This window comes from Nocardia sp. NPDC088792, assembly GCF_044750615.1.
Classification (GTDB): Bacteria; Actinomycetota; Actinomycetes; order Mycobacteriales; family Mycobacteriaceae; genus Nocardia.
In genome coordinates this window covers 509365-567035 of sequence record NZ_JBIVKC010000007.1, presented here as the reverse complement: position 1 = coordinate 567035, position 57671 = coordinate 509365, and the positions used below count along the sequence as shown (strand labels likewise).

The following is a 57671-nucleotide window of genomic DNA, read 5'->3' as shown; positions in this document are numbered from 1 at the left end:
TCCGATCACGTAGAAACGACGCTTCGCCCGCGACACCGCAACATTGAGCAGGTTCGGCTTCTCCGATGCCCAGCGCCGTGCACCCCCGTTCTGCGGGGGCGTGCCGAGTACGAGGATGACGACATCGGATTCCTGCCCTTGGACGGTGTGCACGGTTCCGACATTGTTGTCGGCGAAGGTCCGGTCGATGGCGTTCGCGGCTATCTCCTTGGCTCCGTGCACGACGGCGCGGAAGGGACTGACGATCCGGATATCGCTCGCGGGAATTCCCATTCCGTTGACCAGGTAGTCCAGCAGTTCCCGGAGCTTGACGCCCTCCGCGGGTATCCAGTTGCCGTCTCCCCGGGGCGCGCGGATGTCGAACCAAGTGTTCTCGCCGGGGAATTCACCGCGTGCGGGGGTCCCGTACACCATGAGGTCACCGCCGTAGGCGATGGTGTTGGCCACCGCGAACATAGGTCTGTCGCAGCGGCGATGGACTCGTAGCGGCGCGCCGACCCACACGTGGGTTTGTCCCTCGGGCTCGGGCAGATTCGTTCCATGGTGTGCGAGCCGGTCCGCGACGCGCTGGGCGGACGTGTGGTCCGGAGTCCATTGCTCGGCTACGCCATAGTGCGCGAGCAGCGCTGTCTGGGCCGGTAGCGGCAGCGTGACAATCGGTTCGAGCTGCTGTGGATCGCCGACAATGACGGCCCGGCGGGTCCGCCACAGGCCGCTCGCGGCCTGCTGTGGTGTGGCCTGGCCGGCCTCGTCTATGAGGAGCCAGCCCAAGGCTTCTCGTTCCAGCCCGGCGAACAGGCGAGGCAGGGACGCGAAGGTTGTCGACACCATGGGCACGATCAGAAAGAGCGTCTGCCACGCGGCGGTCAGTACCGCAGTGTCGGGTTTGGCCTCGAGCTCGTTGCGGAGCATTAGTGCCATGACGGCGAGGTTGCCCCGGATTCGGGACGCCGCGGCCGCGGCGAAGGCGCGATGCAGTTCCAGGGATGAGAGAAACAGACGGTGCCGGGCGGCGACGTAGGCTTCATCCGCCCAGGCGTTGCAGAGCTGGAAGCGCCGCTCGTCGGCGACGATGTCGCCGAAAGGGATTGTGCCGGGCCATTGTTCTGTAGCCCGCTCCACTCTCGTCGAAATGGCTCGGTACTCTGCCACCGCGGAGTCATGCTTCTCGACGAGTTCGCGTTCGTCGGCGATGATCTGTTCGCAATCCGCTGTGGCCGCTCCGACGGCGGTGACACATTCCTGGACTGCGTCCTCAGCGGCTTTCCGTTTCGCAGTTAGATCCCGGTGTTCGCTATGCCATTCACGTCCTGCCCGGAACCAGGTGGACAGCGAGATCCAGAAGTTCGGTTTGTCGAGCCGATGCTCGGCTATCGCGGTACGCGCGGCGTCCAGGCTGGCTTCTGTGCGGGCCTTGTTGTCTTGGGCGAGGACGAGGTCGGCGGCTCGATGCTTGTAGGTCTGGCGCGCGGTTTCGATCTTCCCCGCCATCGCCTCGATCCCTGCTGATAACCGATGCAGAGCGCCGATGTCATCGGCGACGGATTGTCTTTCGGCCGTGAGTTGCCGAACCTCGGACTCCGTGCTCTGGAACGCGGTGACCGCCTGCCGCCATGCGGTCGGCGATCCTGGATCATCGGCCGCCAGCGCCAATATGCGTTGCATGCCGTCGATCCGATCGTCCGGCGGCTCGGAGCTCTGGTCCGGGTCGGATTGGTCCCCGGACGGGCTGTCCTTGCCCCACCAGAATCGTTTGGCGAAGTTCGAGCGGTTCTTCATATTGCCCAGGACGGCGGCGACCAGACCCCATGCCGGACGATCCAGGATGTAGGAGGCGAGGTCGGGAAAGTAGTTCGCGGCCAAGGCTTCCTGTCGCGCGCCCGACACCGCGGCGATCGCGGGGATCTCCGCCGTCACATTCGCAGCGGCGTCATTGCTCGCGGTGGCGACGACGATCTCGAATCCGGTGATATCGGCGCTGGGGGCATTGATGGTGAATCTGTACTGACGATGGCGAACCGCCCCGACTCTCTGGCTGAAGGCTGCGCGGGGATCGTCATACCCTGCCAGTCTGTGCGCGTGTTGCACGACGATCGCAGCCAGAACATCTCTGAGCATGGTGGTCTTGCCGGTGCCGGGTGGTCCGTTGACGGCGAAAATTCCTGCGCTGTCTGCTAATTCGTCCATCAACTGATTGACCGCGAACTGCTGGCTGAGCACCAGCGGCCGGTGTGGGTCACCGGGCCACCGACCCCCTGGTATCCGGTTGGGCATCAGTCCCGTGATGACCGCACCGGGATTGTGTCGCACATCGACTCGGCTTCCGGTGTCGTAACCATCGGCGAGGTAGGAGCGCAACGCCGGTCCGATGTCGTTCTTCTCGACCGCCTCCGCGAGGCGGGCAAGGTCTTCTGCGATTTGGCTGTTCAGGAAGTCCTGTTCGACGTCGGTTGACCAATTCGGCGAAACTTGAACGCATTTCACCCGCACACCCCCGACGTCGAGGGCGTGGGCAACACCCATCGCATCGGCGAGCTGCTCGCTGAACTGATGCAGATCCTCGGCCGAGAAGGCGAATGTCGCTGGTTCCGCGGAACTCTTCCCGGACTCCTTGGCTGCCGCGGATTTGGCGACCATTTTCTCCACGAACGTTCCTACGGCGGCCCCGGCGATGCTGCCCGCCACCGGACCGCCGAGGGCTGTGACGGCAGCCGCCGTTGCAGCGGTTGCCGCAGTTCCGAGCCCCTTGGCGGCGGCCTCTCGACCGGAACGTTTGGTGCGGTCGGCCGCTGATTTGGCCGCGGTCGCGAATCGGGAGACGGCTTCCGCGAACTCCGGTGCGCACAACTGGTTCAGTCCGAGGCTGAAAGCCTTTTCCTCCTCGTCGAAGCCATCGAGCCAGTGCCGATCGTTCGGACCGGGTGACCGAAGCCGGCCGACCGCCCAGACGGCTGCCGACAGCGTGGGCGAATCAGCGAGGAGGGTTCCGTGCTCGTCGACCGTGAGCGCGAACATCGCTGTCGTGCCGATGGGCCGGGCATCGGGCGGCACGCTGTCGGGCCCGAAGACGCGAAGCAGCTCGTTGCGCATCTTCTCGATCTGATACAGGCCCGCATAGACGGTGAACCGCCAGGTCTTACCCGGTGGCAGCGGATGTGTCTGTGCGAGCGGATGCTCGGGTTCCCACGGCATCGGCTCCGCCGCCCCGACGTCGACCACGACCGGCCCGCCGCGCTGCTTTGCGAGCTTGGGCACGTCTTGCGGGCTGAACATCTCGATTGCGTGCCAGAACCGCACCAATTGAGCTGATCGACCAGTCTCGTCCATGGCATCGTCCCCCGTTCGCCGCCCGAGATCTGTTCTACGGTACGGCAACACGGCTGTGATGTTGTGAGAACCGTTTGCCCCGAATGTCTTTAACGATTGTCCTGAAAATCGAGATTCGGAGGGCTCTGCGACGGCGAGCCCCGATCGCCTCACAAGGTTGTCGACGGTTTTTAGAGGATTAAACGACCGATCATTCAGGGTCTATGGCTGATCTTGCTGGGAGATACTTCGATCAGACCTTTGTAATCGAAGTCATGGATCAGCCGCCGCCCTCGGAGCGCGGCCTGGTGAGAGGGGGCGCGACCGATCGGGAGCCGGTCGAAGCGCGGCGTGTGTCCATTCGCGATCGATGAGACTGGATGGTGGTAGCAATGCGGGAAACCATCGGTGGTGGGCGGTACCGGCTGGTGGGGCCGATCGGCGCGGGGGGAATGGGTGATGTCTACGATGGGTATGACCAGCATCTCGAACGCGAGGTGGCCATCAAGTTCCCGCAACTCGGTCCGCACGCCGATCCTGGCCTGACACAGCGGTTCCTGCGTGAGGCGCGGACGATGGCCAAGCTGAGCCATCCAGGGCTCCCGACGATTCACGATGCCGGAGCCGAGCCTGGGACGCCGGAAACCCCTTACATCGTGATGCAGTACATCGAGGGCGTGACGCTCGAAAAACTCCGCGCGAACCACGGCCGACTATCGATCGGCGTGGTCGCTTGTCTCGGAGCGCAGGCCGCCGCCGCGTTGTCCGCAGTGCATCGGTTTCGGATCCACCATCGCGATCTGAAGCCGGCCAATCTGATGTTGTGTCCGGACGGAACTCTGAAGGTCCTGGACTTCGGCCTGGCCATGCGATACGACATCGACCTTACTCGGCTGACCCGCGTCGGCGGATTCATCGGGACTCCGGCGTACATGGCTCCCGAGCAGTTCGAGGGCTCGGTGACACCGCAAACCGATCTGTACGCATTGGGATTGGTGCTCTACGAGCTGCTCACCGGAGAACGGGCGCTGACGGCCGGGACTCCGGCCCTGGTGTATCGGCGCCGAATGGTCGGACCGCCGCCGGACGTCCGCGACCGGAGGCCCGAGGTACCGGCTGACGTCGCATATCTGCTGATTCGCATGCTGGACAGTGACCCGGATCGACGTCCGAGCGATGCCGTCGCGGTGCAGGAGGTATTGCTCCGACACCGCACCCCCCTTCGGGAGCTGCCCGAGGTGACCGATCCCGACGGGCCCGTGCATGGGTTCGCACTAGCCCTCGTGAGCAGCGTGCCTGACGTGGCGAATGACAATGCGGATCGAAGGCCCGGTGCGGCAATGGATTTCAGTCGTGCCGACATCCTGCGCGCGATCGGGCACGCTGGTGATCTGGCCGACGGATCCGATTACGGGCGTGTGGCCGTCGACCTGGAATTCGCGGTCGGAAAGGCGGTGTCCGCATTCGGTTCCCGTGATGCGGATGTGGTGGAGGCACGACTGAAACTGGCCGATCTGCGTTTCGAGATCGGGGACTACGCGGTGGCCATGGAGCTATACCGAGGCCTGCTTGACGATCTGACCGACCGCGGACCGTACGACGACCAGGTTATGTACTGCCAACGACGGCTGGCGCTGTGCCAGGTTCGTCTCGGTGAGACCAAACTCGCGCTGAATGGTCTGCGGAGTCTGCACAGGCGAATGGCTGTGCGTCACGGCGAGCAGGACTGGCGCGTTGTCGAACTGGCGGAACAGATCGAGAACCTCAGGGCCTCTTGATATTTCATGGTCGATGCGCAGTCGTCGCGAATCGGTGACATCGGTCGATAGCGCGACGGGCTGACGCCAACAGGGGAGGAGGAGGGCCGAATGTCGAGCGGCGAAGCGGTGGGGAAGTCGGCCGCGAACGATTTGGTGGATCGTGGTGCGCGATTGTTCGACTATCTCGCGAAGGCGCAGACGATCGGTCGGCCCCGAGTGCAGGACATCGCCGCTTATCAGCGCGACGGGGAGGTTCTCTGGGTGGCTGATCTGCCCGTTCATGCGGCGATCACCTACCAAGCCAACGACCCGGGCATTCCCTTCCTGATGGTGCAGAAGGTGACGGTGTCGGATGTTCCGGAACCTGATGTCCGGCTGCGGATTTGGCTCGATCCAGGGTGGGGTGAACCCGACCAGGCGCCGACTCTGCGGGCGACCCGAGTCGACGAGGCGGGCGCGATACTGCTGCGAGCCGACCACCCGGAGGTAGCCGAGGCCTTCGACGCCTGGCTGTCGCTGTGGCGGGGCTGGGCGGAGGTCGCGCGCCTGAAGCTGGAGGTGCAGCAGCTGTACCACACCATGTACGAGATGTACACGCGTCACCAGGGTGCGAGTGAAACCCTCGAAGCCGTACTGGCTTTGGGGTTCCTCACCTGGCACTCGCCCGAGACCGGGGTCGTGCGCAGGCACCTGCTGACCATGCCGGTGATACTCGGTTTCGACTCCGACTTCGGCGCGATTTCGGTCAGCCTCGACCCCGAGGCCCTCGGCTATTCGGCGGAATTATCGGATATTCTCGACACCGCGCACATGTCCGCGCCACGTGATCTGGAGCGCGCGGAATCGGAGGCCCGCACTGGTGATATCGAGCCGTTCGATCGCGAGAATGTCGGTGCGTTGGTGCGGATGTTCATCAACTGCATCAATCCGGACGCCGAGTATTTCGACGAACTGACGCCCGGTGCACCGGGAATACGGCCGACTGCGCGCTATGCGCCCGCGGTCATCTTGCGTCGCCGTGGCAACCGCGGCATGGTGACGACCCTGCGCGCCATCGCTGCCACCATTCGCGCGAGCGGTGCGCTGCCGGCTGGCATCCACAATCTGGTGGACCCGAACTACCGATCGACGCCGACACCGCCCGAGAGCTCGGGAGCCATCGTCCGCGACGGCAAGGATCAATTCCTGCCGCTGCAGCTCAACCAGCGCCAGCACGAGATTCTCGAACACGTCGACCATCACGCTCACACCTTGGTCCAGGGGCCTCCCGGGACCGGCAAGACCCACACGGCGGCGGCGCTGATCACCCACCTGCTGGCCCAGGGTAAGCGGGTGCTTATCACCGCACATACCGACCGTGCGCTGCACGAGGTGCGAGCCAAGCTGCCCGAGGACATCAAGCCGTTGTGCGTCGCAGTGGTCGGGGATTCTCGGCAGGAGCACGAGGATCTGAAGGCTTCGATCAATCGAATCTCCCAGGCCGCCGCCGACTATCACCCGGACCGGAGCCGCGAACAGATTGCCGCTGTCGAGATCGAGATCGACATCCTGTGCGCCCAGCGTGCCGGTGTGCACAGCGAACTGCTGGCTCTTCGGGAGCGTGATGTCATCACCCACTCCGTAGCCGGGTACACGGGCACGACCGCAGTGATCGCGGGCCGCTGGCGCGCGGAGCAACCAGACCATGGCTGGATCTCTGACCTGATCGAGGTCGATCCGGATCGCGCGGAGCCGATCACCGGTGTGTTGATCCGGGAATGGCGGTCACTGCTGCTCGCTTCCGCACTCGATGATCCCGAAGTCGTCACGGGGCGACTGCCGTCGGAATCCGAGTTGCCGCCGGTGGAGACGTTCGAGCAGTGGTGCATTGTGGAAGAACGAGCACATCACCACCGACGGGAGTTCGCCCGATTCGACGGTGACCCCATTGTCGCTCACTGCGCGCGGCTGACGGGTGAGCAGCGGGCTCGGGCCCGGGAAGCGCTGGAGGAGTGCGTGACTCGTGCGTCGGTGTTGCGTCGGCGGCCCGACGGGTGGGTGCCGCTGGTGCTCAATGCTGTTCACAACGGCCTTATTGCCGAGTGGCAAGTGCGGAAGACAGCGGTCGAGCGTGCGCTGAGCGGTGCCGGCGCGTCGGTTGCTGCGGTGGGTTTCACCAATGTTCAGGTGGCGGTGACCGATTCGGCGGGGCTGCTCGCGCTGGCGGAAGCGCTGAAACAACACATTGCTACGAATGGTCCTTTGCGGTTGCGTCCTGACGGGTTGCCGAAAACGGGCCTCGGCACGGCGCGGATTGTCAAGGACGCCGGGCCGCTGTTCGAACAGGTCCGAATCGACGGGCGGGTACCCGTGACGGTTGAACAGCTCGACATGTTCCTGAACATGCAACGTGCGCAGCTGTTTCTGCATCAGCTCGACATGGCGTGGCCGGTCCCGTTTCCGGCGATCGGCCAGCCGAGGGACCGTCTCGCCCGTCATCGGGCAGCCTACGATCTCCTCGAACAGATCTTGGACTACGCTGCCGGTCTGGAACAGGCGGGAATGCGGTTGCGGGAATTCGGACTGCCCGTACCCGATTGGGGCAACGATTCCGAAATACGGTCGGCGCGTGATACTTTCGAGACGGCGGAAGCGCAGGAGTCATGCGAGCGCGCAGCGGCCCCATTCAATGAACTCGTTCGGCGCCTCGCCGCTCCCGATAACGACGCCGGACCGACGCTGGGGAGTCTCGAGGCCGCGGCTCGGCGACGCGACATCGCGTCCTACCGGGTCGCCTGGGCACGGCTCGCGGAGTTGAATCGTCTGCGCCGCATGGTCACCCGCCGTGCTGAGCTCACCGAGACGATGGCTGCGCTACCGGGTTTGTGTGCCGCCTTGATAGGGGATCCGGCGAATACCGATTGGGATACGCGCTTGGATCGGTTCGATAGCGCGCTGCGTTGGGCCGAAGTCGGTGATTGGCTATACCACCACAATGTCGGCGGGGCCAACGAACTGTGCCGCAAGCTCGACAATGTCGAGGCCGAGTTGCGTAAACGCGCCGGGCGGCTGGCGGGCATCACGGCCTGGGACTGGGCGGTCGGTCGGCTCACGTTGCAGGCTCAGGCGGATCTGCGCCAGTATGCGCAACTGGTGAAGGGGCTCGGTAAGGGCAAGGGCGCGTACGCCGAAGGCAAGAAGGCAGGCATCCAGGCCGCGCTGACCAACTGCCGGACCGCGGTGCCGGTATGGATCATGCCGATCTACCGTGTGGTCGAACAATTCTCGGTGACCGCCGACATGTTCGACGTAGTGCTGGTGGACGAGGCGTCCCAGGCCGGTGTGGAAGCGGTCTTCCTGCAGTATCTGGCTCCGCGCATCGTGGTGGTCGGCGACGACAAGCAGGTCTCGCCATCCGCGGTGGGTGTGGACGAGTCGGAACTAGGACGGCTGGTGGCTCAATACCTGTATGACGACCGCTATCTGGAGTCGTGGAAGAACCCGCGCCGCAGTCTGTTCGACGACGCGTCGATGCGGTACCCGAAGCGAATCACGCTCGTCGAACACCGTCGCTGTGTCCCCGAGATCATCGAGTTCTCCAACAAGATCGCCTATGAGCAGGAGGGCGTGCGTCTCGTGCCCGTGCGCCGGTACGGCAGCGACTGACTCGATCCCATCCGTACCGTCCATGTTTCCGATGGTCGGGAATCCTCGAACAAAGTCAACAGTGTCGAGGCCGAACGTATCGTCGACCAGATCGAGCAATGCCTCGCCGACCCCCGCTACGACGGGAAGACCTTCGGAGTGATCTCCCTGCTGGGCCCCGCGCAGGCGAAATACATCGCGCAGGTGCTTGTTTCGAGAATCGGCCCGGAAGTCGTGGTCAGCCGCGGCATCCAATGCGGTGATGCCGCCGATTTCCAGGGCGCGGAACGTGATGTGATCTTCCTGTCCCTGGTTGCGACGGCCGGACCGCACCGCCGGTTGGTTGCGCAGACCGCCGATGGCGTTGTACAACGATTCAATGTCGCTGTGTCACGCGCCCGGGACCAATTGTGGCTGTTCCATTCCGTTACGCTCGACCAGCTGACCAATAGTGCCGACCTGCGATTCCAGCTGTTGGACTACTGCCGTTCGATCGAACTGCGCGTTGCGGCCGAAGCCGAGCCGCCTGAGCGTTTTCCCGACGACCATGTGGTCGAGCCGTTCACATCGCTGTTCGCGCAACAGGTATACAACCGGATCGTGGACCGTGGGTATCGAATCGTCGCCCACTACACCGAGACCGCGCACCCGATCGACATGGTAGTCACCGGACACGGCGGCCAGGTCGCCATCCAGTGCGATGACGACCACTGGTCCGGACCTGATGACTTTCGGGCGGAACTCCACTGGCAGCGTGACCTCGAACGGTGTGACTGGCCATTCCATCGCATGCGCCTGGCCGAGTTCGTCGCCGACCCGGATCGATGCCTGGATGAAGTGTGGGAGTTGCTGGAAGACAATCGGATACAACCGATCGGTGCCGAGCCGGAAGGCCCTCCAGGTCAGGCGGTTTCCGGTCCGGCTGAGATTGCTATGGACCCGGAGGCCCACCCGGCCGATGTCGACTCGGCTCCGGAATCCGAGCAGCTATCAGCAGAATTCGCCGATTCCGCAGAGATCAAGCAATCCGACGCCACGATGGAGGCCGAGCCCGAGAGCTCAGTAATGATTGGTGAAGCGCTGACACCGGTTGCGATCGGGCCTTACGCAACCTTCACCGGGGTACTGGAGAGCCCGACCATCGCGAGTCACGCCACCATCGTCGAGGATTTCCTTCGCATTGTGGCGGTCGAGGGCCCGGTGACGGGTGCACGCTTGCGCGCCGCCTACGTGACCGCCGCGCGCACCCGGGAACGCGACCACGTCCGTGACGCTCTCGATCGTGCCCTGTGCACGGCGGTCAGGTCCGGCAAACTGCTCGTGGACGACGCGCTGGAGAACAAGGATCGCGCGTCGCTGACTTATCGCCTCCATGGCCAGCCCGAAACCTTGTGGCGCGAGCTCGGCCCCCGCAAGGTCGAACAGGTACCACCGCGCGAACTGGCCGAGATTCTGGCCCATTTCGCGGTCGACCATGGTTGGGACGACTCCTCTCGACTGTTCCGGACAGTCATCAACGCGCTCGGACAAACCCGCCTCACACCGAACACCCTCGCTGCACTCGAGTCGGTGTTGCCACTGGCGACGAGGATCGGTTCCGGGAACTGAGCGTGCTGTATTCGACGAGTCGAGCCCGCCGCAGTGCCAATCAACGAGTCGGTCGACCGAGTTGCTTGCGGTCGACGAATTCATCGAATTGCCTTGTATCGCATAAATGTTCGAAGAGGCCTCGGGATGGTGGACTTGTCGTACCGCTATGGCACAGTCTGAAACGAGCCAGGTGGAGTATCAGGGGGCCGTACCGATGGATGAGACGTATCTGGGCCGATGGCTGGGCGACGAGGAATTTCGTTTGAGTCGTGAACTGGGCAATGTTGCACTGTTTTTCGAACTCAATCTGGACGCGGACGAGATCCGGCGGGTGCAGGAGGTCTACGGCCAGGTAGCGGTGCGCTTGGCGACGCATCAGCGGGCGCGGGTGATGATCCAGAAGTACCCCGCGTCGACTCTGACAGCGTTGCTCGGACACGCTGGTCTCTTCTATGAGTCAGGCCGATTCTGGGACAGATTCTGGGCCGAACTCGGGCTGCCTCGTGAACAGGACTTCGAGAACGCTCTGCGAGCCGCACTCGGTAACTTGTTACGCCGGTACGGGATGCGGGAGTTTCCGGAACTGCGGGGTGACTATGTGCGGATCATGACCATGCACGCCGGGATTCCGGTGCATTGCCTGGGAGATCTGCTCGATGTCATCGAGCACCATGTGGCCGTCGGGCGCGAGCGCAGCGGCGCGGCGGTGTTCGAATGGCTCACCGAACCGGGAATGGCGTATCGCCTGAATTCCCTTGACGTGCCGGTCCGTCATTTCCTGCAGTTGGCAGGAGAGGCCGCGGTGGACATGATCGACCGGATCCTGGACTTCCTCGAGTTCACCGTCGAGCACACCGAGTTCTGGAACGATCTGGCGGTGGACTCGTCGACGACGGGACTGCCGGCGGTACTGCTGGACGGTCTGATCGACCGGCTTCATGACATGCCTTTCGGGCAAGCGCGCGGTGCGGTGGGATCGGCTGCGCGTGGCCGCGTCCCCATGCTCGGTTTCTCCGAGGCCGACCGTCAGATCACCGTCGGCCTCCCTTATCCGGACAGTGCACCAGTGCAGCCATGGAAGATCTCCTTCGACGGGGATACCTGCGAGCGATACGCCGAACGAGGCTGGGGTGTCGCCGACGGCACGGCGCATCCGCTGACTCTCGTGCCCGTGACCCGCCCCGCGCGGGAAATCATACTGCGCCACGAAGCCTCGGCGGCCGAACATCGAATCCCTCTGGTGGACAAGCGTGATCCGCTACTGGTGTTCGACCTCGACGGAATATTGCTGCATCGCCGCAGCGCGTTGCCGCGCGATGAGGTCTTCATAGTGCATCCGCAGGACGCCGTTCTCGTCGATGCCGAGTCGAATGAGCCGGTCGCCTCGAGCGAGGATCTGGGTGCGCCGTCGGGATGGCGGGGCTGGCAGGCGCGCACAATCGATCTCTCCGGGCACGATGCGATTCGATTGCGGCGAGATAGCCTGGAGCCGTGCCCGATTCGTGAGGTGCGGGCGGTCGGCGCGCCACGGTTGGAATTGCCCTACCCTCTCGAGGGAGTGTCCACGACGAGCGGGCTGTCGGTGTACTCGACTCGGCCGATCATCATCCTGCCACCGTGTAGTCGACCCGGCTCCCAGACATGGCGGGTGCGGGTGCGCTATTCGGGGCGCTCGGATTGGCTCTGCCAAGAGGAGTGGGAATCGGGTGAGGAGTCCGCCGGCCTGGACCCCTTCGATGGACTTCCGCCCGGTGTGCTGGGCCTGTTCGACATCGTCGTCGCAGGTCCGCTCGGTTCGGATTTGCGGGCCACGCTGTTCCTCGCCGAAGGAATGTCGGTCGAGCACAGTGATATCTTTCGGATTCCTGTTCCAGGAGGGTTGTCGCCGAGTCTGAGTCTGCTCGATGGAGACCCGCCGTTGGCGCTGGATCGCGAGGGCGTCTCGTTCGAGCCTTGGGAGCGGGACGCTCGGGTCCAGGTTCGTAGTGGTGACGCACTGCACACGCTGGTGATCACGCCGCCTTACATCGAGTTTCGCGTCGACGAGCTCGGCGCTCCAGCGCAGTGGCGGACTTCGTCGCAGGTGATCACGGCGGCCGAGCTCGCGGCGAATGCCGTTGTCGCCGCTCGAATCCCCGGCCACTGTCTGGTCGACTTCGCGCTGCTGGACGCATCCGGAGTGGTTGTCCAGATCGAGCGGCCGGAGGTGCGTTCGGACAGTGTCTTTCACGTATCCACGCGTGTCTTCGTCGACACGGTGCGACGAATTCGTGTGGGCGAGCTGGTAGCTCGTATCGACGACCCGGAGGGCGGCTCCCATTCGGTTGTCATGGCTCGAATCAGGCCGACCCAATTGTGTGGCGGTGTCCGTCTCGTCGAGCGAGAGCTGGCTTTTGAGGCGTTGGCGTCAGGCGAGCTGGGCGTCTTCGTCTGGGCGGTCACCGCGCCGTGGCGACCGGTTTGGCAGCTGCGGATCGATGACGGCCGTGCGGCGCTGCCGGATGAACTATGGGCGGCCGGGCCGCTACTGGTTCAGGTGTTCGTGGACGATCCATGGCTGGAGATGACCCCGCCGCGTCATCCTGGTGCGGCGGCGTACCGCGTCGAGCAGTCCGGCTGGCTGCCCGACGAAGTCTGGTCTCGCGAACAGCTTTCGAGATTCCTCGCGGGTGAGGGTGCGCCGCCACGATCGCTCGATGTCATGGCGGAAGTGTGGGCCGCACTCGCGACGTTGCCGACCGGACAGGCGGACGTCCGGACGGAGCTGATGCGCGGTGGTCTGATCCGGGTGCTCGCCCACGATCCGCGCGCGGCACTGGAAGCGTTGGGCGGCAGTACCATTCCGCCGCCGCAGATGATGCCCCTGCTCATTCGCACGGGTCTGGCCGAACAGCTGTATGCGTCGACGCTCGCCTACGACCACCTGCACGCCAGCCCCTGGGTGGGGTGTGTCGCCGAGATCGCGGATCTGCCCTACCGGGCGCATACCGAGGTCCAGTCCGAATGGGAACAGATGCTCGGGTACCTCAGGGAATACGGCGGGGATTGGCTGATCAACTTGCTGCGCGGCGTCGTGGGTGACCCATGCATCGGCATCTTCGACCGAAATGTGGAGCGTGCCCACGCGTGGCCACCGTCGCAGATCGACGAGATGCTCGAGGTGCTGCGCGTGGTGCCGGAAGCGCTGCTGGACGACACCACCCGGCTGAGCGCCATCATGGCGGCTTTCCGCGCCCGTCAGGAATGGACCGCCGACCCCGCGTGTGCTCTGCTGGCGTCAGGGGCGGTTGCTGCGCTGCGCCGGGTCAGAGGCGTCGCCCCCGTGCTGTACGACACGATCCGTGCGCGCAACGAGGCGCTCGCGGGCGTGGATGTGGCGGCACATCCCTGGATGCTGCTGTCCGTGCAATCGCTGACCATGGCGGCACTGGCCCGGTTGAGCGCCCGCGGCCGGTTCGATATCGAGCTGATGACCCGCGACCTGCGGGAGGCGTGGGCGCGGATGGCTGATCTATGCCCGGATCTGGTGGCGACCGATCTGCTGGTAGCGGACGCACTCGCCACCTACGAGACACAGGCTGATCTGATCGGAGAACACCGATGACCGAACGACTCGACCCGCTGGCGGCCGGCGCCGATATCGAGGCGAGCTACAAGCGGTATCTGAAAACACTGCTCGCACCGCGCGATCCGATGCTGGCGCAGGTATTCGACCAGACGGTCGACGAGACCGCCATGCTGACCAAGGGGCCGCTGCTGGAGCTGACGCCTCCCTACGCAGCGGGAATGTCATTGCGGGAGTTGATCCGCGAGGGCGTGCTGCACCCGGGTTTCGCCGACTTGGGCACAACCATCGACCTGGACCGTCCGCTCTACCGTCATCAGGAGACAGCGGTCCGCAAGGCTGTGGCCGGACGCAATCTCGTGGTCAGCACCGGTACCGGTTCGGGCAAGACCGAGAGTTTTCTGCTTCCGATCTTCAACTCGCTGATAGCGGAACGTGCGGCGGGCACACTCGGGCCCGGCGTGCGGGCGCTGCTGCTCTACCCCATGAACGCGCTGGCAAACGATCAGCTCAAGCGCCTGCGCGAACTTCTCACCGATATGCCGGATATTACTTTCGGCCGTTACACCGGCGAGACGAAAGAGTCCGTGGCGGAGGCGGAATCGTTGTTCCAGGCGCTGCACCCGGGGGCCGAGCACCTGCCTAACGAGCTGCTCAGCCGACGGGAGATGCGGGCGACCCCGCCGAATATCCTGCTCACCAACTACGCGATGCTCGAGTACCTGCTGCTGCGTCCCGCCGATCTCGAACTGTTCGACGGCGAATACACCGGTACCTGGCGGTTCATCGCCCTGGACGAGGCACACGTATACGACGGCGCACAGGGTTCCGAAGTCGCGTTGCTGCTGCGGCGGCTGCGGGAACGGGTCGCGGTGAATTCCCGATTGCAGTGCATCGCAACGTCGGCCTCGCTGACGGGAACGACCGAGGCATCGCAAGGTGAAGAGGCGACGAGTTTCGCCGGCCGGTTGTTCGACGCCCCATTCGAATTCGTCCCCGCCGACCCGCACCGCCAGGACCTGGTGACGGCGACGCGTTTGTCCCGGCGTGACGCACCCACCTGGACCATCGGCGATGCCGATCTGCTTACCCTCGCCGCGGTCGATGCCGATCTGTCTCCGCTCGGAAAGCATTGTCGCAGCGGCGATATCGCGGAGTCACTGCACGAAGAACGGCGTATCGCCGATCTGAAGGCGATCGCGTCCGGCGGACCCGTCGATGTGCACACACTCGCGACGAAGTTGTGGCCGGGCGACGCGGACGCGCTGTCGAAGCTGGAGGCATTGGTCGCACTTGGCTCGAAAGTTCGCGCCGCTGATGGGAACCCGGTGTTGTCGGCGCGCTATCACATGTTCGTCCGTGCGACCGAGGGCGCGTTCGTCAGCTTCACCGAGGAGCAGCCGCGGGTGTTCCTGGGCCGTCACGAGGTCGATCCGGATACCGGCCGGGCGGTGTTCGAGTTCGGCACCTGTCAGCGTTGCGGTGCTGTACATCTGGCTGGGCGGGTGGAGGCCAGAAGGGGCCGGGAGTTCTTCTTGCCGGCCAAGACCGAAGACGCCGAATCGGTGCGCTGGCTGGTGCTCACCGAAGGCACGATGGACAGCTTGATCGACGAGGACGAGGAGACTCTCTCGGATGACCCGGGGTCCGGGGTCTCGACCGGCGTCCGCCAGTTGTGCACGGGCTGTGGCGCTCTGGATCGCGGACCGGGCCGTTGTGCCGGGAGCGCGTGCCCGGGCGGCCCGATGCTGCGGGTGCGTGAGCACCCGATGAAGACTCGCGTCATGAGCACCTGCACCGAATGCGGCGCGCGTTCCCGCCAGGTGATCCGCCGCCTGCGCACTGACGTGAACGCCGCGCCGGCGGTTATCACCACGGCCCTCTACCAGCATCTGCCGACCGCCACCGACGAGACCGTCGAACAGGTGGGTGCAGGGCGCAAGCTGTTGATGTTCTCCGATTCCCGGCAAGCGGCCGCCTTCGCGGCCCCCTACCTGGCCCATACCTACGGTCGGATGCTCGAGCGGCGCTACCTCACCGAGGCTCTGCTCGATCCCGGCAGCCGCGGTGAAGCTCTCTCGGTGGCGGATCTGGCGGCCGCCGTGCGTGGGGTCGCCACGGCCGCAGGGCATTTCGCGGAACGAGCGACGCGAGGCGAGATTCTTCGGGAGGTGAATCCGTGGATCATGGCGGAACTGATGACGCTGGATCAGCGTCAATCGCTGGAGGGGCTCGGCCTGATGCGGGTGTCGCTGTTCCGGCCGGGCCCGGCGCCCAGGGCGCTGGTTCGGCTGGGGTTGTCCGAGGACGAAGCGTGGGGACTGCTCGAGGAACTGATCCGGACCGTGCGATACCAGGGCGCGATGACGCTGCTGCCCGATGTCGACATCCGTGAACCTATCTTCGAACCGCGCAGTCTCCGCATCCGCATCCGTTCGATGAAGTCCGATTCCGGGCGGGCCATCATCAGCTGGTTGCCGGGCGGTGGGCCGTCTACGTCCAACGGTCGGATTCTGCTGGTACGCAAGGTGCTCGCCGCGGTCGGTTCGGATCTCGACGCTCGTGCCGTGCTCGACGGCTGCTGGAAGTTCCTCGTAGAGCTGGGCTGTCTCAGCCTCGAGCGCGACAAGGCGGCCGGTGATGTTTATCAGGTCGACCACCGGGAGCTGCGCATCCGGTCCGGACCCGATTGCGCCTGGTATCAATGCGATTCCTGTCGTCGGCTGACCCCGAACAGCATTCGCAGCCTGTGCCCTCAGGGTGCGTGTGATGGCAAGCTGGCCGAATTCGTGCTGCCACCCGAAGGACGCGACGCCAACCACTATCGGACCGCATACCGCACGCTGCGTCCGGCTCCGCTGTCGGCGCAGGAGCACACAGCGCAGTGGGCGGCGATCGAGGCGGCCGACATCCAGCGGCGCTTCATCTCTGGTCAGGTCAATGTGCTGTCCTGCTCTACCACATTCGAACTCGGCGTCGACGTCGGTGATCTGCAGTCGGTCATGCTGCGGAACATGCCACCCAAGACCGCCAACTACGTGCAGCGTGCTGGCCGAGCGGGTCGTCGCGCCGCGTCGGCGGCGTTGGTGCTCACCTACGCCAAGCGCGGTTCTCACGATCTGTCGAAATTTCAGAAGCCGGAGTCGATGATCGCGGGTGAGATGCGAATCCCCTGGATTCCCATCGACAATGAACGGATCGGCAGGCGACACGCCCATTCGATCGCACTGGCGGCATACTTCCGGTACCGGTTCGACCGGGATCAGATCATTTGGAACAATGCCGGACCGTTCTTCGAACCCGGCGAGGAGGGGCAGGACTCCGCGGCCGCACAGGTGCGCCGTTTCCTAACCCCGGTCCCCGATCGCGTGCGCAGGGCACTGTGGACTGCGCTGCCACCGCAGGTCGCCGCCGCGATCGGGGTGGACGACGACTCCTGGGTGGACCGGCTGTGCGAGTTGCTCTCCCTCGCTCAGGCCGACATCCGCGGTGACATCGAGCTGTTCCGGACCATGATCGACGAGGCATCACAGGCTCGGAAGTTCACTCTCGCCGGCCGTTTGCAGAAGACGCTGCGCACGATCGAGGAGCGTCAGCTGATCGGATTCCTCGCCAACAAGAACATCTTGCCGAAGTACGGATTCCCGGTCGATACGGTCGATTTGCGCACCAACCACTGTGAAAGCGATATCGGCGGCAAGCTGGAACTGACCCGTGACCTCAGCCAGGCGATCTTCGACTACGCGCCCGGCAACGAGATCGTGGCGGGCGGCAAGGTCTGGACCTCGCGCGGTCTGCACAAGCTCCCCAAGCGGGAGCTCGAGGAGCTTCAATACCGAGTCTGTCGCGAGTGCAATCGATTCGAATGCGGCCATACCCTGGACGTGGCCGCCCGTTGTCCCAGCTGTGATCAAGAGTTCGGGCAGATCCGGACCTGCGTGGTCCCGGAGTTCGGTTTCATCGCCGATCGGCGGGTCGGCGATGTGAAATCCGAACCACCGCAACGCCTGTGGGGTGGCTCGAGCTATGTCGAGCACATCGGGGACGTCACCGAGACCTTCCACTGGCAGTCGACGGGCGGTGTCCCGGTACAGGCCAGAGCAGGAACCCGGGCGCGCATGGCGGTGGTCGCCGAAGGCAAGGGCGGCGGCTTCCAACTGTGCGAGTGGTGCGGCTGGGCGATGGTGGTGGAGGGCCGGAAGAAGGGACCTCGCGGTGCTCACGAGCGCCCGCTCACTGGCACCCCGTGTTCGGGTCCGCTGCACCAGGTTTCGCTGGCTCACCGCTACGAGACCGACGTCGCGGAATTCACCTTCGAGGACATGTCCTACGACAAAGAGTCCGAATCGAAATGGCTCTCGGTCCTGTACGCACTACTCGAAGGCGCGTCCGAGGCCTTGGAGATCAGCCGCGACGATATTGACGGCACCCTGTCGTGGAGTGCCGACGGACGTCGCAGCATCGTCCTGTTCGACACGGTCCCCGCTGGTGCGGGCGCTGCCAAGAAGATCGCCGAAAACCTCGCGCAGGTCATCCACCAGGCTGTTGCGCGCGTGACCGCGTGCGATTGCGGACCCGAAACCTCGTGCTACGGCTGTCTGCGCTCCTTCCGCAATGACCGTTTCCACGAGCGACTTTCGCGCGCGGGAGCCTTGGAGATCTTCGGGCGCCTGCGCGTGGCCGCCTCACCCGACGACCTCGCCGGCCCGTGGGACGAGAACCCGGTAGGTATGTCGCAGGCGGTCATCGACCTGCTATTGGAACTGGCGCGCCGCGGCGTCCCCAAGCCCGACATCGGCATCGAAGCCGGTACCCATTACTGGCCGGTGGAGGCGGTGTGGGAGACCGTGAGAGTGATCTTGGTCGAAGGCGTCGACGCCGATCGCGACGGCGGGTTGAAGACGGAGGGCTATCAAGTGTTCTGCGTGGAGGAGATCGATCCCGACCGGCTTGTGGCTATCGTGTCAGGTGGGTGAACTGGAGCGAACGGGAATACCCGGTCTCGTCATTCGGCGGCGGGCAGCAGGTCCGGATGGCTGCTCTGCACAGGACCCGGTCGACGGATTCACGGTTTTGGGCCGTTCACATACACGTCCAGGGCAGTACGGATCTGATCGGCCGTGGGACGGCCGAGCGCGGTATCGCGATCGAGGGGGTCCATCGCTTTTCGCTGTGTGGTGCACACCTCCAGCGCTTCATCACCTGAGATATCGATCGGGAACGTTTCACCAGGTAGTTGAAGTTCTTTAATCAGCCGTCCGGTTCGAGCCTCGCGCACTTCGATCTTTACGATGCCCTGACGCAGATCGATCGGAATTCCGTCGGGGCACTGGATGCTTCGGATATCCGTGCCGTCGTCGATCCCGGTGACACAACCCATCAGCTGAACCGTGCCATCGGTCGACGGCGACCATACCGCCGGGTCTGCTCCGTCCGCGATGGTCGTGGTCACGCCGGTATATTCGGGATATCCGTTGCTCTTCTGCTCGTGCAAGCGAATCGGCCGAGGTCCGCTCTCGGACAGATCGGCCGCCTTCTTGGCCGATCTTCCGCCGCACGCCTGCTCGGGCGAGCCGTCACCGGTCCAGAGCTTGGCTGCTCCGGTAACCAGCTGGCCACAGCCGCTGAAGCAACTGAGCAACAGCGCTCCGACCACTACTATCTTGACGAAAGTGATTGTGCCCGCGGCCGTGATTCGCTGTCGCCGAGGCGGCCGCCACGATGTCGGCGGTGCCGGGGGCATTGGACGATATGGTCGATGATAGGAGACTGGTCGCTCAGTCTGTTGTGATGCAGGCCTATCTGCAATGGTTTTCTCGGACACGACCGCTATCGCGGCTTGCGCGAAATCCAGGCAGGAGCTGTACCGTGCGGCGGGGTCGATGGACATGGCGCGCATGATGACCGGGTCGAGCGGCGACAGCTCCGGCCTGTAGCGGCTTACGAGAGGTCGCGGGCCGTTGCAGTGCTGAAGCACCAGGGCTGGAAATTGGCTGCCTTCGAAAGGCGCACGGCCAGTGAGCATATGAAACAGTGTGCAGGCGAGGGAGTACTGATCCGATCGGCGGTCGGTGGGTGCGGCCCGCAATTGTTCGGGCGAACCGTAATGGAAGGAGGCAAGTACCATTCCGGTCGCGGTGAGTCGGGTGGAGGCGCTCCCGCCGCCCGCAATGCCGAAATCAGTCAAATACGCGCTCTGAGTCTGTAACTGCAGCAGGATATTTCCTGGTTTGACATCGCGATGAATCACGCCGCGCCGGTGTGCGTAATCCAGCGCGTCGGCGATCTGGGCAATGATCCTCAGAGCTTGGCGAAGGTCCATGCCGGTCGCCGGGACTAGCGATCCGACATCGCTTCCGTCGATATATCGCATGGCGATCCACTGCGCCCCCGCGCGGTTTCCGGCCGTATAGACGGGGACGATGTTGGAGTGGTCGAGGTTGGCTGTCAGCCGCGCTTCACGGTCGAATCGCAGTCGTTCGGTGTCACTTTCGGCAGCCTCGCCCTTGATCACCTTGAGCGCGACTCGACGCCCCAGCTTCGGATCACGGGCCAGATACACCGAGCCCATCCCGCCGCTTCCGATATGCCGTTCGATGATGAAACCTGCGAACTCGGAACCGGGTACGAGTCCAGCTACCACATGCGCTCCCTTGCCGCTGGCGTCGATCACAACCGTAGTCGCGAAACATGTTCTGCAGCAACCTCAACCGGCTACGAGTCCGATTGACGGTAGCCTTGGTCTCGTTACATGCCGGGACGCCGTATAACGCTGATCGATGGAACCGGCTCTTGCTCGCAAGAACTCGTTCGTCGCCGCCTACCCCAGACCGATCAGTCGCGTAATGATGATTCGACATGCTCCAGTATCGTTGGAAGCTAGCAATATTCGCTTCTTGCCGTACGAAGACCTCGACTTCGAACCCCTCTCCGATGGCCATGATTTCGACAGTTGGCGGTCCAATTGGCCGAGAGTGCGCTATCGCGGCGGACCTCGTCCGGGATTGTTGTAGTGTCCGGTAGGGTTGCCCGTCGGCGGTCGGATGATAGGGGTGGGGATGAAGGCGTCAGAGACGACGTTCGCCGCATTGGTGCAGGGGGAGAAGCAGTTTCAGATCCCGCTGTATCAACGGACATACTCGTGGTCGGACAAGCAGCTGGCGCAGCTGTGGAGTGACATCTGCGAGCAGGCCGAGCTGCTGGCCGATGGTGATCAGGCTACGACGCATTTCTGTGGGTCGGTCGTGCTGGCGCCCTCACCCTTGAACGACGCGAGTTTCGCGCGTTGGCTGGTGGTCGACGGTCAGCAACGGCTGACGACACTGAGTTTGGCGCTGGCGGCGATCCGAGATCATGTAGGGGCGTCGGATCCACGGCAGCGCGAACGCATCGACGAGCAGTACCTGATCAACAAGTTTCAAGAGGGAGACGGCTACTTCCGGCTGCTGCCGACCCAGGCCGATCGTGTCGCCTATGCCGAGCACATTCGCAATACTCAGGTCGGGGTTGGCGGTGACCGCGTCGGCGCGGCGTACCGGTTCTTCCGGCAGGCGTTGCTGGCGGTGGAGGGGGCCAACGGTTCGGCTGTCGCGCAGATCGAGAAGGCGATCACCACGCGGTTGACGCTGGTGCAGGTGGTTGCCGAACGTGATGACAACGTGCATCGGATCTTCGAGTCGCTCAACAACACCGGGCTCAAGCTCTCCCAGGCCGACCTGTTGCGCAACTACCTGTTCATGCGGTTGCCGACGCGAGGCGAGCAGGTGTACCAGACTTACTGGTTGCCGTTGCAGCGCAGTTTGAGCAATGAGCAGCTCGAACAGTTGATGTGGCTACAACTGGTGCTCGACGGCGGTGTTCGGGTGCGTCGACAGGATGTATACACCGCGCAGCAGCGGCATTTCACCCGAAATGGTGAGGGCGAAGCCGATATCGAGGCCTACGTTCGCGAACTGTATCGCCGATCGCAGCATTTCCTGCGCATCGTTCACCCCGATCAGGAAAAGGATCTTGAGGTCCGCGGTTATCTGCGCCGGATCGACCAGTGGCAGGCGGCCACTACGCATCCGGTGCTGATGATGTTGCTGGACAAGCGCGAATCCGGGGTGATAACCGGGCCGGATCTGGTGCGCGCACTGTCCTATATCGAGTCGTTCCTGATCCGCCGAATGATCTGTCATCGCCCGACCCAGGGGTTGAATCGGACGTTCCAGGAGCTGCCCGGACAACTGCCCGAGGGCATGTCGGTGGTCGACGGCCTGCATCACGCGCTGTCCGCACCGCGCCGGTATTGGCCCGCGGACGCCGAGCTGAGGGAGGCGATCGCGACGAAACCGTTCTTCTGGCAAGGCAAATGGGAGCAGCGACGGCTGGTGCTGCAACGGTTGGAGGAAAGTTACGAGCATCCCGAACCGGTGGACTTCGTCAATGCCAAGCTCACCATCGAGCATGTGCTGCCGCAGCAGCCCGGTCCGGCCTGGTTGGAGGTGCTGGCCGCGGACGCCGGTGTCGGCGAGACCGCCGAAGACCTCCACGAGCGGTTCGTGCACACGCTGGGGAACCTTACGCTGACGGGCGAGAATGCCCGGCTGTCCAATCATCCGTTCGAGCGCAAGCAGGATCTGCTCGAGGGCTCACATCTGGAGATGAATCGCCGGATCGCGGGTACCGGGCGATGGGGAGCGGCCGAGATCGCCACTAGGGCAACCGAACTGGCTGACCGAGCGATCGGATTGTGGCCCGCACCGATCCCCGCTGTCGAGCGCGGATCAGGGAAGCGGGACTGGACAATGCTGCGCCAGGCAGTGGCTGTGATTCCGGCGGGCACATGGACGTCCTACGGTGAGCTGGCGGCACTCATCGGGTCGAGTCCGGTCGCCGTCGGTCAGCAGTTGGCGGGACCGTTCCCGGGCGCGTACCGGGTCCTCGATTACGGCGGCCGGGTGGCGGCCGGCTTCCGCTGGCCCGAGGGCGCGGACCGGGGTGATGTGCATGACGTGCTGCGGGCCGAAGGGGTGGTTTTCAACAACAATGGGATCGCTGCCGCCGCACAGCGGCTCACCGCCGGGGACTTGGCGCTGCTGCTCGGTATGACCGGGCTCGACGACGAGGCCGCCGAACAGGCTGGTCCGGTGGGTGACCGCCGGGATCGATTCTTCGTCCAGCTCGAGGCCGGGAATTCGGCTGTGATGGTGTCGAATACGCGGGAACTGCTTACCTTCTGGGAATCGATCGGCGGCTGTCTCGAATTCGGTGGCGGCGCGAAGTCCACGAGCTGCTTCCTCAGCCTGGCTCGCGGAGACGCCGGAGTGATCTGGCCGCTGGTCGTCTATCCGGGAAACGGTGGCGCGGGCAAGCTCGAGATGGTGTTCCAGCACCTCGCCGTGCGTGAGCCGTTCACCGAAACCGCGATGCGGAATGACTTCCGATCGCGGCTCAACGAGCTGTCGACCGTGGACATTCCGGAAGGCAAGTTGACACTGCGGCCGGGAATTCCGCCCGCCGCGATCACGGACCCGGCCGATTTCAAGCTCATGTGCGATGCACTGCTCTGGTTCCGCGACGCGGCCCTCGGCCGTCTGCCGGAGTCCGCCGGCGCCACGGCTGCTGACGGGCCGTGGGGCGCTGATCTGCGATACGTGTCGCCGCAGGTCCGTGAGTTGTTTCGGGGACTCGCAGACCTCGGTGCTCCGAAGCCTGAGATCGGCGTCGAGCTCGGCACTCACAACTGGCCACTGGAAGCGGTGTGGCCCAGCCGCCGTGTGGTGCTCGCCGAGGGCGTGGACGTCGACCGCGATGAAGACCTGCGTAAGAAGGGTTATCGCGTGGTCGAGGCCGGAGGCGTCGAGGTCGCTGCTCTGGCAGCCCTGTTGGCCAGGAGCGAGTCTTAAGCGAAGAGCCGGCGCCTCGGTTCGATCGGCTTCGTAGCTTGGTCGCCTGCTGAGCTCCCTTGCAGCGATAGGCGTGCTCCTGCGGGTGACGCCGCCGGGTCTCTGCGGAGGTAGCCGATCGGGGGGGCGGCGCGTTCACGTTCGATGCGAGAGGCGATGTCAGCCACCGTCCAGGCTTCGGCACCGGGGGTCCCTGAACCGTTTTCGCCGCCAGGTCGCGTCGGCGTACCCCAGCCCGCAGGCGTGAGGTACGCCGACCATCGGGTCAGCCCAGTAGTTCCGATTTGCGGCCGCTCCAGGTCACCACGAGTTCGTCGCGGGCGCGGCTGGCCGCGACGTAGAGCAGGGAACGTTCGCGCAGCAGCGCCTCGGCCTGCTCCTCCTCGGGCACGGTGTTCAACGCGACCTTGGAGGGGACGTGGGATTCATCCACGCCGGCGAGGATCACCCGGGAGAACTCCATGCCCTTTGAGCGGTGCATGGTCAGCACCTGGACGTGCCCGGAAGTGGCGGGATTGTCGTCGAGTGCCCGGGCTTCGATGCCGCGTTCACCCAGAGCGCGGACGAACTGGGTGCGATCGTTCTGGCCGCGGGTGAGGACGGCGATGGTCGAGGGCTCGACCTTCTGGTCGAGCCACCCCCGCACCCGCTTGGCGACCTGTTCCAATTCGTCGAAGCTGGAATTGGTCTGGAGCAGATCCGGTTTCGGCCCCTTGCGCGCCGACCGATAGCCCGTGGTCGATTCCTCGTCGCCTTGCAGGTCCTGGTACTGGCCGCCCTGCAGGATCTTGACGGCGAATTCCAGGTTCTCTTCAGTGGTGCGGTAGTTGAGCGTCAGCCGCCGCGAGCGGCCAACGATCTTGATCGCCATCCGGCTCAGTACCACCGGCTGCCCGTAGATGCGCTGGTGTGAATCCTCGGCGATGAACAGATCATTGGGGCCTTCTGCCACCAGTGCCCGCAGCAGCGCCCAATGCGTCGCATGCAGGTCCTGCGCTTCGTCTACGAGGACGTGGTCGGCGACGAAAACACCATTGCTCGCACGTTCTTTCAGATACGCGGCGGCGAGCGCGAGCACCTCCGGGAAACTGAGGCTGCCGTCGGCGCGGCTCTGCTTGCGGAAGCCCTCCACCAGTTTCCACACCGCGATCCGCTGCGGCCGGCTCAACCGCACGCCGCGGCCCGCCCGCGCCACCTTCGCGTACCCCTCGAGGGTGGTCACCTGATTGGCGAGAACCACGGCGACGTACTCGTTGTCGAGGAACGCCGGGGTCGCCAGCCGATGATCGAGACCGCTGTTGACGGTCTGCACCACATCCCGCCACATCTTGTCCTTGTTGGTGCGGGCGGAGGTCACCTCGATGGGGGACCCGAACAGCGCCGTGGATGCTGGACCGAGATCGCCTGCCCGGCTGAGGATGTCACTGGCCAGCTTATCGATGCCCTCGACGTACACACCCGGGTCGCCTGGTTTGCGGGCGATCGTGATGCCTGGTTCGAGCACCTTGAGATCGGCTTTCAAGCCCATGGCGAGGGTCTTGTTGAACGTCGTGAGAATGATGCGGGCCTGCGGATTACGCTTCCACAGGTTGCGGGCTCGATGGATCGCCACCACCGTCTTGCCGGTGCCCGCCCCGCCAGATAGCCGGAACGCGCCGTTGTAGTCCTTCTCCGCGTAGGTCCGCTGCTCCGGATGCAGGAATGTCCGCCAGGCCGCGAAGTCGCCGCCCTCTATGACCCTGCGTAACTCCTCGGTGTCGTCGATGTAGGTGAACTGCATCTTCGACACCGGGTGGTCGAGGGCCGCGATGATCTGCGAGTCCTCGTCCAGTGTCTGGTCGACGGGATTCTTTGTAAGAGAGAGCTTTTCGCGAATGGTGTCGATGCTGACGCCCAGTGCCAGCTCGAACAGCGCCAGGCCCTGCCAGCTGCCCGCCGCCTCGGCCTCTGCAGCGAGATCGTTGATGGCGTCCTCGTCCATCGCCGTGTGCGCGCGCTCGGCCAGCACCGCATCTAGCCCGAGCCGTTCGGTCAGATCCTCAAGGGTATAGCCGATCCCGACCAGGAACGGCTTCCTGGTCTCGGCAACGGCTTTGCCGAGCCGCCCGTCGGGATCGCGGACGACGGAACGCTTTTTGCGGTCGGCCTCGCCGTTGAGCTCACCGATGATGCCCTCGAGCGTGCCAGTGATCGGATTGACACGCAGCGTCGACAGTTCGGCGAGAGTGTTGGCCTCGTCATGGTTCCATGTGCCCATGTAGATATAGGTCGTGTCGCCGCCTTGCGGGTCGATCCGGAACAGGACGGCCCGGTACTGGAGATCGACCCGGCCGGTGCGGACTCGCGCGTCGGCGGCGCCCTTCATCGGCTCGATGTGCAGCCCGGGGGCGGTGTCGTCGGCCTGCAGTTTCTCCAGGAAGTCGTAGACTTTGCGCTTGACGGATCCGTCCAGCTTGCCCATGGCTTTGGTATTGGTCGCCATCACGATATTCGGCATTACATCACCCCGTTCGATTTCAGGACCGCCACGATCTGTTCCACGTCCGGCGGGCAGATCGTCCACCCGAGGTCGGACATGATGCCGGCGGTTTCGGCGTTGTCGTAGATCAGCACCCCGACCTGGCCGTCCGGCCAGCCGAGGTCGACGACCTCGCCGTTATCGGCTTCCAAACCCATTACCGGAGCTGGAGTTCCGGCCTTGGCCAGTGCGAGCACGAGCTCTTTCTCTGCGGCCGAGACTGTTTCGTCCAGCACCCGTTGCCACTCAGGAGCGAGATGAGCTCCTGTGGTGACTCCCGATCTGTCCGGTGTGGAACTGTCGGCTGCGAGCAGTGATCGTGTAGTGACGGTGTTGGTTTCGCTGAGCCCGAACCAATTCGACAGCCGGACCCATTCCTTCCAGGCTCGGCCGCCGTGAGCTTCGAGTTTCCGCTCGCGGTCATCGAGTGCGAGAACGGCGGCGATATCGCCGGTGTCGGGCCGCATCGCCGCGGTCACGGTCAATGGACCGTCGGAGTAGGACCAGCAGGCGTAGGTACCGGGCGCGATCGAGGTGCTCTTGCCATCGAGGATGTCCAGCGCCCAGGCCGCGATTGCGGTGTCGTCGCCCTTGAACTGTTCGCTGCGCACGAACATCAACGGTAGCCAGCGTCCGACCTCCCGCCACACCGTGTCATCCGGGTCATTGATGAATTCGAGCAGCTGGGTGAGAGGGTCGGCAGTGGTGAAACGCCTGAACACTTCGGGCTTGAGCTTGCCCAGCTGCATGGTCACCTTCGCGGCCTGTTCCAGGAACCAGGGCGGCTTTACCGCCTCGTTGCGCTTGAACCGCTGCAGGTCCTCGTATCCGAACGACCAGACGATCACATGTCCGGAGCGCAGCATCGCACGCTTGTGAGCATCGTCGGCGACCCGGTTATTGTCCTGAACAGCGTGGAATTTCCGGCCATCGGCGAAGATCGCGATATCCGGGATGTTCGCGTCGAGAGTGCTCAGTTCGAAGTCCGGTACGACATTGCCCATCTGCGGCTGCGGGAACAGGGTCCAGGTGCGGATCTTCTTACCGGGCACGGTGATCGTCGCAGACGGCGCGTACGTGCCGGGCTTCTCCTTGATCGTCGCCCCCATGGCGCGGAGCCGATCTAGGAAGGCAACGTAGAAATCCCGTTCCAGCGGGGACTCCTCACTGCCGACCTTTTTACCGGGCTCTTCCCGGGTCATCGACTGCTGCCAGGTATCCCAGTCGGGTTCGGTATCGCCCTTCGCGTCCAGGAGAGTGTCGAGCACGTTCAGTGCGGCCTTGCGGGAAACCTTGTCGAGCGCATGCGGTGGTGCGAACGGCAGCAGGCATTGATGGCAGGCTCGTCGATCCTGTTGCGCGCATTCACAATTCCGGCATCGCTCGCGGGCGGCGACCAGTACGGACCACACCTTCGCCGCATCGGCGAACTCGGCCAGATAGCCGGTGCCGCCGGGCACGGTGTCGTGAATGAGCAGTGCGTGCTGATTCGGCGCGTGCAGTGCATCCGTAATGGTGGCGACGTCCAGATGTTCAGGGGAACCGCCGATGACCTGGCGCAAACCCAGCAGAATGGCCGCGCTCAGACTCGGATACGCGAACACGTCGAATTCGAGCCAAGTCGGCAGGTGCAGCAACACCGCCTGGGTACGCAGCGTACGGGCGAGGGCGATCTCCCGAACGTGCTTCTCATCGGTGGCGGTGCGGTATTTGCACCAGGCGCGGTGCTCGTGCGCATGGTTCTGTCCGGCGATTCGGTCGAGCCGGCCGCACCCCGAGCAGACTCGGAACAAACCGCTGGTCGTCTCCTCGCCGGCGATGGTGCGTTTGCTGCCTTGCGAGGTGCGCCGCCCCATGTTCAGCCAGCGAATATCCATGCTGCGCAGGTATTCCGCACCGAAATCGCGATCGGTCACGAACCAGCGGGACGCGATATTGTCTGGGTCGATATCGGCCGCGGTGAGCACCGTGAAAGTCTCACGTCTGCGTTCGTCTCGGGAATCGCCGATCGATGCCTCGTCGCGTCTGACCTCGGCGGAGACCTTCGACATCTCCACGACCTGCAATCGCTGGCTGATGTCTGCGATGGCGCCGGTATGGCAGCGCGGGCACTGGATCGGGGGTGGTGTCTCATCGCTCGCGGGCACTATCGATGCCCAGCCGCATTGTGGGCAGAGCCGCCAGGTGTGGATGCTCGACTCACCGGGGCCGAGATCGATGGCATCGATCTCGACAGCCAACCCTTGCGCGTAAAAGGTTGAGCCGGGGGCCAATTCGGTGAGTGCGACGCGGGAACCGCGGCGGTAGGTGGCGGTATCTCCGGTGTATTGGTTCGTGTCCGGATCGATCCAGGTGATACCAACATCGAGAGTCACCGAATCATCGAGCAAGGTGTAGTTGGGCAGCACGCCGTAGCGTTCGAGAACGCCCACCCAGTGCTCGGTGGTCAGCTCCCTGATGTGATTGCCCAACAGGCGCAGAGTGCCGCGTGCGGTGCGCAAGTCGCGGTGGTCGTCGTCGGTGGCCGCCGGCGAATTCGCGCGTTTCTCGAGTTCCGGGATGATGGTGTCGACCGCGGTCCGGCGTGAAGTCAGTTCTGCGACGTCACGATTCCAGCGGTGCACGGCCTCGCGCAGGTTAGCCACCATCGGGCCAGGTGCGCCGCCTGCAGTCGGGGTCGCCCAGCTACGCAACGCATCCCGGGCGCCGGTGTCGAGCAGCTCGCCGAACTGCGCGAGGAATCCGTCGACGAGATTGTCGGCGTGCTGATCTGCGATGTCGATGAGCGCTGCCATCCAGGTGCCTTCATCGAAACTGCCGAGAACGGCGCGTGCGTTGCCTGGGTCCTGAGCGCCCGGCGCTCGCGCGACAAGGTCGACGATGTGCGCCACGTACTGCCGCTGGAGTATCTCCTCGGCGGTCAGGAAGGTGGCGGGCGGGCGGACATCACCCTGGATGACCGACGTCGGATCGTGCAGCTTCGGCAGATGCTCACCGCGCCCACGCACGAATGCCAGGACCAGCGAGTTACCGGTCAGACGGCCTGCGCGGCCGACCCTCTGCAGGTAGGAGGACACGCTGCGAGGCATGGAGCCGAGCATCACGGTCGACAAATCGCCGATGTCGATACCCATTTCGAGCGTGGGCGTCGCGACCAGCACATTGGGTGCGGTCGGGTCGGCCGTGGTGCTCTTGAACTTGGTCTCGTATTCCAGCCGGATCTCGGTCGGCAGCAGGGAGGTGTGCTCGCGGGCGACCACCCGCTTCATCTCGGAGGAGTCGTACAGCCTGCGGTAGAAGTTCTGTTTACGTGGTCCGCGACGCAAGGTGCCGGGGCATCGCACGAGAAGGCATGGGGCGCCGTCGAGTTGGTCCACGACCGCGATCGTGCCCGGATTGGGGGTCTGGCAGACATCGCATACCAGCAGGTGCCTGGATTCGATGAGATCGTCGAATTCCGGGACGCCGACCAGGATCGCGTCTTCGCTCAGTTGATACGCGGTCAGGTCCCTCTCGGTGGACACCGCGCTCAGGATGCGTTGCTCGGCCAGTACGGCGAACAACGTCCGGGCCAGGAAGCCGCCTTCGAACGGGGAGACATCCAGGCACTGGGACGCCCATCTCGCGTACCACGACGAGGGGGCGGTAATCGCATCGAAGCCTTCGGGAACAGTCCTGGATCCGATCGCCGGAAAGGCCGGGGCCGGTCGGCCTTTGGGGAAGGCGGGCATGCCCTGGCCTTTGGGGCGACCACCCCAGATCCAGCGGCGGTTGGCGTCCTTCGCCACGAATCGATCGAGCCACTCGTGCCGGATCGCGCCCTGCGTCCGCATACGCTCGGCCGTGCCGCGTACCCATCGGGTGATCGCTGCGGGATCGGACCCGGATTCGGTGTCGCCGGTACTCATCTGGTGCTGGGTGGCAGCCACGGCAGCCTCGCCCACACGGACAATCCGATCGGCGTCGCCGAGGTCGACCTCAGCGACCACACTGCCGGTCAGCTCCAGAGTGCGGCCGAGCCGAGACTGCAGGCCGAATTCGAGGTCGATATCGAATTGCAGACGACGCTTCACATTCCGCAGGGCCTTGCGGCGGTCCGGCCCTGGGGGGTTGGGCTGCCAAAAGGCCGTGAATGCCACGTGTTCCACGATGTCGGGAGCCAGGAGATGATAACGGCGCGTCGCATCCTCGCCGGCTCGATCGACAACCCGTTCGCACAGTTCGGTGAGCGTCATCATCTCGCCGCCGGATACGGTGTTCGACAGCGCATTTCGCAGCGTGGAGCGCAGGCTGAGCGTGTGGGAGCGGGCCTGCACGAACCCCGCGCGATGAGCCGCGTCCTGCACGCTGTCGGTGAACATCAACGCCTTCTTCTCGACGGTGTCGAGCTCGGCGTCACCGAACAGGTTCGACAATGCCACCGAGAGCTGGGTCGCTACCGCGCTGCCTAGGAAGCGAATACCGTCAGCGCTGCCGCAGGCGGGGCATACATCTTTCTGCGAATTGGCGTCTGCTTCTGGGCCTACCAGCGCAAGGACCGGAAGCGTACGGCCTTCGAGTACCTCGATGCTCTCGGGATCCGGTGTTTCATCACTGATTTCACGATCCTCGATGCGTAGCCAGCGCAACCCCTCGACGTCCTGACCAATCTGAGCTTCGGCAGGCGCGGAGATCAGCGCGCGGAACCGATTCCCGCCGGAGGCGTGATAGGCGCGGACCGACTCGTCGGCCGAGTCGAGCGCGCTGCCGGTGGGCGCCAACCGGACTCCCCATCCGGAGCGGCCGCAATGCCGGCAGAAGACAGCTGCCTCGAATTCCTTACTGCGATTGTCGACCGGACCGTCATCGCCCCAGTGGTATTCCGTGGTGGCCGACAGCGCGCGATCGATCCGGGAGAGCTCCCGAATCCACAGGTGCACATCGACATTCAGCGCATCGCGGCCGAGCTCCGTCCGTAGATGTGAGAGTGCGGCGAGAACGTACGAGAGATACCGCTGACGTGCTGTACGGGCGTTCGGGGTATCGGGTTCTGGCGCTGGCAGGAGTTCTTCTGCCAGGTCGGCGATCGAGGTCGCATTGATCGACCTTTCGAGCAACTTGATGATCGTCGCGTGGCTCTTCAACAGGTCCAGTTGCTCTACGGAGTCGAGCATGCGCAGATCGGCAATGACCCGCCGCAGCCCGTCACCCGGATCATTGACGCGTTTGAACATCGTGGCCAGCACACCCGCGGTCAGCGTTGCGTTCGAGGGCGCCGTCCGCGCGAAACTGTCCAGCCACTCGACGATTTCCTCGAATGCGGTGGGCCGATTCTGCCGCCACAACCCATCCAGCGCGGAACTGCGGTCATCCAGCCACTGCTGGACGGTCAGTCGCGTCTCACCGATCGCGGCGGCTTCGTCGAACACCTCACCGAACACGGTGTGCGCGAAATCCAGCATCGCCGTGGGGGATTCCTTGGACCCGAGCGTGGCGGAGGTAGCAACCGGCGTGATCTTCCCCATCGGACGAGACCGATCCTCGTCCGTCACCGCCGATTCCCCGGTCCAATACGACTTCACCGCCAGCCCGAGCCGGCGCAGCAACATCGCGACATCGGTACCCTGCGCGCCGTCATAAGTATGGAACTCATCCAGCACCACATACTGCAACGACTCCGCCGACTGCCGCCACATAGCCGCCCGATCCGGACGCAGCAGCAGATGATCGAGCATCTTGTAGTTGGTGAGCAGAATATCCGGCGGCGAATCATGCATCAGCCGCCGATCACTGATAAGCCCCTCCGCCGACACGATCGTCCGCCCACCTGACGACTGCTCACCCGTATAGAGCCCAGCCGTAACCCCCGCCAGCCGCGAATCCTTCGCAATAATCCGCGCCAACCGCAGTTCCTGATCATTGGCCAGCGCATTCATCGGATAGATGATCAGCGCCTTCATCCCCGCCACACCGGCCTTCTTGGCCCGCAACACATGATCGAGAATCGGATATAGAAACGACTCAGTCTTACCCGACCCGGTCCCCGTCGTCACCAGCGTCGGCAGCGGCCGCCCCCGAAACTTCGTCGACAACCTCTCAAACGCCTGCGCTTGATGCTGATAAGGCACAAACCCATCCGGCAACCAATCCAGATGCATCCCCCAATTCCCCCGCGCAGGCGCAAACGGCAACCGCAGCCGCACATACGCGCCCTTGAACATCCCCGAAACCGGATCCCCAATAAAATCCGACAACGCCCCCTGTGCATCCGGATCAGTCAGCGCGAACGTGGTCGCCAAATAATCGGTCAACCCCTCCCGCAGCCGCTCGACCTGCAAGGTGGGAAGCAGCGCCCCCATGATCGAAGTCATCCCCTTCTACTGAACTCGAAACCCTGAACTCGAAGCGCATTCACATCGGAATGACTGTGCTCTTGCGCCTTCGTCTCATCGCCTGTCGTCTTCGACCAAGGCAGAGAAGTACTTGTGCGCCAACTCCATATCGCGCTCCCGATCCACGCCGATGAAAGGCTCCTGATAGGTGATGCCGTCCACGGTGAGGTCAGCGGGCTTCAGCGAACCCTTCTTGCGGTATTCCGACGCGAGCTTGGTGGGCAGCTGGCGGCCGGTGGCGTCATAGAGGGCCTCGCGCTCATACCGTTGCAACACCGGAAACTGGGTGCGATAGATGGTAAGGAACTCCGCGGCGGTGATACCGAGCATCACCGCGACAATGGCATCAATCTCCACCATCGCCTGACGGCGATCGACAGCTTTGCGGAGGGGAGTATGCCATGCCCAATCGCGTTCGACTGCACCAAGTTCTGTTATACCCGAGTTTGAGACGCTACTGCCTGGCACCCAGCAGTCCGCCGCCCAGGCGGGGGAGTAGAGATGGGACCATAGGGGTGCGTATGGATGGACTAGGCAGTTGAGGCGCAGGGTTCGTAGGAGAAGATTCGGTTCCAAAAGATGATTGCGAATAAGTGGAATCTTCCCTAACGCTGAGGTCTTGATATGTCCAACGCTCATCACCTTGATCAGAAAGTCGGCTATTATCGAGCTGCTGAAGGCTGCCATTAGCACGAGGTCTGTGCTGGAATCCGTTGTAAGGGATAGAATTCCGCCTACGTGTGTAGTGCCCGGCGCGATCAAGGCTGAATGGAGCGTCCGCGCTGTGGCTGGATCGCACATCTCGCGCCATGCGAGGCGGAAGAAGGATGAGCTGGGTTCGCCATTCCATTTCGGGTACGCAGCTTGGTAATCGGCGAGCGGGCGGGCGACCTGGTAGTTGGTGCGCGGGATGAAGGTTTCGGGAATCGTATCGAGGTCGATGGCCGAGTAGTCGAGGTTGTTCCGCATGGACGAGTTGCCTTGTTGATAGATTGGGCAAGCGACTGTGAGGTGAGGGCCCTGCAAGATCACCTCCTTCCAGTCTCCCGGTATTGCAGAACGTGATTCGAAGTGGCCGAGTTTGCGATCTGCGGATTCATGCCATCCGCCGGTCCACTCAAATCCGGTATCCCCGAGGCGAGGTGCTGTCGCGATCTTGTCGAGTACGGCGGCGCTTGCGCGATTGACTGGGTAGAGCATGCGGGCTTCGGTGGCGGGCGTGTCGGGCTCGTCGATTAGTGTTGCCCACCTCGCTAGTTCGGCCTCAGTGACCTCGAGGATGCGTTCCACATGTGGTCGAACATCCCAGTTTCCTTCCGGGTCCTTGATGCCGGGAACGAGGTCACTGCCTTGGTGCCGGAGAGAACGGGCTGGGACGTCGGGGTGATAGAGGGCTGCGCCCTGCAGGAAACGTACTTCCGAGTCGTCTCCGTACACATGCACGCCGTACTGTCGGGTGTGATTGATTTCCGAGAAAAGCCTAAGTTCGTTCCGAAATTGCCAGTGCCGACGAAGTTTCCGATATGCGGCTCGGCGCAGGCCACCGGCTCGCGTCTCGGTAAAGTGGCTCTCCGGATGTATGAGCGAGACGATCCCGCGCCTTGAGGACGACCGCCACGTACGTTCCATGAAGCAGCGGTACAGATCTGGCTGTAGCCCTACCAGCAACGGCCGGTCGATCTCAGAACCGAGATGTCGGCTGTTCCCAGCCTGATCTGCGCGTTCCTCTAGCAGAGCGGCGCGAATTTGGTTCTGGGCGAGCAATTCGCCTGCCCTTACCCGTCTTTCGCTCTCTGACGGCTTGTTCGTCAGCTGCCACCACGGATCGAATTCCGCTAGCACCCCGGCCTCATCCCAATCCGGTCTCACCCACGGCGGATTGCCCACCTGGAGATCGAATCCGCCATGCACGAACACTGGTGCGAAATCAAGTTCCCATTGAAAGAAACCCGCCCGGTCGGCGATGTCACGAACCACTATGAGCCAAGGGAACTTCCGTGCGGTGATTTCAGCCGTCAGCGCTCCGGCGAACAGCAGATCGTTCTTCTCCGCCACGTCGATTTCCTGCCACGTGGAGTCCCGCCCGATGCTCAATTGCCCGCGTCGTTCGGCGGTGGTTTGCTTCGGTGCGATGCCGAGGATCGCTTCCAGTCCGCCGACCCATGTATCCCAGTCCGGCGGTTCGATATTGGTGGTCACTGGCCACGACCAGATCGCCGACCAGGCGTCCATCACTTGCCGCAAGCGTAGATAGGCTCCATCGGGGTTGTGCAGGACCTGTTCGATCTGTTCGCGGGTGACGGCGGAGGTGTGGGCGACCGGTTCGGACTCCCACAGGTGGGTGTCGCGGCGGATCTCGGATTCGGCGATAGTGAGGCGGCGGAGGGTGAATTCCCAAAGGGTTTCGACGCGTTGTGCCAGAGCGGTGAGCCGTTTGACGATCGTCTTACGAGGGGATTTGCAGATCTCGTTACGCCACAGGCGCAGTGCTTCGCGCTGGTCGGGGGCGTAGCTCTTGGCTTCGGCGGTGTCGATGACCGCGCCCCAGCCCTCGGCCGGCAGGAGGAAATGGTGGATGCCAGCTCCGATGTCGGTGCCAAGGGGCACATCCTTCGGAGTCGATTTCAGCCAAGCTTTATTCGCGAGTTCGGTTGGGGCATATACCGCGTGGCGTGCGCCGATGAGGGAGTTACCGCGGCGCAGGTGAAGGCCGAACCAAGGGGCCTGGAGGCCAGCGACCATGGTGTCGAGCCAGAGAGAGATCTCGGCGAGCTCGACTGCGGTGGCATTCAAGTCCACGCCGTAGACCTGGTGGAGGGCTATGTGGGCCTTCACCTTTTGGAGTTCGGTGGGGTACTTGTCGGCGTCTATGACCTTGCCAAGGTCCTCTTGCTTGCGTTTGAGGTATTCGGCGGCGAGTTGGCGGACGGCTTCGATGGCGAAGGCGCCGGAGCCTAGGGCGGGCTCGCAGATGGTTAGTTGGAGGATTTGCTCGGGGGTGGTGCGGGTGTCGTTTTGGTCGAGGAGTTCTTCGAGGGCCTGGGAGACTACGAATTTCGTCAGGACTTCGGGGGTGTAGTAGGAGGCGGATTGCTGGCGTTCGCGGCCGGCCAGGCGGAAGACGAAGGTGCCCTTGCGGTGGATGACGGGGCGGGATTCGTGGGTGTCGGGGTCTTCGGCGCGGACGAAATCGGATTCGGAGAGGTGGTCGGCGCGGTGGGTGGGGACTACCCAGGAGCCCTTTTCAGGGTCTCCGTTCTTGGCTACCTCGTAGAGGTCCTCTTCGGCGAAGAAGCCGGTGTAGGACATCAGGCCCTCGTAGACGGCGCCGAGTTGGTTGATGCCGAGTTCGGCGTAGCTGATGAAGCCGCGGTCGGCTCCCTTTCGGCCCTTGCTCTCCTTGGTGAGTAGCAGGTGTTCGAGGACCCGTTGAACGGCCTCGTTGGAGAGGCCGACGTCGCTGATGAGCTTGGTTGCCTGGGGGCGAAACAAGTCCGCGCGCAGCGGGTTGAATTCGAGGCCGGGTGCCGGGTCGTCGGGGTTGTGTTCGCGGACTTTGGGGGTGTGGCCGTTCTCGACCAGGTCGAAGAGTCTTTGGAGGGACTCGTAGAGGTGGGTGCCGGCTCGGGCGCGTTGGGAGACGAGTTCGGTGAGGGTGAGTTCGCGGAGGCGGTCCAGGCCGTAGCCTTCGTCGTATTCGGGTGCGCCGGTAGGTAGGACACGCATTTCGGGGGAGGCTTCCGCGTAGAGCAGGAAGAGGATGCGGTACAGGAAGCGCAGGGAGTGTTTGGCGAGCTCCTGGCCGTCGATGCCGTCCATCGTCTCGCCTTTGGCGCGACGGCGTTCCACCACGTTGTTGGCGATGATCTCGATGGACAGCCGGATGCCTTCACGGAGGTCTTTCGAGACACCTACCGTGTGCTTGACCGAGTCCTCCAGAACGCCGGCCCACCAGATGTGCCCGTCGGCGTCTTCTTTCAGCGCCTGATATCCGAAGATTGCGGCTGCTCTGTCGATTTCGCCGCCACGCGCCTCATGCTTGCGTTCCACCACGACCAGTAGATCGACCGCCAGGTATCGGCCTTCGGCCCAGCGTTCCGCCTCGGCGAGCAGCGTCCACTGCCCGGCCTGCACCACAACGAAGGCGGGTGGGGCATCCGAGCGGAAGGCCGCCGATACCGCCTTCGACACCGATTCGATCGGCTTTCCGTCCTCTGTCGCCGCGGCGATCAGTCGTCCTTCATCCGGATCGAGCAGATCCTCGATCGAAGAGACCGGGTTGGCTTGCAGGAATAGCACATTCGGGACGCCAGGCAGTTGGGCTTCAGGAATCTCCAGCTCGGATCCGGCGCGTTCCGAGACGAAGTGACTGAGTTCTCCTTGGTATCCCAAGGCGCCGCGGACCTCGGCGTGCGCTTTGGGCGCGGCGTCAGGATTCTCGACCAAGGCTGCCAGGTCGGTCTGTAGATCTCGACAAGCTGCGAGCAGCGAGCTGCGAACCGTGGCTCGCCCCTCCTTCGCTTCGGCGTCCCAGAGCTTGCGCAGCTCCATCACCTTGCCGTGGAAGGACTCCTTCACCGAGTCGGTGGTGAAGTAGTGCTCGCTGATCCAATCCTCGCCGATGACGATGGAATCGAAGGAGGCCACGATCACTGATCCTTATCGGGAACGATCACGAGCAGCGGTCGTACCAGCTGCTGTGTGGGGGCGAGGGATTCGGCGAGGCGCTGTTCTTCGGCGATGCGCTGGGACAGCTTGTCCACCTTCTTCTTCTGATTGCCGAACAGCTCCAGCTGCCCGGCGTCGGTGTACCAGCGATCGGCGCGTTGCCGCCATCGTTCGAGTCGCTGTTCTGCGAATTCCTGCTGCTTGTCGAGCGTGACCTTCATGGCCTTGGTGGCATGGTCGACCGCGACCGGGATGAGGGGTCGATACCGCTGCGGATCGGCGACGGCGCCGGGGTTGGCCGTGCCGGGCTTCAACCCGGTATCAGTGGTGAGGAAGGTCAGGTCCTCACGGGCTTCGACGAGGCAGAATCCCGGATTGCCCGGATTCGGGAATTCCGCTGTGGAGAAGACTCGGGAGACCAGTTGGCCACGCCGATTCATGAGTGTGCCCATCAACAACACCGTCGGGTCGTCGACCGCCCCGCGAATCACGAAGATCTGGTTGCGGCCCAGGGCGCTCAACGCGCGATCACTGGCCCAATCCAGCACTGGATGCAGGGGGCCGAGGAAATGCGCCTCGGGCCAGGTCGTGTCATGAATGCCCCTGCCCTGGCGTGCGGCCCACAGCTGGGCATTGCCGATCTGCGGGGAGGTGGCCAGCTTGAGCCGTTCCAGGACTTTGCCTTCCTGGAGGTAGTTCTGCGGCAGCTGCCCGAGCCGTTGTTTCAGGTCCTTCGTCGGAATCAGTTCGGCGATACCGTGGTTGGCGTGCACCGACCAGCCGATGCCGCCGGCGGCCGGGTCGGCGTGCGGGACATCATCGAACGACGCGCGCAATGCTTCGTCGAGGAAGCTGATGTCATCGGGGTAGAGGCTCTGGCGTGGTTGCTCCGGCGGCGTGGGCGAATCTTCCTCGATCAAGTCGAACTGGGCGAAGAATGCGTCCACATCATCGCCGTCGAGCACCTCGTCGATGGTCCGCACCTGTTGCTCCAAGGTCGACTTGCCCGCGAGTACCTCGCGGATTGCCGATTCCTCCTCGCCGACACTGTGTTTGCCCATCAGTGACGCCACATCGCCCAATGTGGTGTGGGCTTGGGTCTCACGTTCGAGCAACCGCGACAGCACCCGCAGATCGCCGGAGAACTCCGGATCCGACGGCTCGAGGATCAGCGAGGAGATCACCGGCGGGTGCTTCTGCCCGTATCGGTCGATGCGGCCGTTCCGCTGTTCGATTCGGATCAACGACCACGGGATGTCGTAGTGAATGAGGTTGTGGCAGTGGGCATGTAGATTCACGCCTTCGGAGGCCACATCGCCGGTGACGAGTACCCGGATCGGGGAGGTTTCCAGTTTGAAGTTGTCCACGATGGTCTGCTGATCGAGGTCAGAGAGCCCACCGTGCAGCATGACGACGTTTTCCGGTTGCAGACCGAGCGCGCTGGGCAAGGCCTCGGTCAGCCACTTCAAAGTGGCGATGCGTTCACCGAACACCACTGCACGCATCGATGACTTCGGGCCTACTCCGATCTCTCTCAGCCGCTTGATCAGCGCGGCCCGTTTGCCGGCCGAGGCATCGAAGGCCTTGTCGTTCAGGTCGGAAAGAACATCGAGCGCCGACAGCTCGGTGCGCTGCTCCGGACCGTGCGGGCCGCCCTTCTCACGAAGCCTGTTGCGACGTTGGTTGATCGATTCGCGCAAGGCGGCGGGAGACGACAGGAAAGCCTTCGCCAAGGTCCATGGGAACAGCGCTTTGGTCTCGCCGGAATACGGTGATCGGCCGCTGAGCGGATGAAGCCAGGTCTGCGAGAGTTCCTGTGCAACATCGTCTTCAGCAGGTGATGGAGTGATCAGCCGGTGCACAGGCTCCGCGCGCTCGGCCCAGTCACTGCCGACCTCCGCCGACACCTCCGGGTGATGCCGGTGCCGGCGAATCAGCAGTCTGGAAACATCCTCTTTGGTGAAGGTGCCATCGGCGGCGACCGCGGTCGGGTCCAGGAGCCGTAGCAGCTCGGCGAACGACTCCTCGCGGCCATTGTGCGGAGTCGCCGAAGCCAGGATCAGCGCCTCGGTGTTCGGGGCGAGCACCCGCGCCAATTCGTTGTTCTGCGTACCGACATTGGTGAGGTTGTGCGACTCGTCGATCACCACCGCATCCCAATGCTGACGTGCGAGATGAGCTTTGTACCGCGGACTCTTGAGAGTGTCGATCGAGATGATCGCCCGCTTGTAGTACGTGAACGGGTTGCGCGTGGCCGGAAGTCGCTGCCGCACCTTCTGGATACCGGCCGAGTCGAGCCTGACGAACGGTAGCGCGAAGCGGCACCACAGCTCATGCTGCATCTGTTCGAGCACATGCTTCGGAGTGACGATGAGTATGCGTTCACCGCGTCCGCGCCGCACCAGCTCCGACAAGATCATGCCGATCTCGAGCGTTTTGCCCAGTCCGACGGCATCCGCCAACAAGATTCGGGGCCGGATATGTTGAGGGTCAAGCGCTTTGGCCACCGCTGCTCGCTGGTACCCGAGTGAGTCCGCGAGCATGCGGGTGGAGACCGTCAGTGTCTGATCGCCGTACGGGAACGGCGTCTTACGCAGTAGCGACTCGAGCCAGAGGCGAGCGTCACGGTAGCCGGACGATCCATCCGCCACGACCTCGGCGTCCGAGGGATCGAGCACCTGAATCGTGTCGAGGCTTTCATAGAAGGCCGCAGTGGTGTCGGAGACCAGTTCGGACAACCCTCGCACTCGCACCAGACATCCGTCCGCCCCGTTCTCAACCGAGGTGACCAGCCACTCCTCATCACGAACCACGACTATCGAGCCAGGCGCAACATTTAGATCGCGTTCGTCGGCAACGGTCATTGAATGATGCTCCTGAATAGCTCGACGGTCCGAAGATTCAACCTAGCGCCGTACCTGCGCGGCCAACCGAATCTGGCACGATATGTCACTCGAAAGTCAGTGGCGGAGAGGGGGTTTGTTGGATCAAATAGAATTGTGGTCAGGGCTATGCGTTCCTGAGCCGTGCCGATCGTCCCCAACACTCGCGCAGACCCCTTCCTGAGACAGGCAAGGCGCCCAGGCTATTCCGGGAGCAACGTGTTGACATCGGTCGGTGAATCGGTCACTGCCGGCCCGGCTTGCCTCGCCAGCCCGCAACGAGGTGACTATCTCGCGGTCGGATGGTGTTCGGCCGTAGTTGATCTCGAAGATGAGGTTCGGCCGACAACTCATGGAATCTGTCGTTGAGATCGGCTACGGTAGCCGCAGCAAGCTCGCGAAGCGCGATTGCTGCCTCGAATTCATCAGTGCCGCCGGTTGGATGGCGGTTGGGGAGGGATCATCGTTGATCGCGTCGGCGAATCAGTATCCGGTACACGAACTTCTCAGTCCGGAGAACAAGGTCGTCTATCAGGTGCCTAAGTATCAACGGGAGTACTCCTGGAGCCGGCAGCAGTGGGACAATCTGTTCGATGACCTGCTCGACGCGGCCGGTGCCGATGCAGAACACTTTCTCGGCACAATCATCTGTGTTAACCAGACCCACGACGCCACAACCGAATCCGTGCTCGAGTTGATTGATGGTCAGCAGCGCATGACGACGCTCTCGCTACTCCTTGCGGCGATCTATGGCTGTCTGCAAGAGCACTGCGCCGAGTTCGATGACGATCGGCTCACGGATCTGACAAACCTGCGCCGTCAATTGGTGCTGTCGGATCCACCTCGACCTCGGCTGCGGCCCCAGATTCAGAACTCCAATCGTGACGACTATCTGAACGTCTTGGACCGTGCCGGGGTGCAGATCAAGACGCCGAAGGTACTGAACCTCGGTAACCGGCGGATTATGAAGGCATTCAGGCACTTCGGCAACCGGATCACCGAGCATGCCGAGCAGTCGAGTACCTCCCGTGTGGATGTCGCACTGGAAATGCTCAAGCGGGTGAAACAGGCGGTGCTGGTCAAGCTCGAGGTCAAGAGTCATTCTGATGCATTTGTTCTGTTCGAGTCACTCAACAATCGTGGAATGCCGCTCACTCCAATCGATTTGATCAAGAACAACTTGCTGAAGACCGCCGATGGTCGTCCGGATCTCGGCCTTGACGAGGCATTCGCTCGCTGGAACGCGCTGCTTGTCGAGCTGGGGGACGACTACACCAACCAAGAGCGATTCTTCCGGCAGTACTACAACGCTTTCAAGACCTCCCTCCCCGTGGTTGCAAATGCTCCGGTTGCTACTCGCTCGCGCTTGATCCGAATTTACGAAACGCTGATCGCAGCAGGTTTGGTCGAGTTCCTCGAAACTATTACCGAGGCTGGTTCCTACTACAAGCGCATTCTCGGAAACCTCGACGATGAGGATGTGCGCACCAGCCTCGACGATGCCATAGCCGCGCTATCGCGCGCTCAGGGATCTCCCTCGCACATCTTGTTGCTGTTTCTGATGCGCCGCCGTGCCGAATTGTGTTTAGCCGAGGCTGACCTGGAACGGATTACCCGCCGACTGGCCAGTTTCTTCGTTCGCCGCAATCTGACCGGAATCCCACAGACCTATTCCTTGACCGCACTGTTCATGGACATCATCGACCGCATCGGTGATGTGCGAGGAGCCGAGGTCGAAGAGGTTGTGCGAGAGAGCCTTCGGCGTGTGTCTGCCTCCGATGAGCAGTTCTTGGAGAAGCTGTCCGGGCCGATATACGACGAGAACGCAGATGTTGCCCGGTTCATCCTTGTCTCGATTGCGGAACAGGGGACTACCCGTGAGAACCGGCCTGATTTCTGGGAACGCGAGTCCAACCACTACAAATGGACCATCGAGCACATCCTGCCGCAAGGCGAGAACTTGCCGCCCGAGTGGGTCGAGATGTTGGGCGACGCGACAAACGCCCGCCATGTTCAGCAGATTTACGTGCATACGCTCGGAAATCTGACTCTGACCGGATATAACAGCTCGCTGAGCAACAAGTCGTTCGACTACAAGAAGGACCGTCTCGATGGCAACGGCAACTACATCGGCTTCCGCAACGGTCTGCGGCTGAACGAAGATGTCGTAAAGGCAGACCGGTGGACCGATGTCGAGATCAAAGCACGGACTGCGCGCCTCGCTCATCAGGCTCTCGAACTATTCCCGATCTGATCGAACGGGACTGCCCCGAGTTCGGTTGACCCGGCGTTGTGGGTGCGTTCGGTGCGAATATCGATGCGGCGGAAGGGATTTCTGGCAGGATGTTCGACTGTGACCCGCTCCACCACTATCACGATCAACGGCAGCTCAACCCCGATCGCCGATGATCAGATCTTCCTCGCTACCCGTGACCAGGTCCCGGACAAGATCCAGACTTACGCGGTCCTCGTCAACGACCGGCTCTGGCCGCCGATTCAGCTGATCACACTCGCGACCGGGATTCCGGGGACGTCCGGGTCGGTCAACAACTACAACTCGCATACTGCATTGAAGGCGCTCGACGAACTTGGTTTCGACACCCTCGAACGGGTCGAATACAACATCCTCGGCAGGGTGGATGTTCGCGAAAGTCGCAAGCGCGCCTAGCGTTCGCGGCTTTCACTCACTCGCCCGTCAACGCCATCACCACGTTCTACGGCGCATGGAAGCGCTCCCGCCGTGCAGCAGAGTCGGCAACCAGCTGCCGGAGGTGTTCGACGGTCATTGCACCTGTCTATCAGCGGAGCCGCCCGTCCCTACCCATCGGTTGCGTCGAACACAATGGTGCCCAGAGCTTCGTCGACTCCGGACGCATGCGGTCGGTTCTGGAGAAGGGGATCGTTGAGGTATCCCGTGTTCATGTTCCACTCGGCTGTGACTTCGTCCAGGGACGGTGCCCCACCTCGCCACGGCGATCCGGAGCCGGGTCGGATGTCTCTACGCCCGAGAGCCCATTCGTACGCGGCGATCTGGCCGGCGCAATAGTCGTCGTTCGGCGATTTGCCAAGACTCGCCAGTTCTCCCTCGATGGTGGGAATCGGCGATCGAAGGGCCGGCGGCGGCAGGATCTGGAGCGCGCGTGAAATATCCAGTGGATCGGCGCCTGTGGTGCGCGCTATGGCGAGGGCGACGCTCCCGGACGAGGTCAGCAGCGGACGGTCGGCAGGGGTGAGCCAAAGGAAGGGCTTGTCGGTCCGCGCGTCGTTGCGCCACAGCTGGAGAAAGTAGTAGCCGAGCTCCCAGCCCCAGAGGCTCTGGTGTTCCCATCCATCCAGCCAGACCGCGGCTGTGAACTCGTCCCCCGGCCGGTGCATGAAGTACCTCGCTTGATCCAACAAGGGCATCCTCCCTGTCGCCTGGCTGTTCACCGTGTGGTGACCGCCTCGAACCTATGTCGTACCTTCTCGTATTGAGGTGAATTGCTCAAATCTGTTGTACGGAAACATATTTTGCGTAGGATTTGGCAGTTGAGATGTCGTCCGCAAGACCACCGCGAGCTCACACGAGGGACGCCGAACATGCCGATGGATCGGGGCTATATCGAGAACATCGAGGATCGCATCGTTGAGCGCGCTATCGATGGCCTGCTCGATGGGATGGCGCCTCGTCCGCAGGTGCATTTCATTCTCGAAGATCAATCCGAGCCTCATGTCGGTTACGCACTGACGCGGCCTTACTACAGAGGGACAGACGCGCATACGGCGATCGCAGGGCTGGGCCGTGCGGCAGCGGCGCTGTGTGTGACGCAGATCGTGGTTTTGTGGGAGGAGTGTGACCTCCGCGCCTCGCTGGTGGGTCCAGGCGATCACCCGGATTCATTGGTCACTGTTGAGGCGACCTTCGACGTGCATCTGCTGACATCGCGGCCGTACAGGTCGGTGTTCGGGCCCCCGGGAAGGCTCGGAGTGCCCACGGTGTCTCCTCAATGGGGGCGGGCCAGTCAGCATCCTGACGCTCGGTTGCCTGGTCCGATCGCAGATCTACTGACAACCTGGCGGACACAATTGACGCTATTGGATCCGGGCGAGGAGCTTCGCTCGATGCAAGCATCGGGCTATGAGTTCCGTTGGTTCGTGTACGAGTAGGCTCGTTGCGCTACTGTCTCGGGCCATCGTGCCGACATCAGGATCGATTGGAACGATGATTCGATCACCGCGCTGCTGCTGGATTGCGGTCCTGAGGCGGGGCGAGATCCAGAACAACACTTACGCCGGATGTTGCGCCGGACAGAACTTCAGATGGATGTCGCCCGCAAAACGGACTCACGCCGTATGGCCGCGTGGGAGCTGTTTCGATGAGGCGACTCTCGCAATCCTGCGAGAGTCGTTGGAATCCAACCTGATTCAGATCGAAAAGTGGGTGTGCGGCCGCGCGAGCTCGAATCGTCAGGCCGTGCGCAGTGGCCACTCACCGTTGACGTCGCTCGCGTCCTTACCGGAGCGGCGCAGCCACGCGGCGAAATCGGTTTGCCGGTCGTGGTGCCAGGCGGATTGCGCGGTCATCAGCTGGGGTGCCGTGAGGCGTGCGAGTTCGGCGGGGTAGTACTGCGCGAGTATCCGAGTGAGTTCGACCGCGGCGGAGGCATCGTGTGCGGCGTTGTGTGCGGCGCCGAGGATTACACCGTAGTGGTCGCAGGTCACCGTGAGTGTGCGCTTCCCGCGGCGGTATCGGTCCAGCTCCCGGTCGATGACGTAGGGGTCGGCGATCGGGCCGCAGACCAGGGTCCGGTAGCCGAGCCGCCGGCCTTGCTGATCGATGACGGTCATGTCGTAGCTGGCGTTGTAGGCGACCACGATATGACCGAGGGCCCATGCTCGTTCGAGCCGGTTACGCAGGTCGGCGTAGCCCAGCGCATAGTCCAATCCGTTCAGCTGTGCGGCTGCCGTCGTGATGCCGTGGATTGCGGTGGCTTCCAGCGGAATTTCGATACCGGGGTCGAGTAGCCAATTCGTCGCTTCGTGGCCGTCCACGGCGCGGCTCACGATGCAGGCGGAGACAATTCGAGCGGTCATCGGGTCCGGGCCGGTGGTCTCGAGGTCGAGGCCGGTCAATGGGTGGTCGGTCCAAGGGATCGTCATCGGGTGTCCTTATCGGTATGCGTGGTTGGGGCGGTCGTGTGTATTCGTCGGGGAAGGTAGCCCCGGGCGAATTGCTCAGTGCGGCAAGGGGTTAAACGCTCAACGGCTAGTGGTCTAGTTGTCGGTATGGCATGATGCCCGATCATGTCCCGCTCGACACTCATCACGATCAGTGGCGCTCAGGTTCCGCTCACGGACGATCAGGTCTTTCTCGCGACTCGGGCGCAGCAGCCAGAGCGGATTCAGACCTACGCAGTTTTGGTCAACGGCACTCTGTGGCCGCCCATTCAGCTCATTACCCTCGCCACCGGTACCGCGGGAAAAGTGAACTCTGTGGCTAACTTCAACTCCCACACTGCTTTGAAAGCGCTCAGCGAGTTGGGCTTTGACACCTTCGAGCGTGTCGAATACGGCGGCAGCGGCCAGGTCGTCGTCCGGGAGAGCCGGAAGCGGACGCTGGACAGGCAATCGTGATCTGTTCGGCCGGTACGGCGTCGGTCAGGCCTCGGGCCGTACATCGTTCCAAGGGCGCATTGTCACCGTCGGCATCGACTCGCCGGCCTTGATGTTCAGTTGCCGGAAGTCGGTGCCTACCACCCATGCGTTCCACGCCTTGAGGTAGAGGTGGAGTTGGTTGCGTGATCCGTCGGCCTTTGCGGCGGACTTGCCCGCGGCCAAGCGGAGGATGATGTTTCTCAGCATCAGGCGTGGATCGTGTTCGGTGAGATTGGCTCCGGTTTCCAAGCCCTCGATCCATGCATGCTGGTCGATGTCCGGTCGTGCGGAGCACGTCAGGTAGTGGCCGACGGCGGCGGCGGGCACCAGGATTCGAAAGGCTCGGTTCAGGGATTTCGCCAGCTCCACCGAGGCCCGCATGGCCGGATGGGATGCCAGGAACTCGACTATCTGTTCGTTGGTGACCTGGGAATTCGCTCCGGTCCATGCGGAATTCGGTGCTGTGGTGTAGAGGTGATAGACGCGGAGGGCCGATGCCAGGGGTGCGGCATTGTCCTCGCCCTGGAGGCTCAGCACATCTCGTGCGCTGCGTTTGCGGCCGGTATCCAGAACGGCAAATGTGCCCGGTTCGACGCCGTGCGAGACCAGCATCCGTACGGTGCAGCCACTTTTCACTACGGCGGCAAGCCGATGCTGACCGTCGACGAGCACGCCGTTCGTGTCGAAGGCGATGCCCTGATGGGTGTGCAGCCACTCGCCGCGTTTCATCGCCTCCGCGAGTTGAGTGACCATCATCTTGCTCATGGGGCGGTTGCACGTGTTCCGGTCGAGCCACTCGCTTGCCAGTTGCGGTGTGACGTTGATGGTTTCGGTGTAGAACCCGATGGTGTCCATTTGTTGCTTCTCCGATCGTTCGTGTTACCGCAGCGACACTGTCGTGCCGCCGGAGAACATCGAGTCGTGTAGGACGATGTGGTCCGGGGTGGAATCTGCCGGCAGGTCGAAGACGACCTGGGCGGTAATGGCGTTGCCAGGGTTGATGTTTGCGTAGAGGCTGGTGTCGGCCTGGAGGTTGATGGCGGCTGCGGGGTCGTTGGTGAACTTGCGGTTCTGGGCGTCGTAGACGTACTGGTTGCCGGGGGAGAAGGCGTAGGGGACGTTGACGATGTTGCGGACGGTGAGGGAGACGATGGTGTAGGCGCCCTGGGCTGTCTTCTCCAGGTAGGGGTTGGTGCCGACTTGCTTTATGCCGGTTTGGATGTCGGTGACGGTGAACTCGAATTTGCCGTCGCGGACGGGGGTGTTGAGACCCGGGGCGGGGGGCTTTTCGGTGGTGGCGGCGGAGCCGCCGGGGGCCGGTGCGGCGCCTACCGGAGTGTTCGTGGTCGGGGAAGGAGTGGAGGCGGACTTGTTGCTCTTGCCTCCGAGGACACCACCGATGCCGCAGAGGAGGACGAGGCCCGCAATGATCAGCAGGATGATCTTGAGGGTGTTCGACTTCCTCGGGGGTGGGGCGGGCCGCATGGGGTAATGCGGTGGGTAGTAGCCCTGCGGGCAGGGCTGCTGTGGGGGCTGGTAGGTCATGAGGGCGCCTCGTATTCGATGGTGAGAAGCCGCCGGGGTAACGGCCGACGTCGCCCCGGCGGGTGGAATCGATTGGGGTGGAGTGTTATTCGAGGGTCCAGGTGCAGCCGGTCACGGTGATCACGTCGCCCGCCTTGAGCTGTACGTACGAGGTGCCCGTGTAGACCTCGGCGTCGGTCGCGTCGCTGGTTTTTGCGCCCTTGTAAGGGAGCCAGAAGATGTAGCAGACGCCGTAGTCGCTGGAGCGGGGGCCTGAGGTGGAGTAGGTGCCGGCCTGGACGTCCTGGCCGACGACCTGCATGCCCTCGTGCAGGCGGTTGGCGGGCTGTGCGGTTGCCGTGCCGGTGGCGACGACCAGGGCGAGTGCGGCGCCGGCCAGGGCGGTGATGAGGGTGCGGTGCATTGTCAGTGCCTTTCAGGGTTTGCCGAGCGGCGATATTGGTAGACGAGGAAGGCGGATATCAGTACCCAGCCGGCGATGCCGAGCAAGGCGATCCACCAGGAGTGGCGGTGAATCATCCACAGCACCGTGCAGATCGCCAGATTCACGATGAGGATTGCGGTGGTGGCTTTCCGGCTGAACCGGCGGGGGAGCGGCCCCCACATGAAGGCGAGCCGTAGAAACGCGAGGACGCCCTGGATTACGAGCAGGTGAGCTCCATGAGGTGATCGCCTTGCTCAGAGCGTGTACTGCGGGCAGTACGCCCTGATCGCAGCGTCGAGGAAGGTGTACGGGTAATCCAAGGTGTCGCGGCCCTTTTCGGCGAGCACGATCTGGTTGTGGGCGGAATTGCCGTAGGCGTCGAGCCATTGGCACTGGGACTTGGCGAGATGGATGGCCGCGTCCTGGACGGAGCAGCTGTGCTCGTCCTCATAGGACGCGTGCAGGAACCGGCGGTCGGCGGCGCTGCGGGGGCCGCAACCCGGGCTGGAAGAGCCGCTCGCGGAACCGGTGTCGGGGGCGGCCAGTGCGGCGGGCGCCACGGTGGAGAGGGCAGCGGCGGTTGCGCTCGCGGCGAGCAGGGTCGAGACGGTGCGGGTGATGGTGCGCATGATTCCTTCGTGAAACGGGGTGGATAGCGGGGCGGGGCGTGTGAGGTCGCCGCGGCTGGGAACACTCGGCCGCGGTGAGTGGGGATCGAGATCAGCTGCGGTGGATTCGCCGCATGAGGCGGTTCAGCAAGGCGCGCAGGCGGGTTCCGATGGTCGCGGTGGACCTCGCCGTTCTGGACTGTGCAGCAAGGGAATTCGCCGTCAGCTCGGCCCGGCGGCGGGCTGCTTCGGCGCGTTTGATCGGCACGGTTCGTGCCGCCACTTCCGCCGGTGTGGGGACGGCACGCCGAGGAGTCACAGGTGCTTCCGGAGTGCAAACCCGCTGTGGGATTACGTCGACCACTACTGGACCGGCGGTCGCGCCCGTCTTGACCGGCGATGGGATGTTTTGCGGCGCAGTCTCGATCGCTCCGTCCGGCGATGGTGAGGTGATCCAGGTAAACCCGGTCCGCGCCGCCACCTCGGCAGGTGTGGGCACGGCGGCGAGGTCGGCATGGATGCTGCTCAGGTCCAGCCGCCCGCGCGGATCCTCGCGCGTGGGCGGCGGGGCCGTGATGGCGGTGCGATATGCCTTGTATTCCGCCGGCGTCCAGCTGGTCAGATGCCAGCCCGAGCAGGTGGCGCACCGATACGAATGGTCTTCTCCCCGAGCCGGATCGGTGCGATCCATGGTGGCGAGTACGAGATCGGCGTGATGCCGGGTGGCGTAGCGGATCTTGCCGCAGGCGCACCGGGTGATGATGCGGAACGCCGGGCGCAGACGGTGACGGCCGTGGTCCTGGAGTCGATGGTGCTGCGTCATGTCTGCCCCCTGATCGTCGAGCGGTTGGTTATCCGGGCTTGCTCCCCTGGCGATGCAAAACGTTAGGAGTACGTGAAAGCATTGTCAATACAGTTTCCGAGATTGCATTTTGCTCACCCATCGATCAGGGTGGGGGGACGTAAACGAGAGGAGGGACATGTCGAATCCCACGTCAACGGTGAGCGCCGCCGAGATCTCCCGGCTGGCCGGTGTCACTCGCGCCACCGTCAGCAACTGGCGGCGGCGGCATGCCGACTTTCCCAAGTCCATCGGCGGCAGCGAGGCGCGTCCGCTCTTCGATCTGCGAGAAGTACAGGCGTGGCTGGCCGAGCACGGGATGGCGGCCGAGAAGTCGACGACCACTGAATTGCGTACGGTCGTCCGGTCCCAGGCGACGTCGGAGCAGGCTGCGCACCTGCTGGATTCGTTGCGGCGATCCGGTGCGCGGTGGACCGCGCCCGGTTTCGATGCCGCGCTGACCCGCGAGGTGCTGCCCCTGGTCGAGCGGATAGCGAGCGAGGTGGATGTCCGCGCGGCCATCGATATCCTGGGCGAGCGCGCGCTCGAGGACACCGCGGCGACCGGCGTGTACATCACCCCGCCCTGGGTTGCCGAGCTGATGGCGTCCCTGCCCAATCCCGATGCCCCGGCACAGCTGCGCAGTGTGCTGGATCCGGCGTGCGGCAGCGGGTCGCTGCTGCTGGCGGCCGCCGAGGCCGGCGCGGTCGAGCTCTACGGGCAGGATGTGCTGCCGGTACAGGCACAGCGCACCCGCCTGCTGCTCGAGTCCGTGCCGGGTCCGGACGCCGTGACGCGTAGCGGCGACAGTCTGCTCGCCGATGCCTTCCCGGACCTGCGTGTCGATGCCGTGCTGACCAATCCTCCCTATGGGCAACGTGATTGGGGTTCGGGTGAACTGGCCTTCGACCCGCGCTGGGATTACGGCTTGCCACCGCGGGTGGAATCGGAATTGGCCTGGGTGCAGCACGCGATCGCGCATCTGCGTCCGGGCGGCACCGCGGTACTGCTACTCCCGCCCGCGGTCGCGACCCGTGGTTCCGGCCGCAAGATTCGCGGCAACCTGGTGCGGACCGGAGCCCTGCGCGCGGTGATCGGGCTCGCTCCCGGCGTCGCGCAGCCGTGGCACGTCGGCCTGCAGATCTGGGTGCTGCGTCGTCCGCAGCCCGCTGCCCCGGTCGCCGATTCCATCCTGTTCGTCGATACCACCGGACTGCAGGGCAATTCGGATGGTGAAGATCGCGTCATCACGGATCCGGTGCTGCGGGTATGGCGGGCGTTCGATGGCGTCGATCAGGACGCGGCCACCGAGTCGGGGCTGGCCGTCGTGGTCCGGCTGGCCGACGTGCTCACCGAAGACGTCGACCTCACCCCGGCGCGATATGTGCGCTCCGCGGTCGATTCGGACACCGTCTCCGACCAAGTCGAGCAGGCCATTCGGCAACTCGACCGCGCCGCAGTGGAATTGGTGTCGACGACCGGCGATTTGGGTGGTTGGGCGACCGCCCCGGGGCGATCTTGGCGTTTCGTGACCGTAGCCGACCTGTCGAATCATGATCAGCTGGAATGGATTCGATCCGAACCGCCGAGCTCCGAAGCCGCGGCGGCGGCGGACATGCGGCCGGTGCTCACCGCCCAGGACATCGGTTCGGGCGGCCCCGCCTCGGGCTCGATGGCGATGGCGGCGGCTGCGACGACAGTTATCGTCGAGGCCGGCGATATTCTCATTCCGGCCGTGCGTAGCGACCGAACCGGTGGGCGCAGTGCTCGTATCGCAGGATCCGAGGACGCCGGAGCGATCCGCGGCCCGCACATTCACACCTTGCGCGTCGATGCGGACCGGCTCGATCCGTGGTTCCTCGCCGGATTCCTGACCGGAGCCGACAATGTGGCGGCGACAAGGACAGCCACGATCCGCTTCGATCCGTCCCGGCTGCGCATCCCGGTTCTGGGCATCGCCGATCAGCGACGTTACGGCGACATGTTCCGGCTGTTGTTCACGCTGCGCATCGCCGCGCGCCGCGCGACGGCCACGGCCGAACACGTCGCCGAACTGGTCACCACCGGCCTCACGGCGGGGGCGCTGATTCCGGAGACTGCTGACGACACCGCACCTCGGAACGGACAATGAGTGCCAACATGCGGGCCTCCGGCCCGCTTTCGGGCCGTGGCGCTGTTACGGTGGCTGCCGGCCGCCGCGGTGGACAGGTCGAAGGTACGGGGGAGGCATCCGATATGGCGTCTGGCGCCGCGGCCGAACGACCCGACGCCGCCGCGCGCGAATCCAACGGCGAGCCAGCCGTTTCGCAACAGCCGGTGCTCCCGGACAGATCCACGGAGTACGAGGCCCTTTGCGCGGACTTGTACGCACAGCCCCTGCCCCCGCCGCCCGTGCTGGGGGCCGGTTCCGGTTCACGTCCGTCGATTCCGCTCGTGGATCTGGTCGAGGCCGGCGCCGTCGCCGTCCACGAGGCGCCATCCACCATCCCGGCGGTCGGTGGCGAGGCGCCCATGTTGTCCGCCAAGGATGTTCGCCTCGGGCGCGCACCATCTCGTCGTGGCGATGCCGACGTGACGGGGGCGGTGACCGTCCGATCCGGCGATGTGCTGGTGGCGATCAGCGCCGAGACCTCCGTCCGGGTATGCGCTTTCGACGGTGTTCTGCTCGGTCCAGGTATCCGGCTGGTGCGCGCCGAACCTGCCCACGTCGATCCTCGCTTCCTTGCCGGGGTGTTGCGGGCGGCCGTCGAAGCCTCCGGTGGATTGCCGATCGATATCTATGATGTGTGCCTTCCTCGTATATCGCTGCCTGAACAGCGTTCTTACGGTGCCGCTTTCGAGCAGCTGACGGCGCTCGAGGATGCCGTCCAGCGGCAACGAGTCACGATCGAGCAGCTGGTGCGCAGTGGATTTGCCGGGCTGTCGCAGGGGCGGCTGCGCCCGATCACCGGTGACAGGTAGGTTGATATGTCCGCTTTGTACGTTTTTCGGAGGTAGGGGCATTGGAGGGGCATGCCGTCGGCGGCCGGTACCGGCTGATCAAGAAGATCGGCGAGGGCGGCATGGGGCGGGTCTACGAGGCCTTCGATCACCACCTCGAGCGCCAGGTTGCCGTGAAATTCACGCATCCGGGCCTGGACTCGGATCCGGACTGGGACAAGCGCTTCGTCCGCGAGGGACTGTTCATGGCCGGGCTCACCCACCCCGGACTGCCGGTCATCTACGACATGGGCACCGGGACGCCGGGCCCCGGGGAGCCCGACCGGCCCTACATCGTCATGGAGTTCATCGCCGGTGTCACCCTGGAGAAGCTCTTGGAACGCGGCGCCCTGCCGATCGGGGTGGTAGCGAGCATCGGCGCGCAAACCGCGGCGGTGCTGGCCATCGCACACCGCAACCGCGTCTATCACCGAGACCTCAAGCCCGCCAACGTGATGCTGTGCTCGGATGGCACCGTGAAACTGCTGGATTTCGGTCTTGCGGTGGAACCGGAATCGAATCGGACCCGCTACACCGCGACCGGTCACACCCTCGGCACTCCGGCGTACATGGCTCCCGAACAAGTCGAGCAGCACGACGTCGTGCCGCAGACCGACCTCTACTCCCTGGGGCTGATCCTGCACGAGATGCTCACCGGCGATCGCGTGATGACAGGCGGCTCGGTCTTCACGGTGTGGCAGAACCAGATCCATTTCCAGCCCATGGACATCCGCCATGAGCGGCCCGAGGTTCCGGTCGAGATGGCCCGGCTCATCATGAGCATGCTGGCCAAGTCTCCGGATCAGCGACCCGACAGCGCCGCCGCGGTACATGCGGTGCTGCTACGTCATGCGACCGATCTCAGCGAGCTACCCGAGGTCAATGACAACCACAGCCCCGCACGTATGTACGCACAAGCCGTCGGGTCAACCGTATCGGCTCGCACCGCCCCGACCCTGGCGGCGGCGACTCGGCTACTGACCACACCCGCAGCACGCCAACCGGATTCGTCCGCCACCGCCGGATTCAGCCGCAGTGATCTGCAGCGGGCCGTGCACCGAGCCCGCGACCTGGCGAACGACTCGCGCTATGAACCGGCCATCCATCAGCTGCAGACCGTGGTGGAAGCTGCCCTGCCGCTGCTGGGCTCGCGCGACGCGGATGTGGTCGAGGCCCGCATGCGATTGGCGGACCTGCGATTCGAACACGCCGATTACCCGGGCGCGGCGGAGCTCTACCGCAACCTGATCGACGACCTCACCGCCGAACGTGGACCCTACGACGATCAGGTCATGTACTGCCAGCGGCAGCTGGCCACCTGCGATGTGCACGCGGGCGACGTTCGCACCGCCTTGACCCGGCTCAAGCGGCTACGCAGCCAGATGGCCGTCCGCTACGGCGAACAGGACCGGCGGGTCATCGAACTCGCGGCGCAGATCAATCACATCAAACCGAACTGACAGGCAATCCGCTGCCGCCCGATAGCGTTCCGGGGCCGCAGCACCGGAAAGAACAATGGAGGCTGGGGTGGCGAGCAACGGTGCGGACCGAACGCTGGTGATGAGCGATCTCGCCGATCGTGGCGCACGATTGTTCGAGTACCTGGCGAAGACGCAGACGCTCCGCATGTCCCGAATCCAGGACATCGCCACGTATCAGCGTGACGGAGAAGTGATCTGGATCGCCGACCTGCCCGGACATTCGGCGGTGACCTACCAGCAGGCCGATCCTGGCAAACCCTTCCTCATGGTTCAGAAGGTGACCATCGAACCCGTGCCGGAGCCGGAATCGGCGCTGCGCTCGTGGCTTCACAAGGGCTGGGACAAAACGGATCCCGAGCCGACACTCCGCGAGACTCGAATCGACCAGGCCGGACAGGAAATTCGGCTCGACAGCGAATCCGAAGTCCGCACCGCCTTCGACGAATGGCTGCCCGAATGGCGGAAGTGGGCGGTACAGGCGCGACCGAAACAGGAAGTCCGGCGCCTGTACCAGACCATGTACGAGATGTACACGCGCTACGACGGCGCGACCGAAACCCTCGAAGCCGTCTTCGCTTTGGGACTCCTCACCTGGAAACAGGAGGATCTCGGCCCGGTTCGCCGGCATGTGCTCACCATGCCGGTCGTGCTCGGATTCGACTCGGACTACGGCGCGATCTCGGTCTCGATCGATCCTGCCGTCACCGGCTATACCGCCGAACTGCAGGAGATTCTCGATCCCTCGCAGATGTCGGCGGCGAGCGACCTGCAGCGGGCGGAGAGCGAGGCCCGCGAGGGCCAGATCGACCCCTTCGACCGCGAGAACGTCGGTGCGCTGGTGCGCATGTTCATCAACTGCATCAATCCCGACGCGGCCTATGCCGACGACGTACGGCCGGGAAATCCCGGGCGGAATCCGGCGGCGCACTATGCCCCGGCCGTCATCCTCCGGCGGCGCGGCAATCGCGGCATGGTGTCGGCACTGCGCACCATCGCAGACACCATCCGCGAGACCGGCGAACTGCCGGCCGGCATTCGCAACCTGGTCGACCCGGACCACGAGCCGATTCCGGCCCCGCCCGAGAACAGCGGTGCGATCGTCCGCGACGGTGGTGATCAGTTCCTGCCGTTGCCGCTCAACGAAGTTCAGCTGACGATTCTCGAACATGTCGACCATAACGCGCACACCTTGGTGCAGGGCCCGCCCGGCACCGGCAAGACCCACACCGCCGCGGCGCTCATCACGCACCTGCTGGCGCAGGGCAAACGGGTCCTGATCACCGCGCACACCGACCGCGCGCTGCACGAGGTACGCGCCAAGCTGCCCGAGGACATCAAACCGCTGAGCGTTGCCGTCGTGGGCGATTCGCGACAGGAGCTCGAGGATCTCAAAGCCTCGGTCAACCGCATCTCGCATGCCGCGGCTGAGCACAATCCAGCCGTGAGCCGCGCGGCCGTCGCGGCGATAGACCGCGGCATTGCCGAGCTGAGCGAGCGGCGGGGCGGCATTCAGCGGGAACTACTGGATCTGCGAGAGCGAGATGTCACCCGGCATACCGTCGGCGGCTATACCGGCACCATCGCCGATATCGCGATCCATTGGCGTAGCGCGCGTCCTGACTTCGAGTGGATCACCGGCTTGGTCGACGCGGGCACGAATCAGAGCAGCCCGGTCACGGGGGAGCTGATCGCCGAATGGCGAGAACTACTGCTGGACAGCGCTCTCGACGATCCTGAGGTCGCCGCACCGGAGCTGGTGGCGGCCACCGCGCTACCTCCCGCCGAGCTGTTCGCGCAGTGGTGCGCCGCCGAACACGATGCGGCGCAACGCCGGAAGGGTTACACGCAGTACGACAGTGATCCGGCCGCCGCCCGCATCACCCAGCTCGGCGGCGATGACCGCCAGCGGGCCCGGACGCTGCTCGCCGAGATCGCCGACCGCACCCGGGAACTGAGCCGGCGGCCCGAACCGTGGATCGCCGCGGCACTCGGCGACATTCGAGCCGGAGAGGTCTTCGGGTGGCGTTCCCGGGCGGCGGCCATCGCCGACCTCCTCGGACAGGCGGACGACGTGATTGCCGCGCTCGGATACACGACGGTCCAGGTCACCCTCGACGATCCGGCGACTCTGCTGGCTCTCGCCGGAAATCTCAAGGCACACATCGAAATCCACGGCGAGATCAAGGTCCGTCCGGATGGCCGACCGAAGACCGGCCTGACCACGCCACGGGTGATCAAGGACGCGGAGCCGCTCTTCGAGCATGTGCGAGTGGACGGACTGATCCCGACGACCGTCGCGCAGCTCACCCACTTCCTCGATGTGCAACGCGGACAACGCATCGTCGATCAGCTCGACCTCGCCTGGGCGGATCCCGGACACACTCCCGGCACCGGTTCCCTGCGTGATCGCGTAGCCCGTCACCATGCCGCGTTCGCACTGCTCGGTCAGCTGCTCGACTACGCGGACCGGCTCGGTCATGGCGCCGTCTGCCTACGCGAACTCGGTCTTCCGGTACCGAACTGGGGCGATGCCGTCGGCGTGCAGAGCGCGCGCGAGGCGTTCGACGCGGTGCAGGCGCGAGAAGCGTTCGACCGTGCCGCGGCGCCGATCGCCGAACTGATCCGGCGGCTCACGACGTTGCAGAACGATCCTCGTGCTACCGCAAACATGTCGCAGCTCGCCCAGGCGGCCCGGGACCGTGACGTAGCCGGCTACCGTGCTTCGCATCAGCGCCTGACCGAGCTGAATCGCCTGCGCCGCAGCCTGGCGCGCAGGCACGACATCACCCTGGAGCTGGCGGCGGTCCCGCGGCTGCGCAATGCCATGGCGGCCGATCTGGCCGATCCGGCATGGAATTCACGCCTCGCACACTTCGACGCGGCGTGGAACTGGGCAATGGTCGAGCAGTGGCTGGCCACCCACAATGTCGGCGGTGTCAACGACCTGTGCCGGGCGCTCGACGCTGTCGAAGCGGATCTCCGTGCGGCTGCGGCCACCCGCGCGGCCACCACGGCCTGGGATCTGGCCGTCGGCCGACTCACCAACCGCGCGCAGGCAGACCTGCGGCAGTACGCACAGTTGGTGAAGAGCCTGGGCCGCGGCACGGGCCAATACGCCGACCGCAAGCGCGCCGAAATCCAACAGGCGCTGGGCAACTGCCGACTGTCGGTGCCGGTCTGGATCATGCCGATCTACCGAGTGGTCGAACAGTTCGCGATCACTCCGGACATGTTCGATGTCGTGGTCGTCGACGAAGCCTCCCAGGCCGGCGTCGAGGCCGTGTTCCTGCAGTATCTCGCGCCGCGGATCGTGGTGATCGGCGACGACAAGCAGGTATCGCCCTCCGCGGTCGGCACCGTCGAATCCGAGGTGGAGCGGCTGGCCGGGCAATACCTCTACGACGATCGTTACGTCTCGTCGTGGCGAAATCCCAAGCGCAGCCTGTTCGACGATGCCGTCATGCGCTATCCGACCCGTCTGACACTCGTGGAGCACCGCCGGTGCGTGCCCGAGATCATCGGGTTCTCGAACAAGATCGCCTACGAGCCGGAGGGTGTGCGGCTGGTGCCGGTGCGCCGCTACGGCAGCGATCGGCTCCCGCCGATCCGCACCGTGCACGTGCCGCACGGCCGGGAGGAGTCGAGCAAGGTCAATCCCGCCGAGGCCGACCGGATCGTGGCCCAGATCGAGGAATGCCTCGGCGATCCGCGCTACGCGGACAAGACATTCGGTGTGATCTCGTTGCTCGGTGCCGCGCAGGCGAAACACATCGCGCAGAAACTGGTCGCCCGGATCGGGCCCGAGGAAATGCAGCGACGCGAGCTGCACTGCGGTGACGCGGCCGACTTCCAAGGCGCGGAACGAGATGTGATCTTCCTGTCGCTGGTGGCCGCGCACGGACCGGACCGGCGGCTGCCGGCCCAGACCACCGACAGCACGGTGCAGCGCTACAACGTCGCGGTCTCCCGCGCCAAGGATCAGCTG

Annotated in this window: 28 protein-coding genes (2 of these 28 only partly in view); 14 read left to right on the top strand and 14 right to left on the bottom strand. The window is 64.1% G+C overall.

Annotated elements, in window-relative coordinates; genetic code table 11:
• On the bottom strand, nucleotides 1-3327 hold the 5' portion of the coding sequence (locus ACIP5Y_RS42430; RefSeq protein ID WP_400358918.1) for an AAA domain-containing protein. Its footprint begins 78 nt before the window's first position; only the first 3327 of its 3405 coding nucleotides appear in the window; it begins with the start codon at nucleotides 3325-3327; its stop codon lies off the left edge, out of view.
• 371 nt (nucleotides 3328-3698) lie between these two features.
• Here ACIP5Y_RS42430 and ACIP5Y_RS42425 point away from each other — a divergent pair, with 371 nt between their 5' ends.
• The 5 genes from ACIP5Y_RS42425 (at nucleotide 3699) to ACIP5Y_RS42405 (ending at nucleotide 18821) form a co-directional block, all read left to right on the top strand.
• On the top strand, nucleotides 3699-5084 hold the full coding sequence (locus ACIP5Y_RS42425; RefSeq protein ID WP_400358916.1) for a protein kinase: 1386 nt from the start codon (nucleotides 3699-3701) through the stop codon (nucleotides 5082-5084).
• A 90-nt stretch (nucleotides 5085-5174) separates the two neighbouring features.
• Nucleotides 5175-8711 (top strand): AAA domain-containing protein, encoded by a 3537-nt coding sequence (locus ACIP5Y_RS42420; protein WP_400358915.1) that lies wholly within the window; start codon nucleotides 5175-5177, stop codon nucleotides 8709-8711.
• Nucleotides 8712-8720: 9 nt separating this feature from the next.
• The gene (locus ACIP5Y_RS42415) at nucleotides 8721-10298 is read left to right on the top strand and encodes an AAA domain-containing protein (RefSeq protein WP_400359018.1); all 1578 of its coding nucleotides are present in this window, start codon (nucleotides 8721-8723) and stop codon (nucleotides 10296-10298) included.
• A 196-nt stretch (nucleotides 10299-10494) separates the two neighbouring features.
• Nucleotides 10495-13884, top strand: a complete 3390-nt coding sequence (locus tag ACIP5Y_RS42410; RefSeq protein WP_400358913.1) for a hypothetical protein — start codon at nucleotides 10495-10497, stop codon at nucleotides 13882-13884.
• On the top strand, nucleotides 13881-18821 hold the full coding sequence (locus ACIP5Y_RS42405) for a DEAD/DEAH box helicase (RefSeq protein ID WP_400358911.1): 4941 nt from the start codon (nucleotides 13881-13883) through the stop codon (nucleotides 18819-18821). The genes ACIP5Y_RS42410 and ACIP5Y_RS42405 overlap by 4 nt, the downstream gene beginning before the upstream one ends.
• 89 nt (nucleotides 18822-18910) lie before the next feature.
• Here ACIP5Y_RS42405 and ACIP5Y_RS42400 read toward each other — a convergent pair whose 3' ends face one another.
• On the bottom strand, nucleotides 18911-20518 hold the full coding sequence (locus tag ACIP5Y_RS42400; protein WP_400358910.1) for a serine/threonine-protein kinase: 1608 nt from the start codon (nucleotides 20516-20518) through the stop codon (nucleotides 18911-18913).
• A 385-nt stretch (nucleotides 20519-20903) separates the two neighbouring features.
• Here ACIP5Y_RS42400 and ACIP5Y_RS42395 point away from each other — a divergent pair, with 385 nt between their 5' ends.
• Nucleotides 20904-23735: a DUF262 domain-containing protein gene (locus tag ACIP5Y_RS42395; protein WP_400358908.1), complete on the top strand. Its 2832-nt coding sequence runs from the start codon at nucleotides 20904-20906 to the stop codon at nucleotides 23733-23735.
• A 265-nt stretch (nucleotides 23736-24000) separates the two neighbouring features.
• Here the strand turns inward: ACIP5Y_RS42395 and ACIP5Y_RS42390 are convergent, their stop codons facing one another.
• From ACIP5Y_RS42390 to ACIP5Y_RS42375, 4 genes are all read right to left on the bottom strand, one after another.
• On the bottom strand, nucleotides 24001-26232 hold the full coding sequence (locus ACIP5Y_RS42390; RefSeq protein ID WP_400358906.1) for a 3'-5' exonuclease: 2232 nt from the start codon (nucleotides 26230-26232) through the stop codon (nucleotides 24001-24003).
• Nucleotides 26232-32603: a DEAD/DEAH box helicase gene (locus tag ACIP5Y_RS42385; protein WP_400358904.1), complete on the bottom strand. Its 6372-nt coding sequence runs from the start codon at nucleotides 32601-32603 to the stop codon at nucleotides 26232-26234. Before ACIP5Y_RS42385 ends, ACIP5Y_RS42390 begins: the two co-directional genes overlap by 1 nt.
• A gap of 75 nt (nucleotides 32604-32678) precedes the next feature.
• Nucleotides 32679-37271, bottom strand: coding sequence for an Eco57I restriction-modification methylase domain-containing protein (locus ACIP5Y_RS42380; RefSeq protein ID WP_400358902.1), 4593 nt, complete (start codon nucleotides 37269-37271; stop codon nucleotides 32679-32681).
• Nucleotides 37272-37273: 2 nt separating this feature from the next.
• Entirely contained in the window at nucleotides 37274-40156 is a 2883-nt protein-coding gene (locus ACIP5Y_RS42375; protein ID WP_400358901.1) for an SNF2-related protein, read from the bottom strand.
• Between the two features lie 370 nt (nucleotides 40157-40526).
• On the opposite strand from ACIP5Y_RS42375, the gene ACIP5Y_RS42370 reads away from it, so the two are divergent.
• Both ACIP5Y_RS42370 and ACIP5Y_RS42365 read left to right on the top strand, forming a co-directional pair.
• Nucleotides 40527-42428, top strand: a complete 1902-nt coding sequence (locus tag ACIP5Y_RS42370) for a DUF262 domain-containing protein (protein ID WP_400358899.1) — start codon at nucleotides 40527-40529, stop codon at nucleotides 42426-42428.
• Between the two features lie 99 nt (nucleotides 42429-42527).
• Nucleotides 42528-42842 (top strand): hypothetical protein, encoded by a 315-nt coding sequence (locus ACIP5Y_RS42365; protein ID WP_400358897.1) that lies wholly within the window; start codon nucleotides 42528-42530, stop codon nucleotides 42840-42842.
• Between the two features lie 149 nt (nucleotides 42843-42991).
• Here the strand turns inward: ACIP5Y_RS42365 and ACIP5Y_RS42360 are convergent, their stop codons facing one another.
• On the bottom strand, nucleotides 42992-43573 hold the full coding sequence (locus ACIP5Y_RS42360) for a hypothetical protein (protein ID WP_400358895.1): 582 nt from the start codon (nucleotides 43571-43573) through the stop codon (nucleotides 42992-42994).
• Nucleotides 43574-43753: 180 nt separating this feature from the next.
• Here ACIP5Y_RS42360 and ACIP5Y_RS42355 point away from each other — a divergent pair, with 180 nt between their 5' ends.
• Nucleotides 43754-44320 carry a hypothetical protein gene (locus ACIP5Y_RS42355; protein ID WP_400358893.1) on the top strand — a complete coding sequence of 189 codons (567 nt, stop codon included), beginning with the start codon at nucleotides 43754-43756 and terminating at the stop codon, nucleotides 44318-44320.
• A gap of 300 nt (nucleotides 44321-44620) precedes the next feature.
• On the opposite strand, the gene ACIP5Y_RS42350 is transcribed toward ACIP5Y_RS42355, so the two are convergent.
• Complete coding sequence (locus tag ACIP5Y_RS42350) at nucleotides 44621-45313, bottom strand: exonuclease domain-containing protein (protein WP_400358892.1); 693 nt, start codon at nucleotides 45311-45313, stop codon at nucleotides 44621-44623.
• Between the two features lie 144 nt (nucleotides 45314-45457).
• Between ACIP5Y_RS42350 and ACIP5Y_RS42345 the strand changes: the two genes are divergently transcribed.
• Nucleotides 45458-45787 (top strand): hypothetical protein, encoded by a 330-nt coding sequence (locus ACIP5Y_RS42345; protein WP_400358890.1) that lies wholly within the window; start codon nucleotides 45458-45460, stop codon nucleotides 45785-45787.
• 24 nt (nucleotides 45788-45811) lie between these two features.
• On the opposite strand, the gene ACIP5Y_RS42340 is transcribed toward ACIP5Y_RS42345, so the two are convergent.
• The 6 genes from ACIP5Y_RS42340 to ACIP5Y_RS42315 all read right to left on the bottom strand — a co-directional run bounded on the left by ACIP5Y_RS42340 (nucleotide 45812) and on the right by ACIP5Y_RS42315 (nucleotide 49208).
• Nucleotides 45812-46663: a hypothetical protein gene (locus tag ACIP5Y_RS42340; RefSeq protein WP_400358889.1), complete on the bottom strand. Its 852-nt coding sequence runs from the start codon at nucleotides 46661-46663 to the stop codon at nucleotides 45812-45814.
• A 24-nt stretch (nucleotides 46664-46687) separates the two neighbouring features.
• Entirely contained in the window at nucleotides 46688-47353 is a 666-nt protein-coding gene (locus ACIP5Y_RS42335) for a DUF4352 domain-containing protein (RefSeq protein ID WP_400358887.1), read from the bottom strand.
• 85 nt (nucleotides 47354-47438) lie between these two features.
• Nucleotides 47439-47756, bottom strand: coding sequence for a hypothetical protein (locus ACIP5Y_RS42330; protein ID WP_400358886.1), 318 nt, complete (start codon nucleotides 47754-47756; stop codon nucleotides 47439-47441).
• Nucleotides 47757-47758: 2 nt separating this feature from the next.
• Entirely contained in the window at nucleotides 47759-47902 is a 144-nt protein-coding gene (locus ACIP5Y_RS42325; RefSeq protein ID WP_400358885.1) for a hypothetical protein, read from the bottom strand.
• Between the two features lie 129 nt (nucleotides 47903-48031).
• On the bottom strand, nucleotides 48032-48406 hold the full coding sequence (locus ACIP5Y_RS42320) for a DUF732 domain-containing protein (RefSeq protein ID WP_400358883.1): 375 nt from the start codon (nucleotides 48404-48406) through the stop codon (nucleotides 48032-48034).
• 91 nt (nucleotides 48407-48497) lie between these two features.
• Nucleotides 48498-49208 (bottom strand): hypothetical protein, encoded by a 711-nt coding sequence (locus tag ACIP5Y_RS42315; protein ID WP_400358882.1) that lies wholly within the window; start codon nucleotides 49206-49208, stop codon nucleotides 48498-48500.
• Between the two features lie 157 nt (nucleotides 49209-49365).
• Between ACIP5Y_RS42315 and ACIP5Y_RS42310 the strand changes: the two genes are divergently transcribed.
• From ACIP5Y_RS42310 to ACIP5Y_RS42295, 4 genes are all read left to right on the top strand, one after another.
• Nucleotides 49366-51357: an N-6 DNA methylase gene (locus ACIP5Y_RS42310; protein ID WP_400358881.1), complete on the top strand. Its 1992-nt coding sequence runs from the start codon at nucleotides 49366-49368 to the stop codon at nucleotides 51355-51357.
• Between the two features lie 104 nt (nucleotides 51358-51461).
• Complete coding sequence (locus tag ACIP5Y_RS42305; RefSeq protein ID WP_400358879.1) at nucleotides 51462-52187, top strand: hypothetical protein; 726 nt, start codon at nucleotides 51462-51464, stop codon at nucleotides 52185-52187.
• A gap of 41 nt (nucleotides 52188-52228) precedes the next feature.
• Nucleotides 52229-53665, top strand: a complete 1437-nt coding sequence (locus ACIP5Y_RS42300; RefSeq protein ID WP_400358877.1) for a protein kinase — start codon at nucleotides 52229-52231, stop codon at nucleotides 53663-53665.
• A gap of 67 nt (nucleotides 53666-53732) precedes the next feature.
• On the top strand, nucleotides 53733-57671 hold the 5' portion of the coding sequence (locus tag ACIP5Y_RS42295; RefSeq protein WP_400358876.1) for an AAA domain-containing protein. It continues 1419 nt past the right edge of the window; only the first 3939 of its 5358 coding nucleotides appear in the window; it begins with the start codon at nucleotides 53733-53735; its stop codon lies beyond the right edge, outside the window.

What these genes read in the sequence shown, in the direction of transcription:
- ACIP5Y_RS42405 (WP_400358911.1), top strand. Translation starts at nt 13,881, where the DNA reads ATGACCGAACGACTCGACCCGCTGGCGGCCGGCGCCGATATCGAGGCG.
- ACIP5Y_RS42345 (WP_400358890.1), top strand. Translation starts at nt 45,458, where the DNA reads ATGTCCCGCTCGACACTCATCACGATCAGTGGCGCTCAGGTTCCGCTC.
- ACIP5Y_RS42340 (WP_400358889.1), bottom strand. Translation starts at nt 46,663, where the DNA reads ATGGACACCATCGGGTTCTACACCGAAACCATCAACGTCACACCGCAA.
- ACIP5Y_RS42425 (WP_400358916.1), top strand. Translation starts at nt 3,699, where the DNA reads ATGCGGGAAACCATCGGTGGTGGGCGGTACCGGCTGGTGGGGCCGATC.
- ACIP5Y_RS42305 (WP_400358879.1), top strand. Translation starts at nt 51,462, where the DNA reads ATGGCGTCTGGCGCCGCGGCCGAACGACCCGACGCCGCCGCGCGCGAA.
- ACIP5Y_RS42410 (WP_400358913.1), top strand. Translation starts at nt 10,495, where the DNA reads ATGGATGAGACGTATCTGGGCCGATGGCTGGGCGACGAGGAATTTCGT.
- ACIP5Y_RS42390 (WP_400358906.1), bottom strand. Translation starts at nt 26,232, where the DNA reads ATGCCGAATATCGTGATGGCGACCAATACCAAAGCCATGGGCAAGCTG.
- ACIP5Y_RS42350 (WP_400358892.1), bottom strand. Translation starts at nt 45,313, where the DNA reads ATGACGATCCCTTGGACCGACCACCCATTGACCGGCCTCGACCTCGAG.
- ACIP5Y_RS42375 (WP_400358901.1), bottom strand. Translation starts at nt 40,156, where the DNA reads ATGACCGTTGCCGACGAACGCGATCTAAATGTTGCGCCTGGCTCGATA.
- ACIP5Y_RS42420 (WP_400358915.1), top strand. Translation starts at nt 5,175, where the DNA reads ATGTCGAGCGGCGAAGCGGTGGGGAAGTCGGCCGCGAACGATTTGGTG.
- ACIP5Y_RS42315 (WP_400358882.1), bottom strand. Translation starts at nt 49,208, where the DNA reads ATGACGCAGCACCATCGACTCCAGGACCACGGCCGTCACCGTCTGCGC.
- ACIP5Y_RS42310 (WP_400358881.1), top strand. Translation starts at nt 49,366, where the DNA reads ATGTCGAATCCCACGTCAACGGTGAGCGCCGCCGAGATCTCCCGGCTG.
- ACIP5Y_RS42335 (WP_400358887.1), bottom strand. Translation starts at nt 47,353, where the DNA reads ATGACCTACCAGCCCCCACAGCAGCCCTGCCCGCAGGGCTACTACCCA.
- ACIP5Y_RS42330 (WP_400358886.1), bottom strand. Translation starts at nt 47,756, where the DNA reads ATGCACCGCACCCTCATCACCGCCCTGGCCGGCGCCGCACTCGCCCTG.
- ACIP5Y_RS42395 (WP_400358908.1), top strand. Translation starts at nt 20,904, where the DNA reads ATGAAGGCGTCAGAGACGACGTTCGCCGCATTGGTGCAGGGGGAGAAG.
- ACIP5Y_RS42385 (WP_400358904.1), bottom strand. Translation starts at nt 32,603, where the DNA reads ATGACTTCGATCATGGGGGCGCTGCTTCCCACCTTGCAGGTCGAGCGG.
- ACIP5Y_RS42370 (WP_400358899.1), top strand. Translation starts at nt 40,527, where the DNA reads ATGGAATCTGTCGTTGAGATCGGCTACGGTAGCCGCAGCAAGCTCGCG.
- ACIP5Y_RS42355 (WP_400358893.1), top strand. Translation starts at nt 43,754, where the DNA reads ATGCCGATGGATCGGGGCTATATCGAGAACATCGAGGATCGCATCGTT.
- ACIP5Y_RS42320 (WP_400358883.1), bottom strand. Translation starts at nt 48,406, where the DNA reads ATGCGCACCATCACCCGCACCGTCTCGACCCTGCTCGCCGCGAGCGCA.